Origin of the sequence: Micromonospora sp. ALFpr18c, assembly GCF_008868155.1 — a bacterium.
Lineage (GTDB): Bacteria > Actinomycetota > Actinomycetes > Mycobacteriales > Micromonosporaceae > Micromonospora.
In genome coordinates this window covers 1-48447 of record NZ_WBKR01000020.1, presented here as the reverse complement: position 1 = coordinate 48447, position 48447 = coordinate 1, and the positions used below count along the sequence as shown (strand labels likewise).

Annotated in this window: 49 protein-coding genes and 4 tRNA genes; 9 read left to right on the top strand and 44 right to left on the bottom strand. The window is 68.9% G+C overall.

Features of this window, described 5'->3' with window-relative positions:
* Positions 1-170: 170 nt before the first annotated feature.
* The 18 genes from F8271_RS06660 to F8271_RS06575 all read right to left on the bottom strand — a co-directional run bounded on the left by F8271_RS06660 (position 171) and on the right by F8271_RS06575 (position 18701).
* Positions 171-536: a hypothetical protein gene (locus F8271_RS06660; protein ID WP_151488765.1), complete on the bottom strand. Its 366-nt coding sequence runs from the start codon at positions 534-536 to the stop codon at positions 171-173.
* Positions 537-628: 92 nt separating this feature from the next.
* Positions 629-4519: a DNA-directed RNA polymerase subunit beta' gene (locus F8271_RS06655; protein ID WP_151488764.1), complete on the bottom strand. Its 3891-nt coding sequence runs from the start codon at positions 4517-4519 to the stop codon at positions 629-631.
* An 80-nt stretch (positions 4520-4599) separates the two neighbouring features.
* Complete coding sequence (locus tag F8271_RS06650; RefSeq protein ID WP_151488763.1) at positions 4600-8031, bottom strand: DNA-directed RNA polymerase subunit beta; 3432 nt, start codon at positions 8029-8031, stop codon at positions 4600-4602.
* A 571-nt stretch (positions 8032-8602) separates the two neighbouring features.
* Complete coding sequence (gene rplL / locus F8271_RS06645) at positions 8603-8986, bottom strand: 50S ribosomal protein L7/L12 (RefSeq protein WP_151488762.1); 384 nt, start codon at positions 8984-8986, stop codon at positions 8603-8605.
* Positions 8987-9037: 51 nt separating this feature from the next.
* Positions 9038-9586, bottom strand: a complete 549-nt coding sequence (rplJ, locus tag F8271_RS06640; protein WP_151488761.1) for a 50S ribosomal protein L10 — start codon at positions 9584-9586, stop codon at positions 9038-9040.
* Between the two features lie 340 nt (positions 9587-9926).
* Complete coding sequence (locus F8271_RS06635; RefSeq protein WP_151488760.1) at positions 9927-10616, bottom strand: hypothetical protein; 690 nt, start codon at positions 10614-10616, stop codon at positions 9927-9929.
* Positions 10613-11578, bottom strand: a complete 966-nt coding sequence (locus tag F8271_RS06630; protein WP_151488759.1) for an ATP-binding cassette domain-containing protein — start codon at positions 11576-11578, stop codon at positions 10613-10615. The genes F8271_RS06635 and F8271_RS06630 overlap by 4 nt, the downstream gene beginning before the upstream one ends.
* 82 nt (positions 11579-11660) lie before the next feature.
* Entirely contained in the window at positions 11661-12377 is a 717-nt protein-coding gene (gene rplA / locus F8271_RS06625; RefSeq protein ID WP_151488758.1) for a 50S ribosomal protein L1, read from the bottom strand.
* 77 nt (positions 12378-12454) lie between these two features.
* Positions 12455-12886, bottom strand: a complete 432-nt coding sequence (rplK, locus tag F8271_RS06620; RefSeq protein ID WP_151488757.1) for a 50S ribosomal protein L11 — start codon at positions 12884-12886, stop codon at positions 12455-12457.
* A gap of 189 nt (positions 12887-13075) precedes the next feature.
* Positions 13076-13798: a transcription termination/antitermination protein NusG gene (gene nusG / locus F8271_RS06615; protein WP_151488756.1), complete on the bottom strand. Its 723-nt coding sequence runs from the start codon at positions 13796-13798 to the stop codon at positions 13076-13078.
* A gap of 39 nt (positions 13799-13837) precedes the next feature.
* Entirely contained in the window at positions 13838-14230 is a 393-nt protein-coding gene (gene secE, locus F8271_RS06610; RefSeq protein ID WP_151488755.1) for a preprotein translocase subunit SecE, read from the bottom strand.
* A 210-nt stretch (positions 14231-14440) separates the two neighbouring features.
* Positions 14441-14513, bottom strand: a tRNA-Trp gene (locus F8271_RS06605).
* A 129-nt stretch (positions 14514-14642) separates the two neighbouring features.
* Entirely contained in the window at positions 14643-15035 is a 393-nt protein-coding gene (locus F8271_RS06600; protein ID WP_151488754.1) for a MaoC family dehydratase, read from the bottom strand.
* A 1-nt stretch (position 15036) separates the two neighbouring features.
* The gene (locus F8271_RS06595) at positions 15037-15483 is read right to left on the bottom strand and encodes a MaoC family dehydratase N-terminal domain-containing protein (RefSeq protein WP_151488753.1); all 447 of its coding nucleotides are present in this window, start codon (positions 15481-15483) and stop codon (positions 15037-15039) included.
* A gap of 128 nt (positions 15484-15611) precedes the next feature.
* Positions 15612-15779, bottom strand: a complete 168-nt coding sequence (rpmG, locus tag F8271_RS06590) for a 50S ribosomal protein L33 (RefSeq protein WP_007073056.1) — start codon at positions 15777-15779, stop codon at positions 15612-15614.
* 133 nt (positions 15780-15912) lie between these two features.
* Positions 15913-15985 (bottom strand) — tRNA-Met (locus tag F8271_RS06585).
* A 24-nt stretch (positions 15986-16009) separates the two neighbouring features.
* Positions 16010-16082, bottom strand: a tRNA-Thr gene (locus F8271_RS06580).
* Between the two features lie 93 nt (positions 16083-16175).
* Positions 16176-18701 carry a bifunctional diguanylate cyclase/phosphodiesterase gene (locus F8271_RS06575; RefSeq protein WP_151488752.1) on the bottom strand — a complete coding sequence of 842 codons (2526 nt, stop codon included), beginning with the start codon at positions 18699-18701 and terminating at the stop codon, positions 16176-16178.
* Between the two features lie 49 nt (positions 18702-18750).
* Between F8271_RS06575 and F8271_RS32215 the strand changes: the two genes are divergently transcribed.
* Positions 18751-18906 (top strand): hypothetical protein, encoded by a 156-nt coding sequence (locus tag F8271_RS32215; protein WP_192580167.1) that lies wholly within the window; start codon positions 18751-18753, stop codon positions 18904-18906.
* Positions 18907-19118: 212 nt separating this feature from the next.
* Here F8271_RS32215 and F8271_RS06570 read toward each other — a convergent pair whose 3' ends face one another.
* Both F8271_RS06570 and F8271_RS06565 read right to left on the bottom strand, forming a co-directional pair.
* Positions 19119-20156: an epoxide hydrolase family protein gene (locus F8271_RS06570; protein ID WP_151488751.1), complete on the bottom strand. Its 1038-nt coding sequence runs from the start codon at positions 20154-20156 to the stop codon at positions 19119-19121.
* A 298-nt stretch (positions 20157-20454) separates the two neighbouring features.
* Positions 20455-20982 carry a hypothetical protein gene (locus F8271_RS06565; RefSeq protein WP_151488750.1) on the bottom strand — a complete coding sequence of 176 codons (528 nt, stop codon included), beginning with the start codon at positions 20980-20982 and terminating at the stop codon, positions 20455-20457.
* 477 nt (positions 20983-21459) lie between these two features.
* Between F8271_RS06565 and F8271_RS06560 the strand changes: the two genes are divergently transcribed.
* The gene (locus tag F8271_RS06560) at positions 21460-21699 is read left to right on the top strand and encodes a hypothetical protein (protein ID WP_151488749.1); all 240 of its coding nucleotides are present in this window, start codon (positions 21460-21462) and stop codon (positions 21697-21699) included.
* A 96-nt stretch (positions 21700-21795) separates the two neighbouring features.
* Here F8271_RS06560 and F8271_RS06555 read toward each other — a convergent pair whose 3' ends face one another.
* The 11 genes from F8271_RS06555 to F8271_RS06510 all read right to left on the bottom strand — a co-directional run bounded on the left by F8271_RS06555 (position 21796) and on the right by F8271_RS06510 (position 29467).
* The gene (locus F8271_RS06555; RefSeq protein ID WP_225854197.1) at positions 21796-23235 is read right to left on the bottom strand and encodes a tyrosine-type recombinase/integrase; all 1440 of its coding nucleotides are present in this window, start codon (positions 23233-23235) and stop codon (positions 21796-21798) included.
* Positions 23232-23402 carry a helix-turn-helix transcriptional regulator gene (locus tag F8271_RS06550; RefSeq protein WP_370461873.1) on the bottom strand — a complete coding sequence of 57 codons (171 nt, stop codon included), beginning with the start codon at positions 23400-23402 and terminating at the stop codon, positions 23232-23234. The genes F8271_RS06555 and F8271_RS06550 overlap by 4 nt, the downstream gene beginning before the upstream one ends.
* A gap of 10 nt (positions 23403-23412) precedes the next feature.
* A complete protein-coding gene (locus tag F8271_RS06545) occupies positions 23413-24714 on the bottom strand; it encodes a replication initiator (protein WP_151488748.1) in 1302 nt (433 codons plus the stop codon).
* Between the two features lie 125 nt (positions 24715-24839).
* A complete protein-coding gene (locus tag F8271_RS06540) occupies positions 24840-25022 on the bottom strand; it encodes a hypothetical protein (RefSeq protein ID WP_151488747.1) in 183 nt (60 codons plus the stop codon).
* Between the two features lie 2 nt (positions 25023-25024).
* Complete coding sequence (locus tag F8271_RS06535) at positions 25025-25705, bottom strand: GGDEF domain-containing protein (protein WP_151488746.1); 681 nt, start codon at positions 25703-25705, stop codon at positions 25025-25027.
* 97 nt (positions 25706-25802) lie between these two features.
* Positions 25803-26768 carry a hypothetical protein gene (locus F8271_RS06530; RefSeq protein WP_370461872.1) on the bottom strand — a complete coding sequence of 322 codons (966 nt, stop codon included), beginning with the start codon at positions 26766-26768 and terminating at the stop codon, positions 25803-25805.
* Positions 26729-27817, bottom strand: coding sequence for an FtsK/SpoIIIE domain-containing protein (locus F8271_RS06525; RefSeq protein WP_151488768.1), 1089 nt, complete (start codon positions 27815-27817; stop codon positions 26729-26731). Before F8271_RS06525 ends, F8271_RS06530 begins: the two co-directional genes overlap by 40 nt.
* Positions 27818-28195: 378 nt before the next feature.
* Positions 28196-28432 (bottom strand): hypothetical protein, encoded by a 237-nt coding sequence (locus F8271_RS06520; protein ID WP_151488744.1) that lies wholly within the window; start codon positions 28430-28432, stop codon positions 28196-28198.
* Positions 28432-28707, bottom strand: coding sequence for a hypothetical protein (locus F8271_RS06515; protein ID WP_151488743.1), 276 nt, complete (start codon positions 28705-28707; stop codon positions 28432-28434). Before F8271_RS06515 ends, F8271_RS06520 begins: the two co-directional genes overlap by 1 nt.
* A gap of 98 nt (positions 28708-28805) precedes the next feature.
* Complete coding sequence (locus tag F8271_RS33770; protein ID WP_255473648.1) at positions 28806-28928, bottom strand: hypothetical protein; 123 nt, start codon at positions 28926-28928, stop codon at positions 28806-28808.
* Between the two features lie 197 nt (positions 28929-29125).
* Complete coding sequence (locus F8271_RS06510; RefSeq protein ID WP_151488742.1) at positions 29126-29467, bottom strand: hypothetical protein; 342 nt, start codon at positions 29465-29467, stop codon at positions 29126-29128.
* Between the two features lie 259 nt (positions 29468-29726).
* On the opposite strand from F8271_RS06510, the gene F8271_RS06505 reads away from it, so the two are divergent.
* The 3 genes from F8271_RS06505 to F8271_RS06495 all read left to right on the top strand — a co-directional run bounded on the left by F8271_RS06505 (position 29727) and on the right by F8271_RS06495 (position 33715).
* Complete coding sequence (locus F8271_RS06505; RefSeq protein WP_151488741.1) at positions 29727-30566, top strand: GntR family transcriptional regulator; 840 nt, start codon at positions 29727-29729, stop codon at positions 30564-30566.
* 550 nt (positions 30567-31116) lie between these two features.
* Positions 31117-31716: a reverse transcriptase domain-containing protein gene (locus F8271_RS06500; RefSeq protein WP_225854194.1), complete on the top strand. Its 600-nt coding sequence runs from the start codon at positions 31117-31119 to the stop codon at positions 31714-31716.
* 1468 nt (positions 31717-33184) lie between these two features.
* Entirely contained in the window at positions 33185-33715 is a 531-nt protein-coding gene (locus F8271_RS06495; RefSeq protein WP_151488740.1) for a hypothetical protein, read from the top strand.
* Positions 33716-34044: 329 nt separating this feature from the next.
* On the opposite strand, the gene F8271_RS06490 is transcribed toward F8271_RS06495, so the two are convergent.
* Positions 34045-34281, bottom strand: coding sequence for a hypothetical protein (locus F8271_RS06490; RefSeq protein WP_151488767.1), 237 nt, complete (start codon positions 34279-34281; stop codon positions 34045-34047).
* Positions 34282-34507: 226 nt separating this feature from the next.
* Between F8271_RS06490 and F8271_RS06485 the strand changes: the two genes are divergently transcribed.
* A complete protein-coding gene (locus F8271_RS06485; protein ID WP_151488739.1) occupies positions 34508-34738 on the top strand; it encodes a GntR family transcriptional regulator in 231 nt (76 codons plus the stop codon).
* A gap of 176 nt (positions 34739-34914) precedes the next feature.
* Here F8271_RS06485 and F8271_RS06480 read toward each other — a convergent pair.
* Positions 34915-34998 (bottom strand) — tRNA-Tyr (locus tag F8271_RS06480).
* Between the two features lie 147 nt (positions 34999-35145).
* Between F8271_RS06480 and F8271_RS06475 the strand changes: the two genes are divergently transcribed.
* Complete coding sequence (locus F8271_RS06475; protein WP_151488738.1) at positions 35146-35640, top strand: YajQ family cyclic di-GMP-binding protein; 495 nt, start codon at positions 35146-35148, stop codon at positions 35638-35640.
* Between the two features lie 95 nt (positions 35641-35735).
* Here F8271_RS06475 and F8271_RS06470 read toward each other — a convergent pair whose 3' ends face one another.
* Positions 35736-36203 carry a hypothetical protein gene (locus tag F8271_RS06470; protein ID WP_225854193.1) on the bottom strand — a complete coding sequence of 156 codons (468 nt, stop codon included), beginning with the start codon at positions 36201-36203 and terminating at the stop codon, positions 35736-35738.
* Positions 36204-36209: 6 nt separating this feature from the next.
* Entirely contained in the window at positions 36210-36737 is a 528-nt protein-coding gene (locus F8271_RS06465) for a dihydrofolate reductase family protein (protein ID WP_151488736.1), read from the bottom strand.
* A 71-nt stretch (positions 36738-36808) separates the two neighbouring features.
* On the opposite strand from F8271_RS06465, the gene F8271_RS06460 reads away from it, so the two are divergent.
* Positions 36809-37609, top strand: a complete 801-nt coding sequence (locus tag F8271_RS06460; protein ID WP_225854192.1) for a MerR family transcriptional regulator — start codon at positions 36809-36811, stop codon at positions 37607-37609.
* 72 nt (positions 37610-37681) lie between these two features.
* Here F8271_RS06460 and F8271_RS06455 read toward each other — a convergent pair whose 3' ends face one another.
* From F8271_RS06455 to F8271_RS06410, 9 genes are all read right to left on the bottom strand, one after another.
* Positions 37682-38941, bottom strand: a complete 1260-nt coding sequence (locus F8271_RS06455) for an MFS transporter (protein ID WP_151488735.1) — start codon at positions 38939-38941, stop codon at positions 37682-37684.
* A gap of 144 nt (positions 38942-39085) precedes the next feature.
* A complete protein-coding gene (gene htpX, locus F8271_RS06450; RefSeq protein ID WP_151488734.1) occupies positions 39086-39961 on the bottom strand; it encodes a zinc metalloprotease HtpX in 876 nt (291 codons plus the stop codon).
* 111 nt (positions 39962-40072) lie between these two features.
* Positions 40073-41557, bottom strand: coding sequence for an NADH-quinone oxidoreductase subunit N (locus F8271_RS06445; RefSeq protein WP_151488733.1), 1485 nt, complete (start codon positions 41555-41557; stop codon positions 40073-40075).
* A gap of 55 nt (positions 41558-41612) precedes the next feature.
* On the bottom strand, positions 41613-43121 hold the full coding sequence (locus F8271_RS06440) for a NuoM family protein (RefSeq protein ID WP_151488732.1): 1509 nt from the start codon (positions 43119-43121) through the stop codon (positions 41613-41615).
* Entirely contained in the window at positions 43118-45052 is a 1935-nt protein-coding gene (locus F8271_RS06435) for an NADH-quinone oxidoreductase subunit L (protein ID WP_151488731.1), read from the bottom strand. Before F8271_RS06435 ends, F8271_RS06440 begins: the two co-directional genes overlap by 4 nt.
* Positions 45049-45402, bottom strand: a complete 354-nt coding sequence (gene nuoK / locus F8271_RS06430; RefSeq protein ID WP_151488730.1) for an NADH-quinone oxidoreductase subunit NuoK — start codon at positions 45400-45402, stop codon at positions 45049-45051. Before nuoK ends, F8271_RS06435 begins: the two co-directional genes overlap by 4 nt.
* Entirely contained in the window at positions 45399-45956 is a 558-nt protein-coding gene (locus F8271_RS06425) for an NADH-quinone oxidoreductase subunit J (protein ID WP_151488729.1), read from the bottom strand. The genes nuoK and F8271_RS06425 overlap by 4 nt, the downstream gene beginning before the upstream one ends.
* Positions 45957-45981: 25 nt before the next feature.
* Positions 45982-46593 (bottom strand): NADH-quinone oxidoreductase subunit I, encoded by a 612-nt coding sequence (locus tag F8271_RS06420; protein WP_151488728.1) that lies wholly within the window; start codon positions 46591-46593, stop codon positions 45982-45984.
* 383 nt (positions 46594-46976) lie between these two features.
* Entirely contained in the window at positions 46977-47405 is a 429-nt protein-coding gene (locus tag F8271_RS06410) for an ester cyclase (protein WP_151488727.1), read from the bottom strand.
* Between the two features lie 42 nt (positions 47406-47447).
* Here F8271_RS06410 and F8271_RS06405 point away from each other — a divergent pair.
* A partial coding sequence (locus F8271_RS06405; RefSeq protein WP_151488726.1) for a glutathione S-transferase family protein occupies positions 47448-48447 on the top strand: 1000 nt, incomplete at its 3' end.

Genomic DNA, 48447 nt, shown 5'->3' with positions numbered 1-48447 from the left:
CCGGCGGCGAGGTCGGCGCGCCAGGATGCCCGGCCGGCTCGTCCGCCGGGGGCCGCGCCGGTTCCGTCACGAGGTCCTCCTGTCGACAGGCCACCACCGCCGTGCGGCGGACACGGCCAGGCTACCGCCGGAGGTTCCACCGCCCACGCCGGGCGCGACCGCGGATCGGGTCAGTCCATGTTCGTCGGGTAGTCGTGGCCGAACGGCGCGCCCGCCAACCGGACCACGCCGATCACCACTGCGACCACCACGCTGACCGCGACCAGCACCAGGCCGGCCCAGGCCATCCGCTCCCCGCGCCGCAGCCAGGCGCCGCCGGTCAGGAAACCCCCCGAGGCGTACGCCTCGCGGCGCGCCTGGCGGGACAGTTGGAGGGCCACCGTCGCCGGCACCACACCACCGATGAACAGGCCGGTCAGCATCCCGAGCAGCCCCAGCGCGAACACCGCCCGCGCCTTGGTGGCCCGGGCCGGATCGGGATCCAGCGGATGGCGGGGGCCCTGCGCGCTGGACACCTGGCCGGCTGCGGTGGTCATGCCCCCATTCTGCCCAACCCGATGTGCGGGTGGGCAGGTCCGGACACGACGAGGCCCCCGGCAGGTGCCGGGGGCCTCGTCGGTGTTGGTGCTTAGCGGTACGACCCGAAGTCGAAGTCGTCCAGCGGCACAGCCTGCCCGCTGGCCGGCCCGAACCCGTAGTCGGTCTCCGGGTAACCGGTCATCGAGTAGACCTTGGCCTTGGCCTCCTCGGTCGGCTCGACCCGGACGTTGCGGTACTTGCTGATGCCGGTACCGGCCGGGATGAGCTTACCGATGATCACGTTCTCCTTGAGGCCGACCAGCGAGTCGCTGCGCGAGTTGATCGCAGCGTCGGTCAGCACCCGGGTGGTCTCCTGGAAGGAGGCCGCCGAGAGCCAGGAGTCGGTGGCCAGCGAGGCCTTGGTGATACCCATCAGCACCGGACGACCGGCGGCGGGCTCGCCGCCCTCCGAGACGAGTCGGCGGTTCTCCGACTCGAACAGCGCCCGGTCGACCAGCACACCCGGCAGGAACTCGGTCGAGCCGGAGTCGATGACCGTCACCCGCTTGAGCATCTGGCGGATGATGATCTCGATGTGCTTGTCGTGGATGAGCACGCCCTGCGAGCGGTAGACCTCCTGGACCTCCTGGGTCAGGTGGACCTGGACCGCGCGCGGACCGAGGATGCGCAGCAGCTCGTGCGGGTCGATGGTGCCCTCGGTGAGCTTCTCGCCGACCTCGACGTGACCACCGTCGTGGGTCCGCAGCCGGACCCGCTTGGAGATCTTGTCGTAGACGATCTCGTCGCTGCCGTCGTCCGGCACCACGATGATCTTCCGGGAGCGCTCGCCGTCCTCGATCCGGATCCGACCCGGGGTGTCGGCGATGGGCGCCTTACCCTTCGGGACCCGAGCCTCGAAGATTTCCTGGACACGCGGCAGACCCTGGGTGATGTCCTCACCCGCGACACCACCGGTGTGGAAGGTACGCATCGTCAGCTGCGTACCCGGCTCACCGATCGACTGGGCGGCGATGATGCCGACCGCCTCGCCGACGTCCACGGTCTTGCCGGTCGGCAGCGAACGCCCGTAGCAGGCACCGCAGACACCCAGCTTCGACTCGCAGGTGAGCACGCTGCGCACCCGGACCGTCTCCACGCCAGCGGCGACGATCTTGTCGACCCCGATCGAGTTGATGTCCTGACCCCGCTCGGCGACGACGGTGCCGTCCGGCCCCTTGATGTCGTCGGCCAGGGTACGGGCGTGCACGCTGGTCTCGGCGTGCTCGTGCACGACCAGCCTGCCGTCCTCCAGGCGCTCGCCGATCTGCATCGGGATCGCCCGGTCGGTGCCGCAGTCCTCCTCGCGGATGATCACGTCCTGGGAGACGTCCACCAGACGACGGGTCAGGTAACCCGAGTCGGCGGTCCGCAGCGCGGTGTCGGCGAGACCCTTACGGGCACCGTGCGTGGAGATGAAGTACTCCAGCACGGACAGACCCTCCCGGTAGCTGGCCTTGATCGGCCGCGGGATGATCTCGCCCTTCGGGTTGGCCACCAGACCACGGATCGCCGCGATCTGCCGGAGCTGGAGCAGGTTACCGCGGGCACCCGAGTTGATCATCTTCCACAGTGGGTTCTCCTGCGGCAGCGCGGTGTCCATCTCCTTGGCGACCTCGTTGGTCGCCTTGGTCCAGATCTCGATGAGTTCGCCGCGACGCTCCTCGGCGGTCATCAGACCACGCTGGTACTGCTTGTCGATCCGGTCGGCTTCCTTCTCGTACTTCGCCAGGATCTCCGCCTTGCGCGGCGGAGCGATGACGTCCTCCATGCCGATCGTCACGCCGGACCAGGTGGCCCAGTGGAAACCGGCCTCCTTGAGCCCGTCCAGGGTGGCGGCCAGCGCCACCTTGGGGAAGCGCTCGGCGAGGTCGTTGACGATCGCGGAGAGCTGACCCTTGCGGATCTCGTAGTTCACGAAGCGGTAGCCCTGCGGCAGCGTCTCGTTGAACAGCACCCGACCGAGGGTGGTCTCCACGGTCAGCGGCTCACCCTCGACCCAGCCCTCCGGGGCGCTCCACGCCTCGGCGCCGGCGCCGTTGTCGACACCGATCACGTCACGCAGGCGGATCTTCACCGGAGCCTGCAGGTGTAGCTCGCCGTTGTCGAACGCCATCCGCGCCTCGGCGTCCGAGCTGAACGCCCGGCCCTCGCCCTTCTCACCGGCGGTGAGGTGGGTGAGGTGGTACAGGCCGATGACCATGTCCTGGGTGGGCATGGTGACCGGCTTGCCGTCGGCCGGCTTGAGGATGTTGTTCGACGACAGCATCAGGATCCGAGCCTCGGCCTGGGCCTCGGCGGACAGCGGCACGTGCACCGCCATCTGGTCACCGTCGAAGTCGGCGTTGAACGCGGTGCAGACCAGCGGGTGGATCTGGATCGCCTTGCCCTCGACCAGCTGCGGCTCGAAGGCCTGGATGCCCAGGCGGTGCAGGGTCGGCGCCCGGTTGAGCAGCACCGGGTGCTCGCCGATGACCTCTTCCAGCACGTCCCACACGACCGGGCGCTGACGCTCGACCATCCGCTTGGCGGACTTGATGTTCTGTGCGTGGTTGAGGTCGACCAGCCGCTTCATCACGAACGGCTTGAACAGCTCCAGCGCCATCTGCTTGGGCAGACCACACTGGTGCAGCTTGAGCTTCGGGCCGACCACGATGACCGAACGGCCGGAGTAGTCGACGCGCTTGCCCAGCAGGTTCTGCCGGAAGCGGCCCTGCTTGCCCTTGAGCATGTCGGAGAGCGACTTGAGCGGGCGGTTACCCGGACCGGTGACCGGCCGGCCGCGGCGGCCGTTGTCGAACAGCGCGTCGACGGCCTCCTGGAGCATCCGCTTCTCGTTGTTGACGATGATCTCGGGCGCGCCGAGGTCGATCAGTCGCTTGAGGCGGTTGTTCCGGTTGATCACGCGGCGGTACAGGTCGTTCAGGTCCGAGGTCGCGAACCGGCCACCGTCGAGCTGCACCATCGGGCGCAGGTCCGGCGGGATGACCGGGACGCAGTCCAGCACCATGCCGAGCGGCGAGTTGCGGGTGTTCAGGAACGCCGCCACGACCTTGAGCCGCTTGAGCGCCCGGATCTTCCGCTGGCCCTTGCCGGACCGGATGGTCTCCCGCAGGCTCTCGGCCTCGGCGTCGAGGTCCATGTTCTGGACCAGCGCCTTGATGGCCTCGGCGCCCATCGAGCCGGTGAAGTACTCACCGAACCGGTCGCGCAGCTCGCGGTAGAGCAGCTCGTCGGTGACCAGCTGCTTCGGCTCCAGCTTGCGGAAGGTGTCCAGCACCTCGTCCAGGCGGTCGATCTCGCGCTGGGCCCGGTCGCGGATCTGGCGCATCTCGCGCTCTCCGCCCTCCTTGACCTTGCGCCGGACGTCCGCCTTGGCACCCTCGGCCTCCAGCTCGGCCAGGTCGGCCTCGAGCTTGGCGGCCCGCTTCTCGATCTCCGAGTCGCGGCTGTTCTCGGACTGCCGCTTCTCGGCCAGGATCTCGTTCTCGATCGTCGAGAGGTCACGGTGACGCGACTCCGCGTCCACGCTCGTCACGACGTACGAGGCGAAGTAGATGATCTTCTCGAGGTCCTTGGGGGCGAGGTCCAGCAGGTAGCCCAGCCGGCTCGGCACGCCCTTGAAGTACCAGATGTGGGTCACCGGAGCAGCGAGCTCGATGTGCCCCATCCGCTCACGACGGACCTTGGAGCGGGTCACCTCGACGCCACAGCGCTCACAGATGATGCCCTTGAACCGGACGCGCTTGTACTTACCGCAGTAGCACTCCCAGTCCCGCTGCGGACCGAAGATCTTCTCGCAGAAGAGTCCGTCCTTTTCCGGCTTCAGGGTGCGGTAGTTGATCGTCTCAGGCTTCTTGACCTCGCCGTGCGACCACTGACGGATGTCGTCGGCGGTGGCGAGACCAATGCGCAGCTCGTCGAAGAAGTTGACGTCGAGCACTCTGTCCCCTATGTCGTCGTCTGTACTGCTAATTCTCGGGTGGGGTCGGGGGCCGGCGAGCCGGCCCCCGACCGCTCACCTCAGACCTCTTCGACCGAGCTCGGCTCGCGCCGGGACAGGTCGATGCCCAGCTCCTCGGCGGCCCGGAACACCTCGTCGTCGGTCTCGCGCATTTCCAGGGCCACACCGTCGCTGGAGAGCACCTCAACGTTGAGGCACAGCGACTGCAGCTCCTTGAGCAGCACCTTGAACGACTCCGGGATGCCCGGCTCCGGGATGTTCTCGCCCTTGACGATGGCCTCGTAGACCTTCACCCGGCCGAGAACGTCGTCGGACTTGATCGTGAGCAGCTCCTGCAGGGCGTAGGCAGCGCCGTACGCCTGCATCGCCCAGCACTCCATCTCACCGAAACGCTGACCACCGAACTGCGCCTTACCACCCAGCGGCTGCTGCGTGATCATCGAGTACGGGCCGGTCGACCGAGCGTGGATCTTGTCGTCGACCAGGTGGTTGAGCTTCAGGATGTAGACGTAGCCGACCGCGATCGGGTCGGGCAGCGGCTCGCCGGAACGACCGTCGAACAGCTGCGCCTTGCCGGTGCGCCCGATCAGCTGCTTGCCGTCCCGGTTGGGCAGGGTCGACTCGAGCAGACCGGAGATCTCCTCCTCGCGGGCACCGTCGAAGACCGGGGTGGCCACGTTCGTGTCCCCCTCGGACTCGTGCGCGTCGATCGAGCGCAGCTGCCGCTTCCAGTCGGCGTCGTCACCCTCGACCTTCCAGCCGGTCTTGGCGACCCAACCGAGGTGGGTCTCCAGAACCTGGCCGATGTTCATCCGGCTCGGCACGCCGAGCGGGTTGAGCACGATGTCGACCGGGGTGCCGTCCTCGAGGAACGGCATGTCCTCGACCGGAAGGATCTTGGAGATGACGCCCTTGTTGCCGTGCCGGCCGGCGAGCTTGTCGCCGTCCTGGATCTTGCGCTTCTGGGCGACGTAGACCCGGACCAGCTCGTTGACGCCCGGCGGCAGCTCGTCGCCGTCCTCGCGGGAGAAGGTCCGCACACCGATGACCGTGCCGGTCTCGCCGTGCGGCACCTTCAGCGAGGTGTCCCGAACCTCACGCGCCTTCTCACCGAAGATCGCGCGGAGCAGCCGCTCCTCCGGGGTCAGCTCGGTCTCGCCCTTGGGCGTGACCTTGCCGACCAGGATGTCGCCGGGGACGACCTCGGCACCGATCCGGATGATGCCGCGCTCGTCGAGGTCGGCGAGCATTTCCTCGCTGACGTTCGGGATGTCGCGGGTGATCTCCTCCGGGCCGAGCTTGGTGTCCCGGGCGTCGACCTCGTGCTCCTCGATGTGGATCGAGGTGAGCACGTCCTGCTGCACGAGGCGCTGCGACAGGATGATCGCGTCCTCGTAGTTGTGACCCTCCCAGCACATGAACGCCACCAGCAGGTTGCGTCCGAGTGCCATCTCGCCCTCGTCGGTGCACGGACCGTCGGCGATGACCTGACCGGCCTCGACGCGGTCGCCCTCGAAGACGACCGGCTTCTGGTTGACGCAGGAGCCGGCGTTGGAGCGGCGGAACTTGTGCAGCAGGTACGTCCGGCGGTGGCCGTCGTCCTGGTGGATCGTGACGTAGTCGGCGCAGAGGTCCTCGATCACACCGCCGACCTCGGCGACAACCACGTCGCCGGCGTCGACCGCGGCCCGGTACTCCATGCCCGTACCCACCAGCGGCGCCTCGGCCTTGACCAGCGGCACCGCCTGGCGCTGCATGTTCGCGCCCATCAGTGCCCGGTTGGCGTCGTCGTGCTCGAGGAACGGGATCATGGCGGTCGCGACCGAGGTCATCTGCCGGGGCGAGACGTCCATGTAGTCGACGGCACCGGGGACGACGTCCTCGGTCTCACCGCCCTTACGACGACACAGGACCCGGTCCTCGGCGAACGTGCCGTCAGCCTTCAACCGCGCGTTGGCCTGGGCCTTGACGAACCGGTCCTCCTCGTCCGCGGTCAGGTAGTCGATCTGGTCGGTGACCCGACCCTCGACGACCTTCCGGTACGGCGTCTCGATGAAGCCGAACGGGTTGACCCGGGCGAAGGTGGACAGCGCGCCGATCAGGCCGATGTTCGGGCCTTCCGGCGTCTCGATCGGGCACATCCGGCCGTAGTGGGACGGGTGCACGTCACGGACCTCGAAGCCGGCCCGCTCCCGGGACAGACCACCCGGGCCGAGCGCGCTCAGCCGGCGCCGGTGGGTCAGGCCCGCCAGCGGGTTGGTCTGGTCCATGAACTGGGACAGCTGCGACGTCCCGAAGAACTCCTTGATCGCCGCCACCACCGGGCGGATGTTGATCAGGGTCTGCGGGGTGATCGCCTCGACGTCCTGCGTGGTCATCCGCTCACGGACGACCCGCTCCATGCGGGACAGGCCGACCCGAACCTGGTTCTGGATCAGCTCACCCACGGTGCGCAGGCGCCGGTTGCCGAAGTGGTCGATGTCGTCGGCCTCGTAGCCGTCCTCACCGGCGTGCAGCCGGCACAGGTACTCCACGGTGGCGACGATGTCGTCCTCGGTGAGCGTGCCGGTGGTGATCGGCACGTCCACTTCGAGCTTCTTGTTGAACTTGTAGCGCCCGACCTTGGCGACGTCGTACCTCTTCGGGTTGAAGAAGAGGTTGTCGAGCAGGGTCTGGGCGTTCTCGCGCGTCGGCGGCTCGCCAGGGCGCAGCTTGCGGTAGATGTCTAGCAGGGCCTCATCCTGGCCGGCGATGTGGTCCTTCTCGAGCGTCGTCATCATCAGCTCGGACCAGCCGAACTTCTCACGGATCCGCTCGGCCGACCATCCGATGGCCTTGAGCAGGACCGTGACGGCCTGCCGACGCTTGCGGTCGATACGTACGCCGACCGTGTCGCGCTTGTCGATGTCGAACTCCAGCCAGGCACCCCGACTCGGGATGACCTTGACGCTGGAGAGGTCGCGGTCGGAGGTCTTGTCCGGCTGCTTGTCGAAGTACACGCCCGGGGACCGGACGAGCTGGCTGACCACGACGCGCTCGGTGCCGTTGATGACGAAGGTGCCCTTGGGCGTCATCATCGGGAAGTCACCCATGAACACCGTCTGACTCTTGATCTCGCCAGTGGTGTTGTTGGTGAACTCCGCGGTCACGAAGAGCGGAGCGCAGTAGGTCAGGTCCTTCTCCTTGCACTCCTCGATCGAGGCCTTGACCTCGTCGAAGCGCGGCGCCGAGAAGGAAAGCGACATGGTGCCGGAGAAGTCCTCAATGGGACTGATCTCTTCAAGGATCTCCGCGAGACCCGAGCGTGCGTGCGGGTCGTCCGCCGACCGGCCCTGCCAAGCCTCGTTGCCGACGAGCCAGTCGAAGGACTCGTTCTGGATGGCAAGGAGGTTGGGGACCTCGAGGTGTTCGGTGATCCTGCCGAATGAAACTCGGCGGGGAGCGAATGCGCTCGACGTACGACTGGTCTTCGCAGGGCGGGAAGCTGCCAAGATGCGTCCTTCCGAGGACCGGTGCTGCAGAACGGCTGGTACGCGTGCACTCCAATGACCCCACCAGAAATATCCGTAAACGGACATTTCCGAGCAGGGGTCAAGTCGGAAGGCAGCGCAAACTAGCAGTGTAGCCGAGAGGCTAACCGCTGTCCAGCCCACCCCGCAGGTCGTTCGCGGAACGCGCCTCGGCCCCCGTCAACCGGGGTCTGCCGGGCCGCTCAGAACGCAACGTCCCCACTGGGCCGCGCGGGTTGCCGCAGCCGTTGGTGCCGCCGCTGTCATTACCCACGTTGTGGCCGTCGCAAGCGCGGTGTCTTGCTGGTGTCAGCGTGCCTGGCAGCCCGGGGCCGCGTCAAGGCCCGGTATCCGGGTCGTCTGTTCTTTCCCACCGGAGGTGGACCCGTCGCGCTCGTCCGGGGCCCCACACCGATCGTCGACGCCCAGCTCAGGGCCGGTGCCGCCGGATCCACCAACACGGCGGGCGGTGATCCGTGTCGGATCACCGCCCGCCGCGACGCGATCGTGTCGCGGCTCACCGAGCCGAGGCACGCGCAGGTGGAACGTCAGGTCACTTGAGGGTGACCTTGGCGCCCTCGCCCTCGAGCTTGGCCTTCGCCTTGTCGGCGGTCTCCTTGTTGACCTTCTCCAGGATGGCCTTCGGCGCGGACTCGACCGCGTCCTTGGCCTCCTTGAGGCCCAGGCCGGTCAGCTCACGCACGACCTTGATGACCTGGATCTTCTTGCCGCCGTCAGCCTCGAGGATGACGTCGAACTCGTCCTTCTCCGGCTCGGCCTCGGCGGCGGCCGGGGCGCCACCAGCGGCGGCAACCGCGACCGGAGCCGCGGCGGTGACCTCGAAGGTGTCCTCGAACTGCTTCACGAACTCGGAGAGCTCGATCAGCGTCATCTCCTTGAACGCGTCAAGCAGCTCGTCGGTGCTGAGCTTCGCCATGTCTGGCGTCCTTTCTAAAGGTTGTTAAGAACGTGGGTGCGCCGCGCGGCCTCAGGCCGCCTCGGCGCCCTCCTGCTCGCGCTTCTTGTCCGCAAGGGCGGCCGCCGCGCGGGCGGCCTTGGAGAGCGGTGCCTGGAACAGGGCCGCGGCCTTGCTCAGGTTGCCCTTCATCGCGCCGGCCAGCTTGGCCAGCAGCACCTCGCGGGACTCCAGGTCGGCGAGCTTCGTGACCTCGGCCGCGGAAATGGCCTTGCCCTCGAAGACACCGCCCTTGATGACGAGCTTCGGGTTGGCCTTCGCGAAGTCGCGAAGCCCCTTCGCCGCCTCGACGACGTCGCCCGAAACGAAAGTCAGCGCGGTAGGACCGGTGAACAGCTCGTCGAGGCCGGTGATGCCCGCGTCCGTCGCAGCACGCTTCGCCAGCGTGTTCTTCGCGACCGTGTAGCTGGTCTCGGCACCGAGCGAGCGCCGCAGCTGGGTGAGCTGGGAAACCGTCAGACCGCGGTACTCGGTCAGCACGGTGGCGCCCGCGCTGCGGAAGCTCTCGGTCAGCTCAGAGACGGCCGTGGCCTTGTCGGCTCGGATCGGCTTGTCCGCCATGTCCCTCCTCTCTCGTTACTCGAGGCTGGTCCCCGTCACGGCCGAAGCCTGGAACGGGGGCGGAGGCAGCGACAACGAGAAAGCCCCGGCGCAGGGCGCACGGGGCGAGGGCCGGCGGATCGTCACGGTCGGCGGACCATGCTCACTGCCGAGTTACGCTTGCCGCCCTACGCGGGTCGCCCGTCTGTCGCGGGACCTTCGACCGTGCCGAAACACGGTGACCAGCGGTCTCTGGGTGGTTCCTCATCCATGAGAACACGGATGACTGTTGAAGAGTACGCGCCCGCGCCACCAGCGCCAAATCGCCATCTGTGAGCCGGACCACCGACGCCGGCGCTGCTCAACCCTGGGCGCGCCGCCGCCACAGGTAGCCGCCGACGACCGCGGCGCTCCAGGCCAGCGCCCACACGCTCAGCCCCAGCAGGGTGAGCGCGGCGGCGTCGCCCGCCACCGTCCGGGCGGTCGCCATGATCGGCGGAGCCAGCCAGGGGGCCACCGACCCGCTCAGACCGAGCACCACCGCGCCGACGCCGCCGAGGGCCAGCACCGCGACGCCGTACCCGGCGCCGCCCACCGACGCCCGGCTGGCCAACGCGCCAAGAGCAACCGCCGCGGGTACGACCAGCAGATGCGCAAACAGCCCCAGCGCGAGACCGACCGGCACCGACCGGTCCCCCGGGTCCACCGGACCGGTGACCCCGCCCACCAGCCACGGGAAGACCAGCGCGACGGCCACCGTCGCCAGCGCCGCCAGGCCGGCGGCGAGCAGACCCGCGACCCTCTCCCCGGCCACCCCGACGGACACCTGGGCGAGCCGGCGCTGCACGTCCGGCTCGACGTCCAACAGGATCTTGGTCTGCCAGGCGAGCACCGGGAAGAGCACCACGGCGGAGACGCCGTACGCCTCCGCGGGCTGGGCCCGGCCGCCGCCGTACAGCGTGCCGAGCGCGACGAGACCCGCGAGCAGCGGCGCCAGCGCCCTCCCGGTACGCAGGAAGCCGGCCAGCCGCAGCCGGACCAGGGCGGTCACCGGGCCTCCCCCGCCGCCGGCTCGACCGTCGCAGGCTCGCCCGCCGCGTCGGTGCCGCCGGGCTGCTCGGTCGCCCGCTCGGCGGCCGGCCGCACCGGCGGTGCCGCGGAGCCGACCTCCGGTGTGGCGGCGGCCGGCCGCACCGGCGGTGCCGCGGAGCCGACCTCCGGTGTGGCGGCGGCCGGCCGCACCGGCGGTGCCGCGGAGCCGACCTCTGGTGTGGCGGTGGAGGGGTCGGGGCGTACCCGAAGGATCTGGTGGCCGTCGGCCCGCAGGCGGGCGACGGTGCTGGCGACCCGCGCGGCCGGCACCGCGACCTCGACCACGGCGACGGCCTCGTCCGCCGACGGCGTCTCCTCGGTCAGCGAGCCGTCGGCCACCGTCCAGCGGCGCGCGCCCGGCAGCCGGACCGTCTCCCCCCGATGGTCACTGACCAGGACCGCGCCGTCGCCGGCGAGCACCTCGTCGATCAACTCGGGGACCAGGTCACGGGTGGCGGCGTCCAGCCCCTCCCACGGCTCGTCGAGCACCAGCAGGCCCGGCGGACGCAGCATCGCCTGGGCGAGGCCCACCTTCTGCGCGGTGCCCTTGGACAGCTCCGGCAGCCGGACCGCGCGGAACCGGGCCAGCCCGAGCCGGTCCGTCCAGGTGGCCACGGCGTCATCGGCGGCGGCGCGACCCAACCCGGCGACCCGCGCCATCCCGGTCAGGTAGCGGGCCACGGTGAACGGCTGGTCGGACGGGAAACGCTCCGGCACCCAGCCGACCCGCACCGGCCGGTCGGTGACCCGCCCCCGGCCCGGTCGGAGCACCCCGGCCGCCACCTGGAGCAGCGTCGACTTGCCGACGCCGTTGCGGCCCAGCACGACCGCCACCTCACCCGGACCGATCCGTACGTCGACCCCGCGCAGCACCCACGGCCCTCGCCGGTGGTACCGCAACCAGACGTTCTCCAGCCGCATGCGGACGAGCCTGCCACACCTTGAACGCGCCGGGGCGCCGCCACAGGTGTGGCGGCGCCCCGGCGGAGCGAACTGGTCGGGCTCAGGCCTCGGCCGGCTCCTCGGTGAGGTTCTTCACCAGGTTCGGGTCGACCGGGACACCCGGGCCCATCGTGGTGGTGAGGATGACCTTGCGGAGGTACTTGCCCTTCGCCGCGGACGGCTTGGCCCGCAGCACCTCGTCGAGCACCGCCGCGTAGTTGTCCACCAGCTGGCTCTCCGTGAAGGAGGCCTTGCCGATGATCAGGTGCAGGTTGGAGTGCTTGTCCACCCGGAAGGTGATCTTGCCGCCCTTGATGTCCTGCACCGCCTTGGTGACGTCCATGGTCACCGTGCCGGTCTTCGGGTTCGGCATGAGACCGCGCGGGCCCAGGATCCGCGCGATCCGGCCGATCTTGGCCATCTGGTCCGGCGTGGCGATCGCCGCGTCGAAGTCGAGCCAACCACCCTGGATCCGGGCGACCAGCTCGTCGGTGCCCACCTCGTCGGCACCCGCCGCGGCGGCCTCCTCGGCCTTCGCGCCGCCGGCGAAGACGATCACGCGGGCCGTCTTACCGGTGCCGTGCGGCAGGTTGACCGTGCCGCGGACCATCTGGTCCGCCTTGCGGGGGTCGACGCCGAGGCGCATGGCGACCTCGACCGTGGCGTCGAACTTGACGTTGGTGGTCTCCTTGGCCAGCTTCACGGCCTCGGCGGGGGTGTAGAGCTTGGACCGGTCGATGACGTCGGCGGCCTTGCGGTAGCTCTTGCTGCGCTGCATTGCTGATTACTCCTGTGGTCTCTGGCGGGCCGCTCGGCGCGAGCCCTCCCACGATCGGGTCGTCGGCGGGGCCGACGTCAGTCGTTGACGGTGATGCCCATCGACCGGGCGGTGCCGGCGATGATCTTCTCGGCCTGGTCCAGGTCGTTGGCGTTGAGGTCGGCCATCTTCTTCTCGGCGATCTCACGCAGCTGGGCGCGGCTGACCGAACCCACCTTCTCGGCCTGCGGGACGCCCGAGCCCTTCTGCACACCGGCGGCCTTGATCAGCAGCCGGGCGGCGGGCGGGGTCTTCAGCACGAAGGTGAAGGTGCGGTCCTCGTACACGCTGATCTCGGCGGGGACGATGTCGCCCCGCTGGGACTCGGTCTGCGCGTTGTAGGACTTGCAGAACTCCATGATGTTCACGCCGTGCTGGCCGAGCGCGGGGCCGACCGGCGGCGCCGGCGTGGCCTGGCCCGCCGGCAGCTGAAGCGTGAACGTCTTGACGAGCTTCTTCTTCGGAGGCATGTCACTTCCTGGGGCTTGGAGCTGGGAAAATGCGGCTGAACACCGCCCTGTCGGGCGCGCACGGTCAGCGCGGTGCGACAGCGGTGACGTTCAAGAGTAGCGCAGGCCGCAGCCCACTCGTCCGCCGAGGTCGAGTGGGAGGGCGAACGCCGTCGTCGGCGGCGGGCCGGGCCCGCCGCCGACGACCGGTCAGATCTTGGCGACCTGGTTGAAGTTGAGCTCCACCGGGGTCTCCCGGCCGAAGATCGACACCAGCACCTTGAGCTTCTGCTGGTCGGCGTTGATCTCGCTGATCGTGGCCGGCAGCGACGCGAACGCGCCGTCGGTGACGGTGACGGAGTCACCCACCTCGAAGTCGAGAACCTTGATCTCCGGCTTCGCCTTCTTCTGCTCGGTCTCGACGGCCGGCGCCAGCCACTTCAACACCTCGTCGAGGGAGAGCGGCGCGGGCCGGTCGGCCCGGTCGGTCGCGCCGACGAAGCCGGTCACGCCCGGGGTGTTACGGACACACGAGTAGGACTCGGCGGTCAGCTCCATCCGGACCAGGATGTAACCGGGGAAGACCTTGGCCTGGATCTGCGAACGCTTACCGTTCTTGACCTCGACCTCTTCCCGGGTCGGCACCTCGACCTGGTAGATGAAGTCCTCCATGTCGAGGCTCGTGATCCGGGTCTCGAGGTTGGTCTTGACCTTGTTCTCGTAGCCGGCGTACGAGTGCACCACGTACCAGTCGCCCGGCGCGTAGCGCAGCTTCTGCCTCAGCTCGGCGACCGGGTCGTACTCCTCGTCCGGCTCGGGCTCGGTCGTTGGGAACTCCGGTTCGCTGGCGGCCTCGACCGACTCGTCACCAGCCGCCGTCGCGACGGCGGACTGCTCGTCCACCGGTCCGGCGGTCTCGTCGTACTCAGGCACGCTCGCTCACTTCCGTCACTATCGGCTGGAGGCAGCCGGTCAGCTCGAGTTGCCGAAGACAAACAGCACGACCTTGGCGAAGCCGTAGTCCAGCACACCGACGATCGTCAGCATCACCGCGACGAACGTCACCACCACGGCGGTGTAGGTCAGCAACTCCTTGCGGGTCGGCCAGATGACCTTACGCAGTTCGGCCACGACCTCGCGGAAAAACCGGGCGACGCGGCCGAAGACGCCCACCCGACCGGTCTCCGACCGGGTGGTCGGCCGGCTGTCCGCCGACTCCGCGCGGGCACGCGACCGCGTCGCGGTGCCTCCCCGGGAGACCGGCTCGTCCGCGCTGGTGGCGTCGTCGTCGGCTACCTCGTCGACGACATCGTCGTCCAGACGATCGTCGCCGGCGTCCTCGCCGCGCCGCTTGTTGTCGGCCACTTCGCCCTCCGTCGCGGAATCTCGGGTCACACGCCGGGTGGCGTGCGCGGCGCTGGTCACGCCGGCCGGGCCCAACCGTCCCGCGACGGGCCGCGGCCGGTGGATCAACCGGGGGCCCGAATGCCTCGGACCACCCCGCCGATCCACCACCACGGGCCGGACGCCGCCATGTCGGCGGCGCGACCCACGGGAACGGTCAGGCCTGAGGCGCAGGGGTGACAGGACTTGAACCTGCAGCCTGCGGTTTTGGAGACCGCTGCTCTGCCAATTGAGCTACACCCCTGTGCGGCAACACTCGCCCCACCCGGTCACAGACGACCGAGCAGGGGTCACTTGCCCCACGGCGGACCAGTGTACGGGTAGCCGCCCGACTTTCCCAACCGGTCTCCCCGCCACGCGTGGCGGGCCCGGATCAGCGTGCGGTCCGGATGACCGCCCGGGCCTGCGCGAGCACCTTCTCGCCCAGACAGGTGGCCGTCACGTCGAGCCGGGTGAGGCCGTCCTCGGTGACGTCACGGACCTTCGCGGTGACCTCGATCTCGGTCCCCTGGTCGTCGTCCGGCACCACCACCGGGCGGGTGAAGCGGACCCCGTACTCGACCACCGCGTCGGGCGCCCCGGCCCACTCGGCGACCGCCCGGCCGACCAGAGCCATGGTGAACATGCCGTGGGCGATCACCCCGGGCAGCCCCACCTTCGTGGCGACCCGGTCGCTCCAGTGGATCGGGTTGAAGTCACCCGACGCGCCGGCGTAGCGGATCAGGTCCGCACGGGTCACCTGGAACGTCTTGGCTGGCAGTTCCATCTCAGGCCTCCCCACGAATGACGTACCTGGCCCACACGGCAACCACCGGTTCCCCGGCGACGGTGCTCACGTCGGTGCGCGTGGTCAGGAAGCCGTGCCCGCCCCGGGTGCTGACGTCCTCGATGGTGTTGGTGCAGACCAGCTCGTCGCCGGCGACCACCGGCCGGGTGTACGCGAACCGCTGGTCGCCGTGCACCAGCCGGCTGTAGTCGACGCCCAGGGCCGGATCCTCGATGATCTGACGGCTCGCCGCCATCGTGACGATCACCGGAAAGGTCGGCGGCGCCACCACGTCCGGGTGGCCGAGCGCCTGGGCGGCCTCCGGGTCGTGGTGAGCCGCGTCGGTGGCACCGATGGCGGACGCGAACTCACGGATCTTTTCTCGGCCCACCTGGTAGGGGGCGGTCGGCGGATACGTCCGGCCGACGAAGGAAGGGTCCAGAGGCATGCCGCGAACCTACACGGAAAGCACAATCGCCGACCTGATCGGTAGGCGGCGGCGAAGCCGCGCCAAACCGGTCAGATCGGCGATCGGGAAAGAGTCAGAACCATGGCCGGCGCAGGGCCGGCCACGAGTCAGCGGGTCTCGCGGTGGACCGTGTGCCGACCGTCACGCGGGCAGAACTTCTTCAGCTCGATGCGGTCGGGGTCGTTGCGCCGGTTCTTGCGCGTGATGTAGTTGCGCTCCTTGCACTCCACACACGCCAAAGTGATCTTCGGCCGGACATCGGTAGCCTTCGCCACGGCGGAGTGCCTTCCTCGCTAACGGAAACGAACTACGACGCGCCAGCCTAGTCGCTGACGGCGCGGACATGCAAAGTGGGCGCCAGTGGCGCCCATCCCCACGACCACCGAGAACGAGCTCGGAAGACGAGAGTAGCGGTGGCCGGACTTGAACCGGCGACACAGCGATTATGAGCCGCTTGCTCTACCATCTGAGCTACACCGCCGCGGTGGGTCCAGCTGAACCCTCGAGCCCCCTTACGGAATCGAACCGTAGACCTTCTCCTTACCATGGAGACGCTCTGCCGACTGAGCTAAGGGGGCCTGCGCGATCTCCCCGTGGGGCGCGCAGAAGTCAGAATACACGGCCCGGCTCGGCAGGTGAAATCGGATCCCCAGTGATCGTCTACGCCCAGCTCAGGGCACGACACGCAGGCGCGGAAGCTCCGGGCCGGAGATCGTCTCCGGGTCCACCTGGGCACCGAACCAGGCGGCCAGCCGCTCGTACGGCAGCGGTCGACTGAACAGGAAGCCCTGCCCGATCTCGCAGCCGATGTCCTGAAGAAGCTCCAGGGTCAGTTCGCTCTCCACGCCCTCGGCGACCACGGCCAGGCCGAACTGCTGAGAGAGCGTCACCACCGCGTTGACGATCGCCAGGTCGCCCGGATCGGTAGCCATGCCCTGCACGAACGAACGGTCCACCTTCACCTCGTGCACCGGCAGCCGGCGCAGGTGCGCCAGGGACGAGTCCCCGGTGCCGAAGTCGTCCACCGACAGTCGTACGCCGAGGTCGCGCAACCGTTGCAGGGTCGGGATGGGCCGGTCCGTGCCGTCCAGCACCCCCGCTTCGGTGATCTCCAGGGTGAGGCGCTGCGCCGGCACCCCGTACTCGGTCAGCAACTCCTGCACCCGATCCGGGAAGTGCTGGTCGGTGAGCGTCCGGGCGGCCAGGTTGACCGCGATGGGCAGCGGCTGGTTGGCCTCGGCCCAGTCCCGGCTGCGACGCAGCCCCTCACGCAGCACCACCTCGGTGAGCCGACTCAACTGCCCGGTGTGCTCGGCCACCGCGACGAAGTCCTCCGGAGCGACGGTGCCGTGCGTCGGATGCTCCCACCGGGCCAGACACTCCACGCCGACCAGGCGGCGGTCCCGCAACGTCACCTTCGGCTGGAAGTAGACCTCCAGCTCGTCCTGGTCGAGGGCCTGGCGCAGGTCGCCGGCGAGACCCAACCGGCGCAGCGACCGGGACTCCAGGGCGGGGTTGAACAGCTGCACGCTGCCCGGCACCGACTTGGCCGCCGTGGCTGCCAGGTCCACCCGTAGCAGCAGGGTCGCCGCGTCGCTGCCGTGATCCGGGTGTACGGCCACCCCGACGGCGGTGTTGACGTCGAGGGTGAGCGCGTCGAAGACCATCTCGTCGCGGATCTGGTCACGCAACTGGCCCGCCAACTCCAACGCCGCGGCGGCGCTCTCCAGCCGCAACGTCACCAGGAACTCGTCCCCGCCGACGCGGCCGACCAGGGCCGACGACGGCGCGCTGGCCCGCAACCGGTTGGCGACCTCGACGAGGACCTTGTCGCCCGCCGCGTGGCCGAGGGACTCGTTGACCTGGCGCAGCCCGTCGACGTCGAACAGCAGCAACGCCACCACCTCGTCGGGCGCCCCGATCTTGACCGACTCGTCGAGCGCCCCGGTGATCCGCCGCCGGTTGGGCAACCGCGTCAGGGTGTCGTGGTACGCGTCGTGCCGCAGCCGGTCGACCAGCCGGGAATTCTCCAGGGCGACGGCCGCGTGCGCGGCCACGGTCTCGAGCACAGGCACGTCGGCCCGGGTGAAGTGGCCGACGTCGCTGAGCCGGTTGACCACCTCCAACGTGCCGATCACGACCTGCCCCGACCGCAGCGGAACGACGATGACGTCCTTCACCTGACGGCCGTCCATCGCATGCCGGACCTCCGCGTCCCCGCCGAGCAGTCGCCCGAGAGTGACGTTCTGCCCCTCCTTGAAAGCCCGTTCACGAATCACCGACGAGGTGGGCGCCACGTCGAGCAGACCCCGGTCATCCAGCCGCGCGGTCAGCAGCACTTCAGGATGCCGGCCCTGCGCCGGCAGCCAGAGAGTCGCGTACTCGGCCTGCATCAGGGTGCGGATGCGGTCCAGCAGCACATCCGCGAGGGCGTCGCCGGGGCCCGAGCCGGTCATCGCCCTGGTCAGCTCGTACATGTCCCCCAGCGTCCGGTGCTGACGAAGGAACCGGGAGTACGCGCGGTAGAGCATGACGCCGGCGACGGTGATGGCCACCAGGAGCAGGGCCGACCACAGAGTCGTCACCAACGCGATCAGAATGAGGAGACCCACCGCCACGTTGAGCGCGGTGGTGAGGAAGACCTGCACGGCCATCGCCGTCGCACCGCGCAGCCCCTGCCACCCCTGCAGCAGCGTGATGACACCGACGACCGACGCCAGACTGATCAGGGTGTTGGCGCTGACCGCGAGGAACAGCAATCCCCAGGTGGCCGGTCCCACCCCGTCGAACGGTCTGGCGGTCACCACGACCAGGCCCGCCACCGACACGCCGGCGGCGTCCCGAGCGACGTTGAACCAGAACTTCGGCGGCGGATAGCGGCGATGGGCCTGTGTGACGACCGCGGCGATGGTCGCCATCAGGACCACGAGCACCGGTGACAGCCAGTACAGCCCCAGCACCAGCGGTATCTCGGTGAGGGTGACCACGACGGCCTGGCGCCGGACGACGAAACTCAGCGTGGGTACGCCCGCCACCACCATGACAAGCACGAGCAACCCCGCGACCAGCAGGTCGCGGGGTTCGATGGTCTCAGTGACGGCCAGAAACGTGGTGATGAGGATGGCCAGAACGGCCAGGGGCCCGGTGATCAGCCACGCACGGTCCGTCGATCGACGGGGGACGTTGTTGGCCGGCACTCCTGTGTCCCCTCATCGGTGGCGCTGGTGCACGTTGGCATCAACGCCCGTGGGCAACGACTCCTGCCCCACTCTGGCTGGCCGGTGCGCCCCATTCAACCCCTGCGGTCTGGAAATCGCCGCCACCGACGACGACAACGCCACCGACGACTACTACCAGACCCATGGTCGCCATGATCAGACCGAGCAGCCGGCCACGCGTTAGACCAGACATCGGGAACTCCTACCATCAGGGGTGTCAGAAAACTGCGTTCCCCGATGGTGCCACAGCGGTGGCAGAGGGGGAAAGTTCCACGACCCACCCGGCCGGCGGACCGGGAACTTACGAGCCGGTCGGCCTGCCCACTCACCACGTCTGGCCAGATCCTCTTACCGTCCGACCGATCGCTGCCGCCAAACAAACGACAAGCTCCGCTATCAACCCCTAAGCCGCTTAGCGCCCCTACCGGACCTGGAATCTCGCTGTGCCACCTCGAGATCAGCCGGACGGCGCTCCGCCTCCCCGGGACCGAGACCGAGACCGGCGACCATGCGTGGCTCGCCTGCAGCAGATTGTGACGCCTCAGGCAGTAAACCACAATCATCAATGCACGGTGGATCGCCGCCGTACCGGGTCGACCCTTGGCGAGGTCCGGCCCCGGCAGGCCGCGGGCGCCGACACGACGACGTCGTGGCCGACGGGGCGGTCGCCACCGAGTAGCCGATCGTCTGCGGTCGGGTGGACTGCTCCGGGAGGTAGCCGAAGCCGTCCGTCGTGAACAGGTTGAGAGCGTCGTGCGCCGCTCGCTCCTGTTCGGACTTCGCCGGCAACTGGTCCTTGATACCGATCGCCCCGGCCAACAGGTTCACGTGGATGCCGAGCAGCCCATCAGGCCCCTGCCGGCCCATCGCGTCGGTCACGGCCGCGCCCACGTCGCCCCCCTGCGCGACGTACCGCGGGTAGCCGAGACGGTCCATCAGCACCGCCCAGGCGCGCGCCATGCGGTTCGAGTCCCAACCGGGCTCGGCCGGCTCGCCCGAAAAGCCGTAGCCAGGCAGGGACGGCAGCACCAGGTGGAACGCATCCTCGGGTGAGCCGCCGTGCGCGGTCGGGTCGGTGAGCGGGCCGACGACCCCGAGCAGCTCGACGACCGAGCCCGGCCAACCGTGCGTCATGATCAGCGGAAGGGCGGTCTCATGCTGCGACCGCACGTGGATGAAATGGATCTCGACGCCGTCGATGACGGTCGTGTACTGCGGCAGGGCGTTCAGCTTCGCCTCGAGCGTGCGCCAGTCATGCTCCGTCGCCCAGTAACGGGCCACCTCCTGGATCGTCGCCAACTGCACGCCCCGGGAACGATCGGCGGCCAGCTCACGGGTGGGCCAGCGCGTGCCCGCAACCCGGCGACGCAGGTCAGTGATCACTTCTTCCGGCGTGTCCAGCTGGAAGGGGCGAATTTCGATGTCGTCGGACATGTCCTGCACCTGCCGAATCGGGTCGACCTGCGCGCCGGCGCGGCTGGCACGCGCTCAGTCTCGCAGCGACGGCGACCGCTGGACCGAAGCGCGATTTCACCCCGAGTCCGGCTTACCGGGTTCGCTGCGGGTTCATCGCTGGACGCAGTGGGACTCGGTCAGACGAACGACAACGGCCCCCGATCAGCATCTCTGCTGGTCAGGGGCCGCGTCTGCACCTGGTGGCGGGTAGAGGATTCGAACCTCTGTAGCTCTCGCGACCGATCTACAGGGCTACTGCCCACCGGGTCTGACGGGTTCAGGCGCTCGCTCTGGTTGCGTCTGCGTGCATCGCTGTGGCTGCATCGCCGAGGACACGATTCACGTCCCAGACGGTCTGCATGCCGGAGACATGGCCGCTTAGAGCCGAAATTACGGCTGTCGCGTGGCTCCCGATCTCATCCCCGCCGACGATCATCACTTCGTCGTAGCACTTATCCAGCTCGATCATCGCAGCAGCGAACGGAGTGCCCATCCTGTAGCGCCCTGTGTATCTGATCCTCGAACCGGCTGGCAAGGGGGGTAAAGACGCTTCATCCATCAGCTCCGCGGCACCCCCATCTACCAGCGACCTCGCCTCTCCGAACGCCGCACGGGCGAGTTGAAGGAATCTCGCGTAGACCAGGCGCTTCTCGGCCGCTAGGGCGACGGCGACACTGATGGCCCCCTGTATCCGCACTGCATCAAGCTGATGGCGCCCGCCTAGGTGAGCAGTCAAGACCGTTCCCGCCACGCCTGCCACCCCCACCACGGCCGTGGTCACCGGCCCAAGCCATTCCCACGTCATCCACTCATCGTGGTAGCTGGCCGCAATACCCAGAGTCATCCGAGTGCGTCGCCGATCTCGTCGTTCATGGTGTCGTTTCCGCCGCCGACGCAGTCGGCGTAGACGCCGAGCAGGACGGCGGGCCGAGGACAGGGGCCCGGGGCGGGTTAGCGGAGAGGCGCTAAATTCCGCAGTACGAGAGGCACCCTCAGAGGCTGCGGCGTCATGATCGGGCACTCCATAGGTGCGCTTGATAAGCGCGCGACAAGCTGTGTGACATACAGCCCTACACGACTGTGATCCGACAACTGATGTGCGACGCAGCTCCGCCATGTGATGTGCGACGGGTGGTCTAGGAAGCTGAGGTAGCGATCCGGCTGCCGCGCCAGTCCCGGGACTGGTCTGCCATCGTGCACCGGGCCGCGGCGGCAGCACCGCCGCCAGCACGGCCCCGGCATCACGAAGCTGCGGCGCCCACGCCGGCAGAATGATGGCGTGATGACCAAGCCCGTCACCGCAGGCAGAGCGGCACTGGTGGACGACCTGGAAGGGCTGCCCGGCAGCTCCGGCGGCTGTCGTCTTGCCCTGACGTTGGATGCTCCGGTCTTCCTTCGTACCGGCGACGACAACGGCCCCCGACCAGCATCTCTGCTGGTCGGGGGCCGTGTCTGCACCTGGTGGCGGGTGAAGGATTCGAACCTTCGAAGCTTTCGCGACGGATTTACAGAGCGCACGTGATCTTGCGTGCTGCACCGCCCGTGACCAGCGGTTTTCCTGCGATCTTGAGCGCCGATCCGGTCATATTCCCGTGATGTTCCCACAGCGGGAACACTGTCACCGCAGGGCGTTCCCGATCCGGTCGTTCACGCCGTCCTCTCCCCCGTCGATGCAGTTCGCGTACGTTCGCAGCAGGACGGCGACGCTGTGCCCCAAGCGACGAGCTACCTCGGTCGCCGTGACGCCTGCGTTAAGCCAGAGCGAGGCGGCAGCGTGGCGCAAGTCGTAGGGTCGGCGGGCGAGCGGTGAGGCGACCTGGACCGGGGTGAGCGCGTTCTCGCGGGCGAGCTTCCACCAGCGGTCATAGACCGACTCGGACAGCGGACCGCCGTGCAGGCCCCGGAACAGCCGGCCGTCTGGAGCGGTTTCGTGTTCGGTGATGTGCCGGTGCAGCAGGGCAACGAGCTGCGGCGGGATCGGTACAACGCGGGTGTCCTTGCGTGCCCGGTGTTTGAGGCCGCGCCGCTCGTGGGTTTGCCCATCGTCGGTCCAGGCCGAGCCAGCGCGGGGAGCAGTGCCGGCCAATGTGATTCGACCCCAGCCGTATTCGAACTTCTCGTGTCGACATGCACCGGTTGCTGGCGCTGTGACGTCGGACAGCTCCACACCGCAGGCGAGGCAGCGACCGGGAAGCTCGCAGTCAGGATGACGCAGGTCGGCTGCCTCAGACGGACGAGTGCCTGCGTAGTAGAGGCAGCCGAAGAAGGCGGTCACCCGGTCGGCCCGCTTGCCAAGCGCGGACACGGCGTCGAGCAGGGTCGCCGCTTGGGTCGGGTTGGCTACCACGCGGCGGTCGACGGCCGAGGCGACCTCGGGGGCGGTCCACTGGATGCGGTCGATGGGGTTGGCGTCCAGGCGCCCGAGTTCGACGGCGTGCCCAAGCGCGTTGTAGAAGGCCGCCCGCTTACGGCGGATGGTGCTGGCGGCGGCCGGCTTGCCGTCGAGCCTGATGCAGAGACCGTCAAGGACCCGCCGCACAGTGGCAGCGTCGTCAAGTTCGGTGACGAGCAGCGACGATTCTTCCAGCCAGGCGAGAGCTGCGGCGTGCGGCGCGGGCAACTCGTCGGCCCAAGTCCGGGGGTTGAGGGCGTAGCGGTATAGCGCCTCACGCAGCACGGCGGAGTCAGGCCGACCCCGCTTGTTCGACGTGGTGAGTAGAAGCGTGACGTCAGTCAGAGCCTCTACGGTTCCCCGCCGTGACTTGGCAGCCAGCCGAGGCCACTTGCGTTTCATGTACTCGCGAACGTGGACGTACCAGGAAACGGCGTTACGCGCACGAACCTCGGCCAGCGGTCGGCCGGTGTCAGTGTCGAACGGCTGGCCGTCGTTGGCCGCCTTGACCAGCTCGGAGCGAAACGAGTTGGCGAGCGCCTTCTTTTGAAACAGCTTGTCAAACGGCCGCGAAGCGCCCTGCACCGACCAACGAACCCGATACCACGTCTTTTCTCGAATCGTACGCTTTCCGACTTCCCAAATGCGCACCTCATAGCTTTTCACGCCGCCTCGCTTTCAAGGTCAGTCAGCCACGATTCCAACACCGAACGGCGTACTCGCAACTCGCCGTTAGGCAACTTGAAAACGCGGGGCGCTCGACCAGTCTGACGCCACAGATACCAAGTTGATCGAGGGACCCGAAGCTCTTCGAGAACCTCGGATACAGTCATTAGTTTGTTGTCAGCTCCCATCGTGATCATTTCCCTTCTTTTGTCGTGCGGCTCGAATGCGGTCTCCGATGGCGGTGGCGAGTTCGAGTTGTTCGGGGGTGTCGTAGCCGATGCCGAGGATCTGCCAGTCGTTGACGACCAGGACGTCGGTGTCTTCGGGCAGACCGGCGTCGGTAAGCGCCGTATGGATTTGGTGGGTTCGGCGTTCGGCGCGAAGGTTTTTGAAGGTGGTGGAGTAGATGCGTGATTTGGTGAGGAAGTGACCTCGGAAGCCGAGCATGTGCGCCCAGTGGCGCAGTTTGAGATCGGCGTATTGGTCGAGGCCGCCGAGGTCCCACGCGGTTTGGATCATCGCCCGGTGGTGCGCGGAGACCTGGAGTCGGTCGATGTGCGTCTGCGAGCGAATGCGCCGGTCGCCGGTCTCGGTGGCACCGGTGCCTTTAGTGGCGTACTTGGCGATGTAGCCAGCAAGCCGGGTGTCGGCCACGGCCTGGTCCCCGTCGTCGTCCGCGTCGTCAATGTCGATGTCAGTGGCCGTGATGTCCTTGACGTCGACCTGCTCACCCCAACCGAGGGGCAGCGCCGCTCCGTCCGGTCGGGTGGTGTCCAGCTCGACGGAGGAAGCCGCGGTGCGCACCGCGTCGGTGAGGACGTCGGGGGTGAGCCACACCGGGGGTGACGAGTCCGGCCCGGTGGGGCCGTCGGCGCGGATGACGGCGTGAAAGTGGACCAGGCCGCGCCGCTGGTACTCAGCGACCTTGGCGTAGGAGATCCGCAGGTGTGCGCCGGATGCGCGGACGGTGAGTCCGCCAGCGGCGGCGACGGCGCGGCGTAGGGCGATGGTGAAGCGGTGCCAGAGTTGGCCGCTGTGTGCTTGCCACAGCACCGCGCCCGTGTAGTCGTAGGTGCTCGGGTCGAACGGGCTACCCAGCAGCGGATGCCCTTCGGGGTGCCAACGCCCGCAAGAGCACGGCCGCTTACCGGGCCGGTTGTGCACCGGACCGAACGATGGGGCGGTGAGGGTGACGAACAGGCGAGTGGATCGGGCGACGGTGTCGGGGACGCCTTTGCCGCCGGCTATGCCCGCGTGGATGAGGTGCCAGGCGTCGGCAGCGTATCGGTCGGCGCAGGAGGGGCAGACAGCCGCACGGCGGGTGCCGCAGGACGCCCACACCTTGCCGTGCCGAGAGGCGATCAGGTCACCGCTGCCGATGTGTCGGACCTCGAACTTGCCGACCAGCCGGACCGGTTGCAGGCAACCTTTGACGCTCTCGACGCCGGCCCGCCATTGCTTGTAGGCCGGAGTGCGCATCCATTGGGTCAACGCCGCTTCAGCGTCATATGCCGAACCTGGTAGTGCCATGAGGGTTTCCTCCGGAGACGAAACCTGCCGTGCTCTCAGTGCGAGAAGCACGGCAGGCCAAAGCGAGAGGGGAGTCAGTGCGTGTCGCGGGTGACCGCGCGTCGGGCCGGGAAGTCGTCGAGAACCTGGGCGATGTCGTTGGCGGTCATCTCGTGGCGTCGGGCGTAGCTGCCGAGGAGTTGGCGGGCGTCGTCGCGGTTGGTGATGCCGAGGTGGCGAAGGGCGTCGGTGGTTGTGGTGGTGTGGTCAGTGGGCATGGTCAGTCCGCCTGGTTGGTGAGAGTGAGCGGGGAAACGGCCGGGTGCTGCCCGTGCGGGGCGGCTGGGGTGAGGTCACGGACCCGCACGTCGGGCCGGGTGGCCGTGGTGGTGTGGTCGTCGCGGTGGGGGTCGAACATCGCGACGGCGGTGCGGGTGGTTTTGGCGCGGTACATCGCAGCGTCCGCAGCGGCGAGAGCGGCGGGCAGGTCGTCGACGCCGGGCGCGAGGCCGATGCTGGCGGTGACCGTGACCGTGGCTCCGGTGGGGAGCGGAATCGGAGCGGCGATCGCTGCGGCGAGGCGGTGAGCGGCTGTGGCCGGATCGTTGCCGTGCAGGAGTACGGCGAACTCGTCGCCACCGAGCCGAGAGGCCACGCCGTTGATCGTGCGTAGACGTTGGGCGATGGTGGTGAGCACGATGTCTCCGGCGGCGTGGCCGTGGGTGTCATTGACGGGTTTGAAGCCATCGAGGTCGATCACCGCCACGTGCGGGCGGGTCGGGGCGTGTCGTGTCCACGCCTGGGTGAGGCCGGGCCGGTTCGCCAGGCCGGTGAGGGGGTCACGTGACGCGGCGTGCCGCAGGGCGGCGAGTTCACCGCGCAGGACACTCATGCGGTGCCGGGTCACCAGCAGCGCGAGGGCGGCGGCCAAAAGTAGACCGGTGGCGAGGGCGACGCTCATGAAGAAGCCTCCGACAGGTCGAACAACGGGGGGTGAGGGGTGAGGCGGGGCCTGCCGTGCGAGCGCAGAAGCACGGCAGGCCCGTACCGGTGGTGAGTTAGTGCGCGTGGCCGTTGAGCGCGGGGGTGAACCGTTCGGCAACCCGCGTCGCGATCGGCAGGGGAAGCCGGGTAGCCCGCTGGATGTCGGCCGCAGTGACCGGCGTGTCCAGCTCGGTCACGAGTCGCTGAATCTGGGCCTGCATCCCGACCGGGATTCCCAGCCCGTCCAAGGCCGCAGGTTGCACAGCAGCGGCGGGAGCGGGTGCCACGGCGACCGGTTCCGCCATGCCGGCCGGCACGATCGCCGGAGCCGGAGCCGGAGCCGGAGCCGGAGCCGGAGCCGGGACCGGAGCCGGAGCCGGAGCCGGGACCGGAGTCGGAGCCGGAGTCGGGACCGGGGTTGGTGCCGGGGTTGGGGTGAGGGTGACGGCCCGTCGTGCTTGGGTGCAGCGTGCCTGCACGATCGGCATGACTTCGGCCAGGAAGAACACGAGGATCGGGACCATGAGGTGCGCGGCGAGCATGCCCGCGCTGACGCCGCCTTCGCGGGGAAACACCGCCGGGATCACGTTCATGACGAGGGTGGAGCCGAGCAAGAACCGTTTCAGCCAGTCGACGGCCCGGGAGTCGATGGTGATCTCTCGGGCGATCATCGCGGCTTCCCATCGCAGGATCGTGATCAGGATGCCGACCAGGCACGGTTCGACGCCCCAGCAGCCCCACCACACCGGATCGGCGGGGCTAAGGTCCCCGGCGAGGAAGTCCTGAACGCCGGTCGTGGTGAACACCGACCCGAGGGCGAGGAACAGCCACAGGCAGCGGGTGACGCTCTGGCGTAGCCGTTCGATGTCCACGATGTCCAGCGCGGAATCCTTTTCCAGCTCGTGGAGCTGACGAGCGACGTCGAGGCGTTTGGTCAGCTTCCGAACCGGACGCGGAGCACGCGCGGTGGTGTCGCTGTTGTTGTTGCTGGGCAAGGGATTCACCCCGCCGCCGTGGTGCTGAGTTCGGTGTGGGGCCAGCCGGCGACCCGCACCAGCTCGGCAATGTCGGCGTCGTCGCAGTACGCCGCACGCACCCGCATCGGGGTTCGAGAGCGCTGTTTGACGACGAACCCGATACCGGCCGACGCGGCCTCGTTGGGGATCTCGTCGGCCAGAGCGCCCCGGCGGCGCATGTCCTCACCGAGGACCATGTCGACGTGTCCGGCCGAGGTGGCCCGCAGGCACACCCGCAGGGAGAACAGGTCCCGTTGCGGGATCACGTCTTTGGTGGGCTCCTGAAGCGCGCCGATGACGCTGCCGCCCAGGGCGCGAGCTTGCGACAGGATCAGCGGAAACACCGCTTGCACGCCCTTGGTGAGTGACCGGTCACCGTATCCGGTCACCGCCCCCAGCTCGTCAATGATCAACAGATCGAGGGGTGTTGCGCGGGACATCTCGAACGTGCGCCGGCCCTGCTCCGCGAGGACCTTCTTACGGTCCTGCATCACGCTCCAGAACCCGGACACTACGTCCACGATGTCGGCGTCGGATTCGGCGTAGCGGTACGACACCGACCGCAGAGCGTTCAACTCAGTGCCCTTGGGGTTGACCACGTGCAGCCGGACCAGGCCGTCACGGATCAGCGGCGCGCAGGCCCGCAACGCCATCCACGTCACCGAGTTCTTCCCCGAACCCGTGGCCCCGGAGATCAGCCAGTGCTGACCGATCAGCGGCGCGTGCCAGTCGTTGCCGTACTCCGTCTCACCCAGATACACCCGGGCCAGGCTCGCCGCGTCCGCGTCTCCCGGCAGGTCCGGCGGAACGATCACCTGCCCGAACGGCTCCGAGCGCTGCACGATCAACGCGATCACCTGCGGACGGACCTTCTCGATACCGACCCGCTCTGCCTTGAGCGCCACCGCCAGGGCCTCTGCCGCCTCTTCCCACAGCTTCGGGGTTTGGCCCAGCAGCAGCCGCACGTACACCGTCTCCGTGGACGGCGAGTGCGACCGAATCCGAAGGATGCGCGGGGTGTTGATCACGCCGGTGACCCGGTGCACCGTGACCAGGCCGCACGCCTCGGTCACCCGCGCCCACGCCGGACCCACGTACACCCGCGACAGCCACCGCCGCCGCCACGCCCGCAACCTCGGTGCCGCCACCCTCGCCCACGAGTCCGGGTGACCCCGGTACCAGCCCACACCCGCCGCGAGCACACCCGCCGCCACACCACCAGTCGTGGCCGGCCCGAAGTGCGCGACACCAGCGGTCACCGCCGCCGGAGCGGCCACGAAACCCGGATGCCGCGCGGCCCAACCCGCGAACCGCCATTCCCACCCCTGATTACGCTGCTTCCCCACTACCACACACCGCCTCAAAAATTCAGAAACTCATATCGAACCTGGACACGGAAAAGGCCCAGACCAGACAACCGATCCGGGCCTTTTCCGTCGAACAACTACCGGTCAGCGCACCGCCGCAAACAACTTCCTCGCCCGCGTCGTGGCCTGCTTCGCCTTGTCGGTCTCCTCCATCCACGGAGCCGCTTCTTCCAGGAGGATCAGCAGCACCGCCACCGCCCGACGAAGATCGTCGTAATGCTTCATGTACCGGTACCGCTCAGGCATTCCCTTCATCGACCCGCGAAGCAACCGCATCGCCTGATCAATACCGTCATAGGTGTCACTGACCCGGTAGGACATCAATTCACCTTCCATGGCTTCGCGATCAAATCCGCCTCGTACGTCTTCACCCGCGTCATGAACGCCCGCAGAACGTCAACGGTCTGCTTGTGCGCATCCTCCAAATCCTCAACCCGAGCCGCGAACTGGTACACCGCCCCCGCAGGCGGCTCACACGCCTTGATCAGGCTGCTCACCCCATCCAGCAGCAACGCCAAACCCTGCGCGTTGCCGACCAGCGCCTCATAGCGAGACCGGCCCGTCCACGACTTCACGATCTCCGGCACCACATCCACACGCCGCCCCTTTCCGATCGGAACCCCACACATTCGGTGGGCACCACCCGCCCCCGAAAACGTGCTCCAAGGGCGGATAGAAACCACCGACCAGGCGACTACTCCCGACCGGACAGACGCCACACCCGACGCCAACGCCGCGTCTCACGACGAATCAAACCAACATTCACCAACACCGACACCAACAACAGGCCGATAAGGATCAACTCGAAATCAGACATCAAAACCTCCCTCCCGAAAAATCTATTCAATGAATTGTTTAATGAACGATTTTAGGCAAGAATCTAGCCACTGTGGAATTCTCAAATAGCAAGCTCGTCCAGGATGCGACCCAGTCAGGGCCGTATTGCCTTGACAAGAAGTGCCCCGACCCGACTCGAACGGGTCACCCACCAGGAAAGGGGCGGGGCGAAAGGCTCTACTTGGCAGCCGGCTTGGTGACCGGCTTGAGGCCCTGCGCCTTCCAGGACAGCCCCGAGCGGCCCTCGTTCTCCCAGTGCGACACCGTCGGGCCGATCAGCTCCACCACCGCACCCTCATCGATCTGCCCCGGATCAGCCGCCAACGTCACCTTGAACTCATCACCCTTGCCCCGGTAGCCGTCCTCGGTAGCAAGCGGCTTGGCGAACACACCCACCACGTACAGCGGATCAGTCGTGCCGTACGCCATCTTCACCTTCCCGTCCTGATCCACCTTGATCGACGGCTCCTCCACCACCCGCAGCTTGAAGCCAGCCAGGTTCACCGGAATGTTCCGCATCTCGCTCGTTCTCCTTCGGCTTGTCTCTCGTTGTTCTCGCGTGTCTCGTCGGCTTCAGCCGGGCACTACGTCCCCGCCCGCTCCGCCCGGTGTAACAGAGCGGAGCAGCTTGGAACAGAGCGTAACAGGTTGATTCAGTGTGGGTCAACAGATACACTCTGATTCATGTTCATGCCGTCTGAGCTGCGAGAACTTGATGGGCAAGCCGGCAGGGAGCGCCCTCGTCGCTAGGCGACCAGTTGCTAAGACAAGGAGTCCGATGACCGCCCAGCCAGACCCGCAGGACGTGCTACAGAGGGGAACGAGCGCTCTCGTTATCGCGCAGGCGATCCGGAACGACATCCAGGCTGGCCGGTTCGCTCACGGCCGGCAGCTACCCGGCACCAGGGCACTCGCTGAGTCTTGGAAGACCAGCGTTGCCACAATCAATCGGGCAATGTCGATCCTTGCGGACGAAGGACTGGTCATCAACCGTGCGCGGTCCAGTCGAATCGTCAACAACCCCGAAGGGGCCGCAAGCAAGGCGGGGTCTCGGGTAATCCTCATTGGGGGCTACGCAGGCTCGGGCAAGACGGAGCTTGGGCGCATCATTGCCCGGCAAGCGGGTTGGGCGATCCTCGACAAGGACACGATCACGCGGCCAGTGGTTGAAGCCGCGCTTGAGCGCCTGGGGCAGTCCCCGCATGATCGGGAGTCGGAAACCTATCTGACAGTCATTAGGCCGGCTGAATACGAAGCCCTGCTTGCCGCCATGACGGAGAACTTGCAATGTGGCTCGTCAGTGATCGTGACAGCGCCTTTTATTATGGAGCTTCGCGATAAAGCGTGGTGTAACCGATTGGCGGCTACCGTTGCGGCCCACAATGGCAGGCTCCAAGTCGTCTGGGTGCGCTGCGACGCTGAGACTATGCAAATGTATATCCGGCGTCGCGGGGCTGCCCGGGATGACTACAAGCTTGGAAACTGGGCGGAATACGTCAGTCGTCTCGATCTCGCTTTTGAGCCAAATATTCCGCATGTAATAGTTGACAACTCCGCAGGGGCTAAGCCACTGCAAGACCAGGCAGCGGAGCTGCTTAGCAAGCTGGCGCAGCCGTGAGAAATGGCCTGATTCTCTACGGCGCTCCAGCCACCGGCAAGGACACGCTCACCGCTGAGCTCGTCCGCAGTGAACCCGTGTTCGAGCACTTCATGCGACTCAAGGCCGGCAGTGGAAGGACTAGCGGCTATCGGATGATTAGCCAAGAGCGAGCCGAATCTCTGCGCCGAAGTCCGGGAATGATTCTATGGGAGAACAGTCGATACGGCTCGACATACTTCGTTGATCGCCCAGGAGTCGAGCAGATTTGGAGCTCGGGCCGCGTCCCAGTTGTCCACCTTGGCCAGGTTGAAGCCGTTGAGGCAATAGCTGATGACTCTCCGCTAGAAGCGCGCTGGACGGTGGTAGAGCTGTATTGCCAGCCGGCCATACTCTATGATCGCATTCGGTCTCGACGAACAGGAGACGATACCCAGCGCTTCGCGGCGGTTGAACAAACAGCTCGCCTACCGTATGCAGACATCAGAATCGACACCGGCTCCGTCTCGGTGGCCGAAGCTGCGAGAATGGTCGTCCGGCACCTACGACGCGTTTCTTAGCCGTGTGCAAGATGCGCCATCTTGCGCCCGACGGCAGCTTGCAACCCCGGGACCGGGGAACCCCGCAAGGATCCGCGGTCTCACCCGTGCTGGCGAACCTGTTCCTGCACTACGCGTTCGACACCTGGATGGTCCGGACGTTTCCGTCCATGCCGTTCGAACGCTACGCCGACGATGTCGTGGTGCACTGCGCCAGCGAACGCCAGGCGCGCATGGTGCGCCAGGCGATCGAGGACAGGATGGTCGAGGTCGGGCTGCGCCTGCACCCGGACAAGACCAGGATCGTGTACTGCAAGGACACCAACCGGCGAGGCGCCCATCCGGACACCTCGTTCACGTTCCTCGGGTACACGTTCCGTCCTCGCGGGGCCAAAGATCGCCACGGGCGCGTGTTCACCGCGTTCCTCCCGGCGATCAGCAAGGACGCTCTCAAGCGACTCAGCCGTACCGTCCGACGCTGGCAGATTCACCGCCGCCTGGACCTGAGCTGGGCCGAACTCGCCGAGATGATCAACCCCGTCGTACGCGGGTGGATGAGCTACTACGGACGGTTCTACCGCTCCGAGCTCTACACACTCCTGGCGCGCATCAACTCCTACCTGGTGCGCTGAATCCGCAAGAAATATCGACGGCTACGACCACGCCGCAAAGCGCGAATCATGTGGGAACGCCTCATCACGCAGCACCCACGCTACTTCGCTCACTGGGCCTGGGCCCGTAACCCTCTGATGACGGCCAGGGTGGTACGAGCGGAGTGACGGGAGACTGTCACGCTCCGTTCCGTGGGAGCCCGGAGGTGAGATCCCTCCGGGCAACCCGACCCTGCCTGCCAGACGGACAGGCCGTTACTCGGAAAGGCTCACTGACCGTTACCGCCCGCTTGCGCGGAATTGCTCAATGGCCCTGTCCGTATCCGTGACCGGCTCCGTGCCCGTGCCCGTGCCCGTGATATTGATTAACCGCCGATGAGCTAGCCGCGCTTTGAATATGGGTGGCGTTCAGGCTCACCAAGGGAGCTGCCTGGAGAGTCAAATAATTCCTATGCGCATCCCGGTACCTCGGCGCAAGTTGCCCGTTCATTCCAGGAGTGCGAAGCAGTGTGCCAAAAGCGCCTGGCTGCGTACCTGCAATGTGGCTAACCGCTCCCTGTCTGGCTTGAACGAATTGGTTTTCGGTCAGGCCCGGAGAACTCTCACGATCCGCGAAAAATTGTGAAACTAGCCTCGCTTGAGGATCTGCTTCGAGATACCAGGCAAGGGTATTCGCGGTCCGCGATGAGGTAAGATTCAGCCCACTAGCCCTAATGCCATTTATCATCTCTCCAAGGTCCGATTCGCCGGAAAGGCCATAGTGCCGCGCCCACCCGGCGGCGGTATTTGGATCCATCAGGGGGTCGACCTCGAGTCTCGAGGCGAAATCATTCATGATGGCGACATATCTATCATGAGCTTGACGCCACGATGGTATCGGACGGGTGTCGAGTGGCATGCTTCACTCCTTGCCGCGATTAACGCTATCTTCGGGCACGTTCTTACGTGCCATCCTCATCCGTATAACGTAACTCGAGGGGCAGTGGTTCATGCAGCAGGGCTCAGGCAAGGAGCCTGCAGCAGGCCGGCGAGGGGCTTCGCCGGTGTTGTCCAGGAAACCCGGGGTGAACGGCTGAAGCATGGTGTGTGTTCAAACTTTCTTTACTTGGTCAAGGGCGGGCCTTCGGCCCGCCGCCGTGTCGCACCGGGGCGCGCGTGCGGCCTGGCGGCCGGTCACGCCCCGGCGCACACGGCGCGGTGTTGGAGAGCCGTAGACATGGCTACGGGGCAAGCCAGGCCGGCGGCGATGGCCACCAGGAGCACGCGCAGTTCTGGCGCCGGTCTCGATCGAATGCCCGCGCGGCAGTGGGCACGACGGGTGCGTCGGGCTCGGGGTTGCTGGGCGCGTTTCCGGCTTCGTCTGTGGCTCAGCTTTCAAGACCGAGATGCGTGGTCACCCGGTTGCCGAGTCGCGGTGACCGCTCACTCTGGCAGGGATGCCGCAGCGCCGTCGTGGTCGTCATTCGGCGGCTGGGCTACCGTACGGCAGGTGATCTTGGGGAAGGAACCGCGACGCCGCCGGCCGCGACGCTGGGTGATCTATCTTGTGATCGGGCTAGCTCTCTGCGTGGGCGGTCCGGCTGCCGCTGGTGTGAGCTGGTTCGCCGTGAAAACAGCGGAAGCAGACAGAGGACAGGAAGCACCAGACGCGGCCGTGAACGTCTTCATGTTGGCCCTGTCATCCGGGGAGGAAATCGGGCTACGGGCGGTGCTGGCACCGCAGCAGCGAGACGAGCTCCTCGACGAGTGGCGCGACATCCGGCGCGACATCACTCGGACCGACCCGCAGCCGTCGAAGGTCAGCGCGGGCGTGTTCGACGTTGAGGACCGGGGCGACGACCGCGCCCAGGTGGTAACTCCCGTTCAAGCGGTGTGGTGGGGCGATGACGGCCTGGCGATGACCGGCACCCCGCGTCCGTGGCAGTTCGAGACGCGCCGTGACGGTGGAGGGTGGCGGGTCTGGAGCGTCGACCCGTACCCGTGGTGTGGTGGCCACGTTCGCGCCGACGCCTGCCGATGAGCCGCGGAGTTATCCGAGTATTGACCCGACGCAGACTGAAGGGCCGGCCCCTGACCAGGGAATCCGGCCCTTCGACGTCAGAGCGTGCCTCCGGCGGGGGCCTCGGGCTCCGGGATGGCGAGGGATGACCAGGAGTCGCGGTGAGGGAGTGGTTGAGGGGCGCCATCCCGTCACCGTCGTCCCAGGCAGAGCCGAGCAGATCCGCCCTCCTGGACCAAGGTCGTTCAGTCGTGGAGTGCTCCACCTTGGTCCAGGAGGGCAGACCCGCTCCACGATGTGTGGGACGACGGTGACGGGATAGCAAAGCCAGTGCAGGGGCGCTACGCCGATCACCCGGCGGGGTGCAGGCCGGCTAGCTGAACGAAAATCTCCCGCTTGTCGACGGCGTTGCCCCGGTCGTCGAGCTGGTAGCCCGTGAGCCACGCCCAGCCCCGATAGGTCGGCTTCGGGCACACCGAGATCACCCGGAACCTGAACCGCTGCCCCACGAACTGCACCGAAGCTTCGCGGTCAATCCACAGCTCATCGCCAGGCTTGGGTGAGCGGGGCTGCGGCCTAGCCCACATATGGACGTGCGACTCGACAGGCACGGACGTCCCTTCCTGCTCGAAGGTTGCCCTGCCCGGCCGAGTCGAAGGAGCCCAGCCGGGCAGGGGTACCGCCGCACCAGGGCGAGTTCGGATCCTCTACGACCAGCACAGCGGGTAGTCGCACCATATCCCAACCGGTACATGGTGGTCCATGGTCTACCAAGCCTGACCAGTGCCTTCTATGCCCAAATACCGTCGAGACGTGATCGACCCCGAAGGACCGGTGCCGGTCTACCAACAGTTGGCGGCGATCCTGCGCGAGCAGATCGAGCGCGGAGACCTGCCGCCCAACCGGCCGATTCCGAGCGTGGTCCGGCTCCAACAGGAGTACGGCCTTGCACGCGGCACCATCCTGCACACGGTTCGGGTGTTGGTCGCTGAGGGCCTGGTCTACGTGGTGCCCGGGAAGGGCACGTTCGTCAAGCCGCACTGAGCAGACGGCGGACCACCGAAGGACGCACCCGCTCATTAGCCCTTGCACCAGGGATCAGCGTTCCCGCCATGTTCCCGTAGAGGCTCGTAGGTGGCTGGACCGCACTGGACTCGGCCAGATCAACAAAACGGCCCCGCGATCAGCATCTCTGCTGCTCACAGGGCCGTTCGTGCACCTGGTGGCGGGTGAAGGATTCGAACCTTCGAAGCTTTCGCGACGGATTTACAGTCCGCTCCCATTGGCCGCTCGGGCAACCCGCCAGGGCACCCCACCGCGTCGCAACGCGGCGGCGGAAGCAAGGATAGCGGCTCCCCCCGGGCCTGGTGCAACCGGGTACGGTCAGGGGGTCGTGCCGCTGGTCGGTGGCCGACAACAGGCCCAGACCGCCGGACAGCAGGAGCATCAGCATGGCAGCGAACCCGTCGTTCGACATCGTGAGCAAGGTCGACCGCCAGGAGGTCGACAACGCCCTCCGTCAGGCGGAGAAGGAGCTCGCAACGCGGTTCGACTTCCGTGGCACCGGCGCGGAGATCTCCTGGTCCGGCGAGGAGGCGATCGGCCTTCAGGCGGAGACCGAGGAGCGGGTCGCCGCTGCGCTGGACGTGTTCAAGGAGAAGTTGGTCAAGCGGAACATCTCGCTGAAGTCGCTGGACGCTGGCGATCCGCGGCCGTCCGGCAAGGTTTTCAAGATCGACTGCAAGGTGATCCAGGGCATCGAGACCGACAAGGCCAAGGCGATCAGCAAGAAGATCCGCGACGAGGGTCCCAAGGGTGTCCAGGCTCAGATCCAGGGCGACCAACTGCGGGTCACCGGCAAGAAGCGCGACGACCTCCAGGCGGTCATCTCGCTGCTCAAGGGTGAGGACTTCGGCGTCGCCCTCCAGTTCACCAATTACCGCTGACGGCGAGCGGCCGGCCTGGTGGCCAGGCCGGCCAACGTCCCGTTGCCCGGGTGAACGTCCGGGGCGGTCGGGCAGTGTCGGAGACGGGATACCGATCAGGCTGATCCGGCGGTGAGCCCATCGACGACGAGAGCCTGGACGGTTCGCAGCACAGCGGCCTCCTGCTCGTGCCCCACGGTGCCGACGACAGCGGCCCAGTGCGCGGCGCATTCGGCGGCCAGCGCCCAGTCCCCACGGGACAGATGGACGACGATCTCCTCGTCGTCCGGCGGCCAGTCTCCGGAGCCGGGAACATCGGGGATCCAGTGAGCGATCTGCCTCCACCCCGCTCTGCGTATGGTGCTCGCCGCCGAGACGACCTGGCGAGGATCACCGTTCTCTGCCGCGACGCTGATCTCGCTGTCGAGTGCGCCGTCCAGGTGGCGCCACTGACGGGTGGTCATGCGGAGGCCGACCACCGTCTCAGGATCTCCGAAGCGGTCCATCCGGCCATCATCGTCGAACTCCCGGTCCGCGCGGGTGCCCCGCGCACCGCTGCCCGGCTCTTCGGCAGGCGCGGCCACCGGACCTCAGCGGACGACGGTGTACCAGTGTGCGGTCTCGCCCGGAATCGGTGCCAGGCGCACCTGTTCCCCGCCCGGGTCGTCGAACATCCGTACGCCGTCCCCGAGCAGCACCGGCGCGAAGAAAATCAGGATCTCGTCGAGCAGCCCGGCGCGGAGGCACTGCTTGGCGACGTCCGCGCCGAGGATGTTCACGTACTTCTCGCCGGCGGCCTCCTTGGCCTGTGCGACGGCGCTGTCGAGGTCACCGACGAACGTGACATCCGCGGATGGCTCGTCCGGCGGCCGGTGGGTCAGGACGAACACCGGTCCGTGGTACTGGCCGCCGAACGCGCCTTCGCTCTCGGTGCCGCGGTTCGGGTCGTCGCCGCCGAAGGTGCGGTTGCCGGCCAGGATCGCGCCGACGTCGGCCAGCAGGCGGTCCGCCGTCGGGTTGTCGCCGGCGAGGTGTTCGGTCAGCCAGGACATGTCCCCGCCGGGGCCGGCGATGTAGCCGTCGAGCGATGCCGTCGCCGAGTAGAGCAGCTTGGCCATGGTTCCCCTCTCATCGACGGGTCAGGCTGCGGCTTGCAACCGGTACCCGGGTACGGGCTTACCGTCGGATGGTGACCGACGAACGCCCTGCGGCGGACGACGCCTGGGTTCCTGAATCCTGCAGCCTACCCACGGCGGAGCGGCCGGTCCGCCTCGCCGAGTTTGACAGTCTCTTCGCCGAGGCCGTCCGGTGGTTCGACCGGCCGTCCGCGCAACGCCTGCGGCTGCACCTGACCGGTACGGAGCAGGCGGAGCGCTCCGTACGGGACCTGGCCGCCCGGGAGTCGGCGTGTTGTTCGTTCTTCACCTTCGAGGTGACCCGGAGTGGCCCGGACGCGGTGACCATGGAGGCGCGGGTGCCGGCCTCGCACGTCGGCATCCTCGACGCCCTCACCGAACGGGTGCGAAGCGGCGGCACCCCAACGGGAGGCGGCACGCCGGCGCCGGACGCGCCCTGGTTGCGCAGCGGTCAGCTGGCGACCGCGGCGGGGGTGAATCCGCAGACCCTGCGCTACTACGAGCGTCGCGGCCTGCTCAGCGCGCCTCGGCGCTCACCCGGCGGGCACCGGCTGTACCCGGCGGACGCGGTCACCCGGTTGCGGGTCATCAAGACGGCCCAGCGCCTCGGTTTCACCCTCGGTGAGGTGGCCGACCTGCTCGACGCGGGGCGGCACGAGCCGGGTGCGGGCCTGCCCGCCCGGGCCAGGGCGAAGCTGGCCGAGGTGGAGCGGAGGTTGGTCGACCTGACAGCCGTCCGGGACACCCTGCGGGCGGCTGTCGAGGCCGGCTGCGACGACCTGGTGGACTGCGCCGGCACCTCATGGTGCCCGCTGCCGTTTCCGGATCCGCCGCCCATCCCCGCGGCACGCTGAGATCGACCCGGGTTCCTGATGTCGGGGCATCCGCTTTGGCGGCACACCGCGGTGTGCAGGAACCCGAGTTGATCAGACGGCGACCGGCTCTTCGGCGCGTACCGCCGATGTTTCCGCGCGGGCGATGGGCCCGGCGGGCAGCGCGGCGACCCCGGCCGCGACGGCGACCGCCGCCCCGGCGAACAGGAACGCCCACGGCACGCCGCCGGCGTGGTCCACGATGAGGCCGGCCCCCGCGCCGCCGGCGGCGCTCGCCGCCACCGCGACGGTGACCACCCAGGTGTACGCCTCGTTCAGCATGCCCGTCGGGGCGATCCGCCCGACCAGGGTGTTCTCCAGGGTCAGCGCGGGAGCGATGGTGGCACCGCCGACGATCAGCGCGATGCCCAGCGCCAGCGGTGTGGGCATCACCGCGAACACCACGAAGGTGCCGGCCAGCGCGGCGAGCAGCCCGGCGAACTGCCGGGTCATGTTCGGTGCCGGACGGCGGACGCCGAACCAGAACCCGCCGACGGCGCTGCCGATCCCCCACACGGCCAGCAGGAGCCCGGCGAGGCTCTCCGGATCGTCGGTGGTGTAGTCGCTGGCGTACGCCGGAACGGTCACGCCGGCGGCGCCGAACGCGATGCCGAGGCCGGCCACGCAGACCAGCAGGGCCGGGAAGCCGGCGACGCGCAGTGGGCCGAGCCCTCGGGCCTGGTGCTCGCGGGGGTGCGGCCGCCAGCCGCGCATCACCTGGCCGAGGGCCACGGCGGTGGTGCCGACCAGGGTGACCACGGCCGCTCCGATCAGGGCCGCCGCCGCGTCGGCGACCAGCACGAAGCCGGCCACGAGCAGTGGGCCGAGCACGAAGACGATCTCGAACAGCGTGGTCTCCGCGGCGAGCGCGGTGTTGCGCAGGGCGGAGCGGCCCGAGGCGGGGCTGGTCAGTTCGTTCCACGCGCCGCGGATGGCGGCGGTGAGCGGCGGGTAGGTCGCCCCGGCGACGCCGGACGCCAGGTAGATGGCCGCGAGGGCGTCCTCGCCCGACCGGCTGGCCAGCAGCAGCCCGGTGAGCGCCAGAGGGTGGGCCACGGCGGTGACCAGGAGGACGGGGCTGGGGCCGACCCGGTCGGCGACCCGCCCGGCCACCGGGCTGAGCGCGGCACCGGCGATGGCGTAGATGCCGCCCGCCACGGCGGCGAGCGCGTACCGCCCGGTCACCTGCTCGACCACCAGCAGCAGCGCCAGCGGTGTCATGCCGATCCCGAGACGCCCGATGATGCCGGTGACCAGCAGCATCGGCGCGCCGGGGATCCGCCAGACACCCAGGTACTGACGCAGCGCGGCCACCGTGAACCTCCCAAGGATGTAATGAGCGTGAGCCGTTACGACCCTAACGCCGACGCTTGCCCCCAGGTACCGGATATCGGCCCCGACACAGCACTCCGCCCGCAGCCGGGGCGACCGGGTACGGGCGGAGTGAGGATCAGCGGGTCAGCGCTGGAACTGCACCGGCCCCGAGTTGGCGGCCATCCGCTCCAGGCGGGCGACCCGGTCCTCCATCTTCGGGTGGGTGGCGAAGAGCGCGGCCACCGCGCCACCGGAGAACGGGTTGGCGATCATGAGGTGGGCGGTGCTGGTGAGCGTGCCCTGGGCCGGCAGCGGGCGCCGACGGGCCACGGCGTCGATCTTGCGCAGTGCGCTGGCCAGGGCCAGCGGGTCGCGGCTCAACTCGGCACCCGAAGCGTCCGCCTGGAACTCGCGGCTCCGGCTGATCGCCAGCTGGATGATGGTGGCCGCGATCGGACCCAGGATCAGGGTCAGCAGCAGCACGGCCGGGTTCGGCGAATCCTCGTCGTCCCCACCGCCCAGCGGGATGAACCAGGCGATGTTCGCCAGGAACGTGACGATGCCGGCCAGACCGGCCGCCACGCTGGAGATCAGGATGTCGCGGTTGTAGACGTGCGACAGCTCGTGGCCGATCACGCCGCGCAGCTCGCGGTAGTCGAGGATCTCGGTGATGCCCTGGGTCACGCAGACCGCCGCGTGCTGCGGGTTACGACCCGTGGCGAACGCGTTGGGCTGCGCGGTCGGGCTGACGTACAGCCGCGGCATCGGCTGCCGGGCCTCGGCCGCCAGTTCACGGACCATCCGGTACAGCTCGGGGAACTGCGCCTCACTGACCGGTTGCGCGCGCATCGAGCGCAACGCGAGCTTGTCGGAGTAGAAGTAGGAAATGCCGTTCATGACCAGGGAAATGAGGACGGCGATGACCAGGCCGCCACTGCCGCCGAACCCGTAGCCCACCGCGAGGATCAGGGCGGTGAGCAGGCCGAGCAGCGCGGCGGTCTTCAGACGGTTGTGGTGCACGATCTCTCCTTCGGTGCACGGATCGCCGGGATCCGCTGACCGGTCCAACAACCCGGTACCCGTCAACCATCCGTCTCAACGCTGAGAGTTCACTGAGACTGGATCGGCAGGTCAGCGCCCGGCCAGGTCGAGCACCAACTGCGGGGCGACACCCACCACCACGGCGGCCACCGTGGCCACCGCCAGCACCACCGCCGCCACACCCACCAGGGGTACGGCCACCGCGCCGCCCGCCGCCGTCGGTGGTGTCGACGGCGCCCACAGGGCGGCGGTCACGCGCAGGTAGTAGGCCAGCCCGATCACCGCGTTCAGCGCCACCACCAGCGCCAGCCAACCCGCGCCACCGTCGAGCAGCGCCCGGACCACGGTCACCTTCGCGAACAGCCCGGCCAGCCCCGGAGGCAGGCCGGCGAGGCCCACCAGCGCGAGACCGAGCGCCACGCCGCGCCACGGGTGCTGGCGGGCCGCCCCGCGCAGGTCGTCGAGCGTGCCGCCGTCCGCCCCCACCGGGCGCAGCGCGGTCACCCCCGCGAACGCGGCCAGCTCCAGCAGCACGAAGAACACGGCGTACGCCACCGCTGCCGCGTACGCCGCCGAGCGGGCTTCACCCGTACGGCCGGCGGCGAGCGCCAACGCGCCCAGCGGGGCGAGGATGTAACCGGCCTGCGCGACGGACGACCAGGCGAGCAACCGGACGGTACGCCGCTGACGCAGCGCGACCAGATTACCGACGGTCATGGTGAGCACCGCGAGCACGGCGAGCACCGGGCCGGTCTGGTCGGCCGGCAGCGCCCGCTGCACCACGGCCAGCAGCGCGACGAGCCCACCCAGCTTCGACGCCGTGGACAGGTACGCGGCCACCGGCAGCGGCGCACCGTCGTAGGTGGCCGGCGCCCAGGCGTGGAACGGCACGGCCGCCACCTTGAACGCCAACCCGACCAGCAGCAACGCCACCGCGGCGGTGGTCAGTGGCAGGTCCCGCAGGTCCGGTCGTTCGGCCAGCAGCGCGCCGAGCCGATCCAGGTGCAGCCCGCCGGTCACCGCGTAGAGCAGCGCCGCGCCGAGCAGCGTCACGCTGGTGGCCACCACGCTGACCACGAAGAAGGTCACCGCCGCCTCGGCGCTGGCCAGGCTCCCGCGACGCAGGCCGACCAGCACATACAGCGGCAGGGTCAGCGTCTCCAGGGCGACGATCAGGGTGATCAGGTCGCCGGCCGCGCCGAGCACCACGCCGCCGGTCATCGAGCAGGCCAGCAGGAAGCAGTACTCCCCCACCGGCGACCGCCCGGCCCGCAGCGCGGGTGCGGACAACCCGAGCACGCCCAGCGTCAGCAGCGCCACCACCGCACCGACCAGGGCCGCGCGTCCGCCGAAGACCCAGGAGCAGTCGGCGCCGGCGCAGAACGTCCGCCGCTCGCCGGCCGCGCCGACCAGGGCCGCGCCGACCGCGGTGCCGAGGGCGCCCAGCCCGGCCACCACGACCGTGACCCGAGGCCGCGCCAGCAGCAGGTCGGTGATCAGCACGAGTACGGCGGTGCCGGCGGCCAGATAGGCCGGCAGCAGCGCCACGCTGTCCACGCTCTGCACCACGCTCATCTGCGCCTGCCCTCGTTCACGACCGCGGTGCCCCGCTTCGTCGCACTCCTCGCGCTCACCGGGACACCACCCCGATCAGGGCGTCGACGGGCGCCTCGGCGACGCCGAGGACCAGAGCCGGTGCCAGCCCGATGGCCAACGCCAGCAGCACCAGCGGCACCCACGCGGTCAGCTCCGCACCGGCCAGACCGGCACCGACCCCACCGACCGCCGGACTCGGCCGGCCGTGGGTGACCTGGCGCAGCAGCCGCAGGAAGTACGCGGCGGTGAGCGCGCCACCGACCGCCGCCAGCACCCCGAGGGTCGTCCACAGCGGGCCGCCCCGCTGGATCGCCGCGACCACCGCGAACGCCTCCCCCCAGAAGCCGGCCAGCCCGGGCAGGCCGAGCGACGCGACCGCCGCGAACGCCAGCAGACCGGCCAGCCGGGGCGCGGTCTCCCGCAGCCCGGACAGCTCGGCGAGAGTGCCCGTGCCGGTACGGTCCTTCACGGCACCCGCCAGGAAGAACAGCAGTCCGGTGATCACCCCGTGCGCGACGTTGCCGATCAGCGCCGCCTGGATGCCGGTGGCGGTCAACGTGGCGACGCCCAGCAGCACGAACCCCATGTGCCCCACGCTGGAGTACGCGATCAGCCGCTTGACGTCCGCCTGGGCCAGGCACACCAGCGAACCGACGAGGATCGCGGCGACGGCCAGCACGCCCAGCACCGGCGCCGCCCAGCGCGCGCCCTCCGGCGCCACCCCCACCGCCACCCGGATCAGGCCGTACGTGCCCATCTTGAGCAGCACCCCGGCGAGCACGACACTGCCCACCGTGGGTGCCTGGGTGTGCGCGTCGGGCAGCCACGAGTGCAGCGGCCAGAGCGGACTCTTCACCGCGAAGGCCAACGCCAGCAGGGTGAACGCGGCCAGTTGGGTACCCCGGGACAACCCGTCGCCCCCGGTCAGCGCCACCACGTCGGCGGTACCGGCGGCGGCGACCACCACGTACACGCCGACCAGCAGCAACACCGACCCGAACAGGGTGTACAGCGTGAACTTGCGGGCCGCCCGACGCCGGTCCGGGCCACCCCAGCCGGCGATGATCGCGTACATCGGCAGCAGGACGACCTCGAAGAAGAGGAAGAACAACACCAGGTCCAGGGCGAGGAACGTGCCCAGGATGCCCACCTCGACCACCAGCAGCAGCGCCACCAACGCCCGGCCGCTGCCGCCGTCGGGCACCCGCCACATCGTGTACGCGCAGCAGAGCAGCGTGAGCAGCGCGGTCAACACCACCAACGGCCAGGAGATGCCGTCGACACCGAGATGGAAACGCAGCTCGAGGCCGGGCACCCAGGGCAGGTCGAGCTGGTGCCACGGGCGCACCGCCGGCTCGCCCGCCGACCACGCCACCCAACTCCGCCCACCGAACACCAACGGCACGGCGGCCAGCAGGGTCAACGCCGCCGCGATCGTGCCGACCAGCCGGGCCGCCCGGTCCCGGGGTGTCGCCGCCACCGCGACCGCACCCAGCGCCGGCACCGCCAGGACGGCCACCAGCAACACCTGTCCAACGGTCATCGGTTGGCTCCGATCAGGGCGGCGGCCAGGCCGATCAGCAGCGCGCCGGCCAGCACACCGGCGGCGGCCCGGGGCAGCGCGGCCCGGTGCAGCGCCGCCAGCCCGGCACCCAGACCGGACGCGGCCCGCCCGCTGCCCTCGACGGCGCCGTCCACCACCACCTCGTCGCCGGTACGCGCGGCGCGGGCCAGCGCCCGGGCGGGGCGTACGACGAGGGTGCGCTGGACGTCGTCGAGCCGGAACGCGCGGGCGAAGACCGGCCGCAGCGGACCCAGCGCGGACGCCGGATCGGCGGCCGTGTCCCGACGCCAGCCCACCGCCACCAGCCCCGCCCCGACCACCAGCAGCGCCAACGGCAGCAGCGCCGCCGGCCCGACGTGGACCAGCCCGTCCTCGGAGCCCGCCACCGGCACGGTGGCGAACCGCAGCCGGTCGGCGAACGCCCCGACGAAACCGGCCAGGCCGAGCAGCGCGGCCGGCACGGCCAGCAGCAGCACCGGCCAGCGCAGCAGCGCCGGCGGGTCGTGCGGGGCGACCAGCGGCAGCCGGGGCTCGCCGAAAAAGGCCCGCAGCAGCAGCCGGCCCGCGTACCAGGCGGTGACCGCCACGCCGACCAGCCCGGCGATCCAGACCAGCCAGCCCACCCAGGACGGCGCCGGGCCGGTGCCCTCCAGCGCGGCGGACTCGGCGACCGTCAGCACGCCGTCCTTGCTCCAGAAGCCGGCCAGCGGCGGCACACCGGCCAACGCGCCCAGGCCCACCACCGTGCACCAGAAGGTCACCGGCATGCTGCGCCGCAGGCCGCCCATCTCCGACATCAGGGTGGTGCCCACGGCGTGGATCACCGCGCCGGCGGCGAGGAACAGCAGCGCCTTGAACGCGGCGTGGGTGAGCAGGTGGAACAGCGCCGCCGACGGTGAACCGACCGCCAGCGCGCCGGTCATGTAGCCCAACTGGGAGACGGTCGACCAGGCCAGCACCCGCTTGATGTCGTCCTGGGCGGTGGCGGCGAGCGCACCGAGCAGCAGGGTGATCGCGCCGAGCACCCCCAGCACGGTCAGCGTCACCGGCGCGGCGGTGAACAGCGGATAGAGGCGGGCCACCGCGTACACGCCGGCGGCGACCATCGTCGCCGCGTGGATCAGCGCGGAGATCGGCGTCGGGCCGGCCATCGCGTCCGGCAGCCAGGTGTGCAGCGGGAACTGCGCGCTCTTGCCGGCCACCCCGGCCAGCAGCAGCAGACCGGCGGCCGTCAACGTCGCGCCGGAGTGGTCGTGGGTGAGCACGTCGGTGATCCGGAAACTGCCCGTCGACACGCCGAGCAGGGCGATGCCGAGCAGGAACCCGACGTCACCCACCCGGGTCACCAGGAACGCCTTCATGGCGGCGGCGGGTGCGCCGGCCAGTCGGCGGTCGTGGGCGATGAGCAGGTACGAGCAGAGGCCCATCACCTCCCACCCGACCAGCAGCATGATCAGATCACCGGCGACAACCACGAGCAGCATGGCGCCGGTGAAGAGGCTGATCTGCGCCGCGTACGGCGGGTAGCGGTGGTCGACGTCGACGTCGTCGTGCGGGCCGCGCCGCAGGTAGCCGATCGAGTAGACCTGCACGGCCAGGGCGACCGCGGTGACCGCCACCGCGACGAGTGCGGCCGCGCCGTCCAGCCGGACACCCAGGGTCACCATCAGCCCGCCGATGTCGACCCAGGTGGTGGACGTCTGCGTCGGACCGTCGACCGTCACCAGCAGCGCGACGGCCAGCGCCAACGCGACGGCCGCGCCGGCCACCCCCAGCGTCACGGCGGCCGTCCGGGCACGGTCCCCGCCGGCCGCACCACCCCGGTGCCGCGGGGCCGGTGGCAGCAGCAGGCCGAGCAGGCCGGCGACCAGCGGTACGGCGGGCAGCAACGCCCCGAGCAGACCCGTCACCGGCCCGCCTCCACATCCTGGCCGACGGTCCGCGTCGACACGGCAGGCTCGGTCAACGCCACCTCATCCACCGCCACGGTGGCCCGCAGCCGGTAGAGCTGAAGGACGATCGCCAGCCCCACCCCGATCTCGGCGGCGGCGAGGACGATGACGAACAGCGCGAAGACCTGCCCCGAGTGCGGGAGCACGGCGCGGGCGGTCGTGTCGGCGGTGACCAGGATTAGGTTGACCGCGTTGAGCATCAACTCGACCGCCATCAGCACCAGCACGGCGTTGCGGCGGCGCAGCACGCCGTACACGCCGAGGCCGAACAGCAGGGCGGCGGTGACGTACGGGATGACCGGCCTCACCGGCGACCCCCGGTCGTCACGTCGACCCCGCTGCGGGCCGTGCTGTCGGCCGGGCGAGGGCGGCCGATGTCCGGGCGGGACAACACCACCGCGCCGACCAGTGCCGACAGCAGCAGCACCGAGAGCACCTCGAATGGCAGCACCCAGGACTGGAAGATCTGCTCCCCCAGCCGCTCCGCGCTGCCCGCACCGGGCAGCTCGACCGTGCCCCACCGGTACGCGTCGACCAGCAGAACGGTCAACCCCAGCCCCGCGCCGCCCCCGATCAGGGCGGCCGGCCAGCCGGGCCGGTCCAGGTCGTCGGAGGCCCCGATCGGCGCCCGGGTCAGCATCACCGCGAACAGCAGCAACACCACCACCGCGCCCACATAGATCAGCACCTGCACCCAGGCCACCAACTCGGCGCCGAGCACCAGATAGTCACCGGCCAGCGCGCCCAGACAGACCACCAGGTAGAGACCGGCCCGGACCAGATGTTTCGTCGTCACCACCAGCACGCCGGAACCGACCGCCACCGCGCCGAGCGCGAGCAGCAGCACATCCGCCCCGGTCACCGGGCCACCCCAGCGGCTCGGGCGCTCACGAGGCGGGACCCGGGTCGACGTCGGGCTCCGGGCGTACCGATGAAGGGGCCGGACGTGCGGCGGACGCCTTGCGGGCGGCGGACGTCTCCTCCTTGGCCGGCTCGCCGTTCGGGTCGTGCGCCGGCGGCGGCGGGACGGTGGCCATCCACTGGCCGAGGTGGTCCTTGTCGTGCAGCAGGTCCTTGATGTCGTACTCGGCGTACTCGAACTCCGGTGACCAGTAGAGCGCGTCGAACGGGCAGACCTCGATGCAGATACCGCAGTACATGCAGAGCGAGAAGTCGATGTCGAACTTGTCGAGCACGTTGCGCTGGCGGGGGCGGGCGGCACCCGGCACCGCCACCTCCTCCTTGTGCGAGTCGATGTAGATGCACCAGTCCGGACACTCGCGGGCGCAGAGCATGCAGACCGTGCAGTTTTCCTCGGACAGCGCGATCACGCCACGCGAGCGGGGCGGCAGCTCGGGGGCGACGTCCGGGTACTGCTGGGTGGTCGAGCGGCTGGTCATCGTCTTGAGGGTGACCGCCAGCCCCTTCACCAGGCCCGCGCCGGGAAGGCCGCGCTCGCTGGCGTCACCGCGCTCGCTGGGGTCGCTCATGTCGACCATCCTGCCCTGTGGCCTCGGCGCGCGCGACCACCACCCACAGGTCGACGACCCCAGGGTGTACCCGGGAAGCGCGAACCGCGCGGAGAATCGATGACGACCGAACTGGACATGTTTCACACCCCGGCCGGCGGCTGGACCACCGATGGTCTCGACAGACTCCCCGACGGCATTCTGCTCATGCCAGCGCCTCCTCGAACCTCGCACCAGTGGGTCGCGGCACATCTCATGACAGCGCTACTGGCGGATCGAGACGGAGGGTGGCGCGCTGGAGGTCGTCACCTACCGGATCGACGCGGTGAACGAGGTCTACACCAAGACGGGGCGGTGGACGACGTTCGTCGACACCGGCGAGCCCTTCCCGATCAACCTGCCGATCAGCCGGATCACGCCCCGGGTCCGCTGACCACGGCCGGTGGGAGCATCTCGACGCCGAGCTGCTGAAGCAGCTGGAACAGCTCGTTGCAGCTCCACACCTCGACGATCCGGCCCGCCGCGTCGAAGCGCAGGAACGTCGCACCCGAGTAGCTGACCACCTGACCGGTGGGCGGCACCGGCCCGAACTGCCCGGCCTGGGTGCCGGCCGCCCGCCAGTGCACGGCCACCCGCTCACCCGCCGCCACCACGTCCACGATCTTGTAGCGCAGGTCCGGGAAGGCCGCCCGCCGCTCGCGGTGCCAGGCCAACGTCGCCTCCGGCCCGGTCCCGCCCAGCCCGGGGCACTCGTCGGCGACCAGCTCGTACGCCGACTCCTCCCGGCGGGAGTTCCACACGTCGGCGATGAACCGCCGGGCCGCCGCCTCCACATCCGTCACCTCGGCAGGGTAGCCGGACACCCAGCCGTAGATCCGTAAGGATTGGGTAGAGGACAGTGCGCGAACCGGGAGGGCGACGTGGGCGAGCAAACAGGCGGTAAGTACGTCGAGCCGGGTGGCGAGTTCACCCGGGACCAGCGGTACATCGCGACCCGGATCACCAAGGACGGGCGCGACGGGTACCCGGTGGAGCCCGGCCGGTACCGGCTGGCGGTCAGCCGAGCCTGCCCGTGGGCCAACCGGCTGATCATCGTGCGGCGCCTGCTCGGCCTGGAGGACGCCATCTCGATGGCGGTGGCCGGCCCGACCCACGACGCCCGGAGCTGGACCTTCGACCTCGACCCGGACGGCCGCGACCCGGTGCTCGGCATCGAGCGCATCCAGGAGGCGTACTTCAAGCGCTTCCCCGGCTACGAGCGCGGCATCACCGTGCCGGCGATCGTGGACGTGCCGACCGGGCAGGTGGTGACCAACGACTACGCCCAGATGAGCCTGGACCTGTCCACACAGTGGGCCGCGTACCACCGCGAGGGCGCACCGCAGCTCTACCCCGAGCACCTGCGGGAGCAGATCGACGAGGTCAACGCCGTGGTGTTCCGCGACGTCAACAACGGGGTCTACCGGTGTGGCTTCGCGGGCAGCCAGGAGGCGTACGACAAGGCGTACCACCAGCTCTTCGACCGACTGGACTGGCTGACCGGGCGGCTGACCGACCAGCGTTACCTGGTCGGCGACACGATCACCGAGGCCGACGTGCGGCTGTTCACCACGCTGGTCCGCTTCGACCCGGTCTACCACGGTCACTTCAAGTGCAACCGGCAGAAGCTGAGCGAGATGCCGGTGCTGTGGGCGTACGCCCGGGACCTGTTCCAGACCCCCGGGTTCGGCGACACCATCGACTTCGACCACATCAAGCGGCACTACTACGAGGTGCACCGCGACATCAACCCGACCGGCATCGTGCCGCTCGGCCCGGACCTGTCCAACTGGCTCACGCCGCACGGCCGCGAGTCGCTGGGTGGCCGCCCCTTCGGCGACGGCA

What these genes read in the sequence shown, in the direction of transcription:
- F8271_RS06510 (WP_151488742.1), bottom strand. Translation starts at nt 29,467, where the DNA reads ATGCGGAACATTCCGGTGAACCTGGCTGGCTTCAAGCTGCGGGTGGTG.
- rplJ (WP_151488761.1), bottom strand. Translation starts at nt 9,586, where the DNA reads ATGGCGGACAAGCCGATCCGAGCCGACAAGGCCACGGCCGTCTCTGAG.
- F8271_RS06660 (WP_151488765.1), bottom strand. Translation starts at nt 536, where the DNA reads ATGACCACCGCAGCCGGCCAGGTGTCCAGCGCGCAGGGCCCCCGCCAT.
- F8271_RS33770 (WP_255473648.1), bottom strand. Translation starts at nt 28,928, where the DNA reads ATGTCTGATTTCGAGTTGATCCTTATCGGCCTGTTGTTGGTGTCGGTG.
- F8271_RS06420 (WP_151488728.1), bottom strand. Translation starts at nt 46,593, where the DNA reads ATGGTCGACATGAGCGACCCCAGCGAGCGCGGTGACGCCAGCGAGCGC.
- F8271_RS06550 (WP_370461873.1), bottom strand. Translation starts at nt 23,402, where the DNA reads ATGACTGTATCCGAGGTTCTCGAAGAGCTTCGGGTCCCTCGATCAACT.
- rplA (WP_151488758.1), bottom strand. Translation starts at nt 12,377, where the DNA reads ATGCAGCGCAGCAAGAGCTACCGCAAGGCCGCCGACGTCATCGACCGG.
- rplK (WP_151488757.1), bottom strand. Translation starts at nt 12,886, where the DNA reads ATGCCTCCGAAGAAGAAGCTCGTCAAGACGTTCACGCTTCAGCTGCCG.
- F8271_RS06560 (WP_151488749.1), top strand. Translation starts at nt 21,460, where the DNA reads ATGACCAAGCCCGTCACCGCAGGCAGAGCGGCACTGGTGGACGACCTG.
- F8271_RS06445 (WP_151488733.1), bottom strand. Translation starts at nt 41,557, where the DNA reads ATGAGCGTGGTGCAGAGCGTGGACAGCGTGGCGCTGCTGCCGGCCTAT.
- F8271_RS06535 (WP_151488746.1), bottom strand. Translation starts at nt 25,705, where the DNA reads ATGAGCGTCGCCCTCGCCACCGGTCTACTTTTGGCCGCCGCCCTCGCG.
- F8271_RS06440 (WP_151488732.1), bottom strand. Translation starts at nt 43,121, where the DNA reads ATGACCGTTGGACAGGTGTTGCTGGTGGCCGTCCTGGCGGTGCCGGCG.
- F8271_RS06475 (WP_151488738.1), top strand. Translation starts at nt 35,146, where the DNA reads ATGGCAGCGAACCCGTCGTTCGACATCGTGAGCAAGGTCGACCGCCAG.
- F8271_RS06500 (WP_225854194.1), top strand. Translation starts at nt 31,117, where the DNA reads ATGCGCCATCTTGCGCCCGACGGCAGCTTGCAACCCCGGGACCGGGGA.
- F8271_RS06600 (WP_151488754.1), bottom strand. Translation starts at nt 15,035, where the DNA reads ATGGAACTGCCAGCCAAGACGTTCCAGGTGACCCGTGCGGACCTGATC.
- F8271_RS06520 (WP_151488744.1), bottom strand. Translation starts at nt 28,432, where the DNA reads ATGTCCTACCGGGTCAGTGACACCTATGACGGTATTGATCAGGCGATG.
- F8271_RS06630 (WP_151488759.1), bottom strand. Translation starts at nt 11,578, where the DNA reads ATGCGGCTGGAGAACGTCTGGTTGCGGTACCACCGGCGAGGGCCGTGG.
- F8271_RS06540 (WP_151488747.1), bottom strand. Translation starts at nt 25,022, where the DNA reads ATGCCCACTGACCACACCACCACAACCACCGACGCCCTTCGCCACCTC.
- F8271_RS06570 (WP_151488751.1), bottom strand. Translation starts at nt 20,156, where the DNA reads ATGTCCGACGACATCGAAATTCGCCCCTTCCAGCTGGACACGCCGGAA.
- F8271_RS06490 (WP_151488767.1), bottom strand. Translation starts at nt 34,281, where the DNA reads ATGTGGGCTAGGCCGCAGCCCCGCTCACCCAAGCCTGGCGATGAGCTG.
- F8271_RS06505 (WP_151488741.1), top strand. Translation starts at nt 29,727, where the DNA reads ATGACCGCCCAGCCAGACCCGCAGGACGTGCTACAGAGGGGAACGAGC.
- F8271_RS06545 (WP_151488748.1), bottom strand. Translation starts at nt 24,714, where the DNA reads ATGCGCACTCCGGCCTACAAGCAATGGCGGGCCGGCGTCGAGAGCGTC.
- rplL (WP_151488762.1), bottom strand. Translation starts at nt 8,986, where the DNA reads ATGGCGAAGCTCAGCACCGACGAGCTGCTTGACGCGTTCAAGGAGATG.
- F8271_RS06565 (WP_151488750.1), bottom strand. Translation starts at nt 20,982, where the DNA reads ATGACGTGGGAATGGCTTGGGCCGGTGACCACGGCCGTGGTGGGGGTG.
- F8271_RS06595 (WP_151488753.1), bottom strand. Translation starts at nt 15,483, where the DNA reads ATGCCTCTGGACCCTTCCTTCGTCGGCCGGACGTATCCGCCGACCGCC.
- F8271_RS06465 (WP_151488736.1), bottom strand. Translation starts at nt 36,737, where the DNA reads ATGGCCAAGCTGCTCTACTCGGCGACGGCATCGCTCGACGGCTACATC.